Annotated in this window: 40 protein-coding genes; 21 read left to right on the forward strand and 19 right to left on the reverse strand. The window is 69.6% G+C overall.

Features of this window, described 5'->3' with window-relative positions; genetic code table 11:
• The 7 genes from ACWGH4_RS01885 to ACWGH4_RS01915 form a co-directional block, all read left to right on the forward strand.
• Positions 1-643 (forward strand): SCO family protein (locus ACWGH4_RS01885; protein ID WP_453454450.1); only part of this gene is annotated, 643 nt, incomplete at its 5' end.
• A complete protein-coding gene (locus ACWGH4_RS01890) occupies positions 598-1089 on the forward strand; it encodes a copper chaperone PCu(A)C (RefSeq protein WP_453454451.1) in 492 nt (163 codons plus the stop codon). The genes ACWGH4_RS01885 and ACWGH4_RS01890, both read left to right, overlap by 46 nt.
• A 22-nt stretch (positions 1090-1111) precedes the next feature.
• On the forward strand, positions 1112-3022 hold the full coding sequence (locus tag ACWGH4_RS01895) for a copper resistance protein CopC (RefSeq protein WP_453454501.1): 1911 nt from the start codon (positions 1112-1114) through the stop codon (positions 3020-3022).
• A 6-nt stretch (positions 3023-3028) separates the two neighbouring features.
• On the forward strand, positions 3029-4294 hold the full coding sequence (gene efeB, locus ACWGH4_RS01900; protein ID WP_453454453.1) for an iron uptake transporter deferrochelatase/peroxidase subunit: 1266 nt from the start codon (positions 3029-3031) through the stop codon (positions 4292-4294).
• Positions 4295-4326: 32 nt separating this feature from the next.
• A complete protein-coding gene (gene pheA, locus ACWGH4_RS01905) occupies positions 4327-5262 on the forward strand; it encodes a prephenate dehydratase (RefSeq protein WP_441263275.1) in 936 nt (311 codons plus the stop codon).
• Positions 5263-5829: 567 nt separating this feature from the next.
• Positions 5830-7107 (forward strand): serine--tRNA ligase, encoded by a 1278-nt coding sequence (gene serS / locus ACWGH4_RS01910; protein ID WP_453454455.1) that lies wholly within the window; start codon positions 5830-5832, stop codon positions 7105-7107.
• A complete protein-coding gene (locus ACWGH4_RS01915; RefSeq protein ID WP_453454457.1) occupies positions 7104-7916 on the forward strand; it encodes an HAD family hydrolase in 813 nt (270 codons plus the stop codon). The genes serS and ACWGH4_RS01915 overlap by 4 nt, the downstream gene beginning before the upstream one ends.
• Positions 7917-8171: 255 nt before the next feature.
• Here the strand turns inward: ACWGH4_RS01915 and ACWGH4_RS01920 are convergent, their stop codons facing one another.
• The 5 genes from ACWGH4_RS01920 to ACWGH4_RS01940 all read right to left on the reverse strand — a co-directional run bounded on the left by ACWGH4_RS01920 (position 8172) and on the right by ACWGH4_RS01940 (position 12698).
• Positions 8172-8864, reverse strand: coding sequence for a hypothetical protein (locus ACWGH4_RS01920; RefSeq protein ID WP_441263278.1), 693 nt, complete (start codon positions 8862-8864; stop codon positions 8172-8174).
• Between the two features lie 268 nt (positions 8865-9132).
• Positions 9133-9852 (reverse strand): ABC transporter permease, encoded by a 720-nt coding sequence (locus tag ACWGH4_RS01925; RefSeq protein WP_159689993.1) that lies wholly within the window; start codon positions 9850-9852, stop codon positions 9133-9135.
• Between the two features lie 17 nt (positions 9853-9869).
• Positions 9870-10781 carry an ABC transporter ATP-binding protein gene (locus ACWGH4_RS01930; RefSeq protein WP_453454460.1) on the reverse strand — a complete coding sequence of 304 codons (912 nt, stop codon included), beginning with the start codon at positions 10779-10781 and terminating at the stop codon, positions 9870-9872.
• A 49-nt stretch (positions 10782-10830) separates the two neighbouring features.
• The gene (locus ACWGH4_RS01935) at positions 10831-11739 is read right to left on the reverse strand and encodes an ABC transporter permease (protein ID WP_453454462.1); all 909 of its coding nucleotides are present in this window, start codon (positions 11737-11739) and stop codon (positions 10831-10833) included.
• Positions 11739-12698 (reverse strand): ABC transporter ATP-binding protein, encoded by a 960-nt coding sequence (locus ACWGH4_RS01940; protein WP_453454503.1) that lies wholly within the window; start codon positions 12696-12698, stop codon positions 11739-11741. Before ACWGH4_RS01940 ends, ACWGH4_RS01935 begins: the two co-directional genes overlap by 1 nt.
• Positions 12699-13056: 358 nt before the next feature.
• Here ACWGH4_RS01940 and ACWGH4_RS01945 point away from each other — a divergent pair, with 358 nt between their 5' ends.
• The 3 genes from ACWGH4_RS01945 to ACWGH4_RS01955 all read left to right on the forward strand — a co-directional run bounded on the left by ACWGH4_RS01945 (position 13057) and on the right by ACWGH4_RS01955 (position 16532).
• Positions 13057-14841 carry an SDR family oxidoreductase gene (locus ACWGH4_RS01945; RefSeq protein ID WP_453454463.1) on the forward strand — a complete coding sequence of 595 codons (1785 nt, stop codon included), beginning with the start codon at positions 13057-13059 and terminating at the stop codon, positions 14839-14841.
• A gap of 3 nt (positions 14842-14844) precedes the next feature.
• Positions 14845-15813 carry a MerR family transcriptional regulator gene (locus ACWGH4_RS01950; RefSeq protein ID WP_453454464.1) on the forward strand — a complete coding sequence of 323 codons (969 nt, stop codon included), beginning with the start codon at positions 14845-14847 and terminating at the stop codon, positions 15811-15813.
• Positions 15814-15941: 128 nt separating this feature from the next.
• Complete coding sequence (locus ACWGH4_RS01955; RefSeq protein ID WP_453454466.1) at positions 15942-16532, forward strand: RNA 2'-phosphotransferase; 591 nt, start codon at positions 15942-15944, stop codon at positions 16530-16532.
• 23 nt (positions 16533-16555) lie between these two features.
• Here the strand turns inward: ACWGH4_RS01955 and ACWGH4_RS01960 are convergent, their stop codons facing one another.
• Positions 16556-17455: an LLM class flavin-dependent oxidoreductase gene (locus tag ACWGH4_RS01960; RefSeq protein WP_453454468.1), complete on the reverse strand. Its 900-nt coding sequence runs from the start codon at positions 17453-17455 to the stop codon at positions 16556-16558.
• 95 nt (positions 17456-17550) lie between these two features.
• On the opposite strand from ACWGH4_RS01960, the gene ACWGH4_RS01965 reads away from it, so the two are divergent.
• Complete coding sequence (locus ACWGH4_RS01965) at positions 17551-18414, forward strand: Cof-type HAD-IIB family hydrolase (protein WP_453454470.1); 864 nt, start codon at positions 17551-17553, stop codon at positions 18412-18414.
• A 65-nt stretch (positions 18415-18479) separates the two neighbouring features.
• Here ACWGH4_RS01965 and ACWGH4_RS01970 read toward each other — a convergent pair whose 3' ends face one another.
• From ACWGH4_RS01970 to hisC, 6 genes are all read right to left on the reverse strand, one after another.
• Positions 18480-19526 carry a peptidoglycan DD-metalloendopeptidase family protein gene (locus ACWGH4_RS01970; RefSeq protein WP_453454472.1) on the reverse strand — a complete coding sequence of 349 codons (1047 nt, stop codon included), beginning with the start codon at positions 19524-19526 and terminating at the stop codon, positions 18480-18482.
• A 579-nt stretch (positions 19527-20105) separates the two neighbouring features.
• The gene (locus ACWGH4_RS01975; RefSeq protein WP_453454473.1) at positions 20106-21857 is read right to left on the reverse strand and encodes a GAF domain-containing protein; all 1752 of its coding nucleotides are present in this window, start codon (positions 21855-21857) and stop codon (positions 20106-20108) included.
• A 9-nt stretch (positions 21858-21866) separates the two neighbouring features.
• Positions 21867-25490, reverse strand: coding sequence for a thiol reductant ABC exporter subunit CydD (gene cydD, locus ACWGH4_RS01980; protein ID WP_453454475.1), 3624 nt, complete (start codon positions 25488-25490; stop codon positions 21867-21869).
• A 6-nt stretch (positions 25491-25496) separates the two neighbouring features.
• On the reverse strand, positions 25497-26498 hold the full coding sequence (gene cydB, locus ACWGH4_RS01985; RefSeq protein ID WP_453454477.1) for a cytochrome d ubiquinol oxidase subunit II: 1002 nt from the start codon (positions 26496-26498) through the stop codon (positions 25497-25499).
• A 23-nt stretch (positions 26499-26521) separates the two neighbouring features.
• Entirely contained in the window at positions 26522-28030 is a 1509-nt protein-coding gene (locus ACWGH4_RS01990; RefSeq protein WP_453454479.1) for a cytochrome ubiquinol oxidase subunit I, read from the reverse strand.
• 251 nt (positions 28031-28281) lie between these two features.
• Positions 28282-29361 (reverse strand): histidinol-phosphate transaminase, encoded by a 1080-nt coding sequence (hisC, locus tag ACWGH4_RS01995; RefSeq protein WP_453454480.1) that lies wholly within the window; start codon positions 29359-29361, stop codon positions 28282-28284.
• 402 nt (positions 29362-29763) lie between these two features.
• Between hisC and ACWGH4_RS02000 the strand changes: the two genes are divergently transcribed.
• From ACWGH4_RS02000 to ACWGH4_RS02010, 3 genes are all read left to right on the forward strand, one after another.
• Positions 29764-30876 (forward strand): LacI family DNA-binding transcriptional regulator, encoded by a 1113-nt coding sequence (locus ACWGH4_RS02000; RefSeq protein WP_364587152.1) that lies wholly within the window; start codon positions 29764-29766, stop codon positions 30874-30876.
• Between the two features lie 181 nt (positions 30877-31057).
• A complete protein-coding gene (locus ACWGH4_RS02005) occupies positions 31058-32155 on the forward strand; it encodes a metallophosphoesterase (protein ID WP_453454504.1) in 1098 nt (365 codons plus the stop codon).
• 145 nt (positions 32156-32300) lie between these two features.
• Positions 32301-33128, forward strand: coding sequence for a hypothetical protein (locus ACWGH4_RS02010; protein ID WP_453454482.1), 828 nt, complete (start codon positions 32301-32303; stop codon positions 33126-33128).
• 274 nt (positions 33129-33402) lie between these two features.
• On the opposite strand, the gene ACWGH4_RS02015 is transcribed toward ACWGH4_RS02010, so the two are convergent.
• On the reverse strand, positions 33403-33576 hold the full coding sequence (locus tag ACWGH4_RS02015; protein WP_453454484.1) for a hypothetical protein: 174 nt from the start codon (positions 33574-33576) through the stop codon (positions 33403-33405).
• Between the two features lie 10 nt (positions 33577-33586).
• A complete protein-coding gene (locus ACWGH4_RS02020; protein ID WP_453454486.1) occupies positions 33587-34105 on the reverse strand; it encodes a DUF5994 family protein in 519 nt (172 codons plus the stop codon).
• Between the two features lie 297 nt (positions 34106-34402).
• Here ACWGH4_RS02020 and ACWGH4_RS02025 point away from each other — a divergent pair, with 297 nt between their 5' ends.
• The 4 genes from ACWGH4_RS02025 (at position 34403) to ACWGH4_RS02040 (ending at position 37177) form a co-directional block, all read left to right on the forward strand.
• Positions 34403-34978 (forward strand): DUF5994 family protein, encoded by a 576-nt coding sequence (locus ACWGH4_RS02025; RefSeq protein WP_453454487.1) that lies wholly within the window; start codon positions 34403-34405, stop codon positions 34976-34978.
• 4 nt (positions 34979-34982) lie between these two features.
• A complete protein-coding gene (locus tag ACWGH4_RS02030; protein ID WP_453454488.1) occupies positions 34983-35306 on the forward strand; it encodes a hypothetical protein in 324 nt (107 codons plus the stop codon).
• Between the two features lie 11 nt (positions 35307-35317).
• Positions 35318-35581 (forward strand): hypothetical protein, encoded by a 264-nt coding sequence (locus ACWGH4_RS02035; protein ID WP_453454489.1) that lies wholly within the window; start codon positions 35318-35320, stop codon positions 35579-35581.
• A 354-nt stretch (positions 35582-35935) separates the two neighbouring features.
• Positions 35936-37177, forward strand: a complete 1242-nt coding sequence (locus ACWGH4_RS02040) for a PP2C family protein-serine/threonine phosphatase (protein ID WP_453454491.1) — start codon at positions 35936-35938, stop codon at positions 37175-37177.
• Positions 37178-37520: 343 nt separating this feature from the next.
• On the opposite strand, the gene thiC is transcribed toward ACWGH4_RS02040, so the two are convergent.
• Entirely contained in the window at positions 37521-39311 is a 1791-nt protein-coding gene (gene thiC, locus ACWGH4_RS02045) for a phosphomethylpyrimidine synthase ThiC (protein WP_453454493.1), read from the reverse strand.
• Positions 39312-39507: 196 nt separating this feature from the next.
• Between thiC and ACWGH4_RS02050 the strand changes: the two genes are divergently transcribed.
• Entirely contained in the window at positions 39508-40842 is a 1335-nt protein-coding gene (locus ACWGH4_RS02050) for a YibE/F family protein (RefSeq protein ID WP_453454495.1), read from the forward strand.
• Between the two features lie 29 nt (positions 40843-40871).
• Here the strand turns inward: ACWGH4_RS02050 and ACWGH4_RS02055 are convergent, their stop codons facing one another.
• From ACWGH4_RS02055 to ACWGH4_RS02070, 4 genes are all read right to left on the reverse strand, one after another.
• Complete coding sequence (locus ACWGH4_RS02055; RefSeq protein WP_441263300.1) at positions 40872-41306, reverse strand: SsgA family sporulation/cell division regulator; 435 nt, start codon at positions 41304-41306, stop codon at positions 40872-40874.
• Between the two features lie 135 nt (positions 41307-41441).
• Entirely contained in the window at positions 41442-42209 is a 768-nt protein-coding gene (locus ACWGH4_RS02060) for an IclR family transcriptional regulator (RefSeq protein ID WP_453454497.1), read from the reverse strand.
• Between the two features lie 250 nt (positions 42210-42459).
• Positions 42460-42672: a DUF5326 family protein gene (locus tag ACWGH4_RS02065; RefSeq protein WP_453454506.1), complete on the reverse strand. Its 213-nt coding sequence runs from the start codon at positions 42670-42672 to the stop codon at positions 42460-42462.
• Between the two features lie 128 nt (positions 42673-42800).
• Positions 42801-43118, reverse strand: a complete 318-nt coding sequence (locus ACWGH4_RS02070; protein WP_005315079.1) for a cupin domain-containing protein — start codon at positions 43116-43118, stop codon at positions 42801-42803.
• Positions 43119-43169: 51 nt separating this feature from the next.
• On the opposite strand from ACWGH4_RS02070, the gene ACWGH4_RS02075 reads away from it, so the two are divergent.
• Entirely contained in the window at positions 43170-43547 is a 378-nt protein-coding gene (locus tag ACWGH4_RS02075; protein ID WP_453454499.1) for a phage holin family protein, read from the forward strand.
• 7 nt (positions 43548-43554) lie between these two features.
• A partial coding sequence (locus ACWGH4_RS02080) for an arsenate reductase/protein-tyrosine-phosphatase family protein (protein WP_453454500.1) occupies positions 43555-43787 on the forward strand: 233 nt, incomplete at its 3' end.

The following is a 43787-nucleotide window of genomic DNA, read 5'->3' on the forward strand; positions in this document are numbered from 1 at the left end:
CGCGGCGCTCGCCGTCACGGTCGCGTTCGCCGTGGCGGCGGGCGTCGCCGTCACCCAGAACGACTCCGGTGACGACAGCCCCGTCAGTCAGGTCTCCGCGGAAGCGAAGACGAAGGCCGCGACGGTGCTCACGCAGCCGTACACCAAGCCCGATCTCGTGCTGACCGACACCAGCGGCAAGAAGTTCGACCTGCGCGAGCGGACCAAGGGTCGGCCGACGCTGATCTACTTCGGCTACACGCACTGCCCCGACGTCTGCCCCCTGACGATGAGCAACCTCTCCATCGCCAAGAAGCAGCTGCCCGAGGCCGACCAGGAAAAGCTCCAGGTCGTCTTCGTCACCACCGACCCGGAGCGGGACACCGCGGCCGAGCTCGCCAAATGGCTGCCCAGCGCGGGTGACCCGTCCTTCATCGGACTGACCGGCGACTTCCCGACCATCCAGGCGGGAGCGCGTCAGATCGGCATCGGCATCGACGCCCCGAAGAAGGAGAAGAACGGCACCGTCGTGTCCATGCACGGCGCCCAGGTCGTCGCCTTCTCCCCGAAGACGGACCAGGGCTACGTGCTGTACGGCGAGGACACCACGGCGGACGAATGGGCGGCGGACCTGCCGAAGCTGATCAAGGGCGAGAAGCCGTGACCCGACGCGTCCGTACCGCCGTCGCCGCCGTCGGGCTGGGCGTGGGCCTGGCCCTCGCGGGCTGCTCGTCCGACAGCGGGCCCGAGTTGAAGGTCAGTGGCGGCTTCGTGCCGCAGCCCGTCGGCGACATGGCCGCCGGATTCCTGACCGTCGAGAACGACGGCGGCAGCGCGGACACGCTCACCTCGGTCACCAGCACCATCTCCGACGACGTCACGATCCACGAGACGAAGAACCAGAAGATGCGGGAGGTGAAGTCCTTCGACATCCCGGCCGGCGGCGAGCTCGACCTCGAACGTGGTGGCAACCACATCATGTTCATGGCCCTCAAGCAGCAGCCGAAGCAGGGCGAGAAGGTCTCCGTCGAGCTGCACTTCGAGAAGTCGGACCCGATCAAGGTCGAGCTCCCCGTGAAGGAGACCACCCACAACCCGCAGAAGCACTGAGCATCGAGGGACTGATCAGATGATGACAGCCACCGCCCCGCGCTTCGGACGGTTCCCGGTCCGGGTGCTGCTCGCCGTGACCGTGCTGGTGGGCACGGTTCTCGGCGCGCTGCTGGCCGGCGCGAGCCCAGCGGCGGCCCACGCCGCGCTGACCGGGAGCAACCCGAAGGACGGGGCGGTGGTGGCCACCGCGCCGAAGGAGGTCACCCTGACCTTCTCCGAACAGATCGCCATGGGCGACGACTCGATCCGGGTCCTGGAGCCGAGCGGCAAGCGCGCCGACACCGCCAAGGTCCGCGATCTCGGCACCGGGGGCACCGTCGCCTACGGTGTCGATCTCCACGCCGGCCTGCCCGACGGCACGTACACCGTCGCCTGGAAGGCCGTCTCCGCCGACAGCCATCCGGTCTCCGGGGCCTTCACCTTCTCCATCGGCGCTCCTTCCAGCACCACGGTCGCGTTGCCCGACGAGCAGGCCGGAGGCGGGATCGTCGGCTTCCTGTACGGCGTCGCACGCTACGTCGCGTACGCCGGTTTCGTCCTGCTCGCCGGCGGTGCGGCCTTCGTGCTGCTGTGCTGGCAGCGCGGTGCGGCGGTACGGCCGGTGCAGCGCCTGGTCGTGCACGGCTGGGTGGCCATGACGGCGTCCACCCTCGCCATGCTGCTGCTGCGAGGGCCTTACACCGCCTCCGGCAGCCTTGGCGACGTCCTCGATCTCGGGGCGCTGCCCGCGGTTCTCGAGACCAAGACCGGGGCGGCTCTCGTCTCACGGCTGCTGCTCCTCGGGGCGGCCGCACTGTTCGTGGCCGTCCTCTTCGGCGCGTTCGCGAAGCGCGAGGACGGGGCCGAGAAGAAGGACCTGAGCTTCGGGCTCGCCATCGGCGGCACGGTCGTCGCGGCCGGCATCGCCGCGACCTGGGCGCTGTCCGAGCACGCGTCGACCGGGATCCAGTCGGCCGTCGCGATGCCCGTCGACGTGCTGCACCTGCTGGCCGTCGCCGTCTGGCTCGGCGGCCTCGCCACGCTGCTGACCGCTCTCTACCGGTCGGCGGCGGTGGAACGCCGCGCGGTCCGGCGGTTCTCCACCGTCGCCTTCACCAGCGTCGTGGTGCTGGCCGCGACCGGGCTGTACCAGTCGTGGCGGCAGGTCGGCTCGTGGTCGGCGCTGACCGGGACGACGTACGGGCAACTGCTGCTGCTCAAGGTGGGACTCGTCGCCGTCATGGTCGGCGTCGCGTGGATCTCCCGGCGCTGGACGGCGCAGCTCGCCGACGTCGCGGAGGCCGAGCAGGTGTCCGGGATCGCGGAGGCCGAAGAGACAGCGGAGAAGGACGAGGACGCGGGCGCGTCCGCCGATCCCGCGCGTGAGGCCCAGCTCGCCCGGCAGAGGGCCGCCGTGGCGACGGCCGAGCGCAAGCGGAACCGGGACGCCGACCACGAGCGTTCCGGACTGCGCCGTTCCGTGCTGGCGGAAACAGGCGTCGCGGTGGTCTTGCTCGCTGTGACGACCGTGCTCACCTCCACCGAGCCGGGCCGTACGGAGGAGACCGCCAAGGCCGGCGCCGCACAGGCCGCGCCCGCCGCGCCGGCGGGGCCGACAGAGGTCAGGATGCCGTTCGACACGGGCGGCCCCAGCGGCAAGGGAACGGTGCGCCTCAGCCTGGACCCGGCGCTCTCCGGCGCCAACGACATGCACGTGTGGATCGAGTCGCCGGACGGCAAGGCCCTGGACGCCCCGGAGGTGAAGATCTCCTTCACCCTGAAGTCCAAGGAGATCGGCCCGCTGCCCATCACCCCGGACCGCATCACCGCGGGACACTGGACCGCGAGCGCCGTCCAGATCCCGATGCCGGGCGACTGGCAGGTCAAGGTGACCGTGCGGACCTCGGACATCGACCAGACGACCATCGACAAGAACATCAAGATCGGCTGAACCACCGTGACACCCCTGACTCCCGCGAGCGGCGCCTCCTCCGGCCACGACGGCATCTCCAGACGACGACTGCTCGGCACGGCGGGCGCCGTCGGTGCGACCGGTCTCGTGCTGGGCGCGGCGGGCGGCGCCGCGGCGTACGCCGTGGCCGAGGAGAGCCCCACGGCGCTCGCCACGGTCGGGTCCACGGGCATCGCCTTCCACGACCGCCCGCACCAGGCGGGCATCACCGAACCACAGCAGGCGCACGGTCATCTGGTCGCCTTCGACCTTGCGCCCGGTGCCGGGCGCAAGGAGGCCGCGGCGCTGATGCGGCGCTGGTCGGCCCTGGCCGCCGAACTGATGGCCGGCCGGCCCGCCGGCGACGGTGACACGGGCGTCGCGCTGGACGCGGGACCGTCCTCGCTGACCGTCACCTTCGGGTTCGGCCGCTCCTTCTTCGACCGAACGTCCCTGGTGGGGCAGCGGCCGCCGGGTCTCGACCCGCTGCCGGCGTTCTCCTCGGACCAGTTGGACGCGGGACGTTCCAACGGCGATCTCTGGGTGCAGATCGGGGCCAACGACGCTCTCGTCGCCTTCCACGCGTTGCGCGCGATCCAGAAGGCGTCGGGTGCGGCGGCCCGGGTGCGCTGGCAGATGAACGGCTTCAACCGTTCGCCCGGCGCGACCGCGCAGCCGATGACCGCCCGCAATCTGATGGGACAGGTCGACGGCACCGGAAACCCCAAGCCGTCGGAACCCGACTTCGAGCAGCGGCTCTTCGTACCGTCCGGCAGCGACCATCCGTGGCTGGACGGCGGGTCGTACGCCGTGGTGCGCCGCATCCGGATGCTGCTCGACGACTGGGAGAAGCTCTCGCTCCGCCAGCAGGAGCGGGTCATCGGACGGCGGAAGTCGGACGGCGCCCCGCTGACCGGCGGCACGGAGACCACGGAACTCGCCCTCGACGAGACAGGGCCCGACGGAAAGCTGGTCGTGCCGGAGAACGCGCACGCCCGTATCTCCGCGCCGGAGCAGAACGGCGGCGCCGCGATGCTGCGCCGGCCCTTCTCCTTCCACGACGGGATCGGCCCGGACGGGACCCCCGACGCCGGGCTGCTCTTCATCTGCTGGCAGGCCGACCCGCTGCGCGGCTTCGTGCCGGTGCAGCGCAAGCTGGACCGGGGCGATGCCCTCTCGGCGTTCATCCGGCACGAGGCGAGCGGACTGTTCGCCGTGCCGGCGGCGCCGAAGAGGGGCGAGTACGTGGGGCAGCGGTTGCTGGAGACGTGAGGCGCGGTTCCGCGGCCCATTAGGGTGACGGTATGTCGGCCACGCGCTTCACATATCTCGGTCCCGAGGGCACCTTCACCGAAGCCGCCCTGCGTACTCTCCCGGAAGCCGCGACCAGGGAACTCGTCCCGATGGTCTCCGTCCCCGCCGCGCTCGACGCCGTACGGGCCGGGGAGGCGGCGGCCGCTCTCGTACCGATCGAGAACTCCGTGGAGGGCGGCGTCACCGCCACGCTCGACGAGCTGGCCTCGGGCGAGCCGCTGATGATCTACCGCGAGGTGCTGCTGCCCATCGCCTTCGCGCTGCTGGTGCGGCCGGGGACGAAGCTCTCCGAGGTGAAGACGGTGACCGGCCACCCGGTCGCGCAGCCGCAGGTGCGGAACTGGCTGCGCAACAACCTCCCCGACGCGCTGTGGGAGTCGGCCGCCTCGAACGCCGACGGCGCCCGACTGGTGCAGGAAGGCCGCTACGACGCCGCCTTCGCCGGCGAGTTCGCGGCGGCCACGTACGGGCTCGAGCCCTTGGTCAGCGAGATCCACGACGCGGAGAACGCGGAGACGCGCTTCGTCCTCGTGGGGCGGCCGGCGAGGCCCTCGGCGCCGACGGGTGCCGACAAGACGTCCGTCGTCATCTGGCTGGGCGACGACCACCCCGGTGCGCTGCTGGAACTGCTCCAGGAGTTCGCCGTGCGCGGGGTCAACCTGATGCTGATCCAGTCGCGGCCGACGGGCGCCGGCATCGGCAACTACTGCTTCGCGGTCGACGCGGAAGGCCATATCGCGGACCGGCGGGTGGGCGAGGCCTTGATGGGGCTGAAGCGGATCTGTCCCAAGGTGCGCTTCCTCGGTTCCTATCCGAGAGCCGGTGTGACGGCGGACGACGTGCGACCGCTGCGTGCCGGTACATCGGACGTGGAGTTCACGGCCGCGTCGGACTGGCTGGCGCGCTGCCAGGACGGCCGCGCCTGAAGCGTCCTGCCCGTGAAGCGGCTGGTCCTACCTGCAGATTTTCGTTGTCCACAGAACTTGTCCACAGGCACGCTTCTCGACCTGGGGACAAGTCGACAACAGAACGTCACAGGGTCGACAAATCGGCCGACCCGCCCACTTCCGTCCACAGAGCACCAGGTCGGCCCCTGTCACCCAAATTCCATTGATCAACTCTTTGGGGCGAGGAATTCCCACCCGAATGAGTGCGTGAGGCCGGTTTGAGATGGGAATTCCCGGCCCCGTGGACGACCGCCGGAATGATCACTTTCGTAATCCACAGATCATGCACACAGGCTGTGGATAACTTTACGGGCCGGTGCATCCCTGTGGACAAACCCCTCCAGGAGCGGCCGCCGGGAGCGCGGGGGCAAAGCGGGAAGCACCCCCACGCACCCTTTCGGCGAAAGAGCCTCGATTGTTTGACGCTGCCGGATTTGTTTTCGCCGCACCTTTATTGATTCTGGCAACTGCTCACAATCCGGGCAAAGCGACACGCACCTAGATATCGGGTGGGGTGGGGCGAGTCGACACCGGTAGCCTGGTGGGGTGATTGACCTTCGCCTGCTCCGTGAGGACCCTGACCGTGTCCGCGCCTCCCAGCGCGCCCGTGGAGAGGACGTCGGCCTCGTCGATGCCCTGCTCTCCGCCGACGAGCGGCGAAGGTCCTCGGGCCTCCGCTTCGACGAGCTGCGCTCCGAGCAGAAGTCGCTCGGCAAGCTGATCTCCAAGGCCACCCCGGACGAGCGTGCCGAACTGCTCAAGAAGGCCGAGCAGCTCAAGAGCGACGTCAAGGCCGCAGAGGCCGAGCAGAACGACGCCGAGGAAGAGACCCGCCGCCTGCTGCTCCAGCTCGGCAACCTCGTCCACGAGGACGTCCCGGTCGGCGGCGAGGAGGACTTCGTCGTCCTCGAGACGCACGGCACCATCCGCGACTTCGGCGCGGAGGGCTTCACCCCCAAGGACCACCTGGAGCTCGGCGAGGCGCTCGGCGCCATCGACGTCGAGCGCGGTGCCAAGGTGTCCGGCTCGCGCTTCTACTACCTCACCGGTGTCGGCGCGCTTCTCGAGCTCGCCCTCGTCAACGCGGCGATCGCGCAGGCCACGGAGGCCGGCTTCATCCCGATGCTCACGCCCGCGCTGGTCCGCCCGCGCGCCATGGAGGGCACCGGGTTCCTCGGCCAGGCCTCGGAGAACGTGTACCACCTGGAGAAGGACGACTACTACCTGGTCGGCACGTCCGAAGTACCGCTCGCCGCGTACCACATGGACGAGATCCTCGACGCCGACAAGCTGCCGCTGCGGTACGCGGGCTTCTCGCCCTGCTTCCGCCGGGAGGCCGGCACCTACGGCAAGGACACCCGCGGCATCTTCCGCGTCCACCAGTTCGACAAGGTCGAGATGTTCTCGTACGTCGCGCCGGAGGACGCCGAGGCCGAGCACAAGCGCCTGCTGGACTGGGAGAAGCAGTGGCTGACCGCCCTGGAGCTGCCGTTCCAGGTGATCGACGTGGCGACCGGTGACCTGGGCGCGTCCGCGTCGCGCAAGTTCGACTGCGAGGCGTGGATCCCGACTCAGGGCAAGTACCGCGAGCTGACCTCCGCCTCGAACTGCGACGGCTTCCAGGCGCGCCGCCTCTCCGTGCGTATGCGCGAAGGCAAGAAGGTGCAGCCGCTGGCGACGCTGAACGGAACGCTGTGCGCCGTGCCGCGCACCATCGTGGCGATCCTCGAGAACCACCAGCTGGCCGACGGTTCCGTGCACGTTCCCGAGGTGCTGCGCCCGTATCTCGGTGGACGCGAACTGCTGGAGCCGATCTCCAAGTGAGCCCCGCCCCCTTCCCGTACAAGCTCGTCGCCACCGATCTCGACGGAACGCTGCTGCGTAGCGACGACACGGTCTCGCAGCGCACGCGCGACGCGCTCGCCGCGGTCACAGAGGCGGGCGCCGCGCACATCATCGTCACCGGTCGGGCGGTGCCGTGGACCCGGCACATCCTCGACGACCTCGGGTACGACGGTCTGGCGGTCTGCGGGCAGGGGGCGCAGGTCTACCACGCCGGCGAACACCGGCTGCTGACCTCCGTGACGCTCGACCGGCAGCTGGCCGGGCTCGCCCTGTCCAAGATCGAGGCCGAGGTGGGGCCGCTGCTGCTCGCCGCGAGCCGCGACGGACTCGAGGGCGACGTGCTGGTCGGCTCCGGTTACCGGGTGCTGGAGGGCCCCCTGCCCTACGTGCCCATGCACGACCCCGCCGACCTGTGGGCAGCACCGCTGAACAAGGTCTACATACAGCACCCGACGCTCGGCGACGACGAACTGGCGAAGGCAGCCAGGGCGACGGTCGGGAATCTGGTGGACGTGGTCATGGCCGGCGCGGGTGTCGTGGAGATCCTGCCGCTGGGGCTGAGCAAGGCCACCGGCCTGTCGCTGGCCGCCCGGCGGCTGGGACTGCGGGCGGCGGACACCATCGCCTTCGGTGACATGCCGAACGACATCCCGATGTTCGGCTGGGCGGCGCACGGTGTGGCGATGGCGAACGCGCACGACGAACTGAAGGCCGTGGCCCACGAGATCACCGCGTCGAACGACAACGACGGCATCGCGGTGGTGCTGGAGCATCTGCTCGCCGGCTGAGTGTCCGGGAGGGGGCGGCCCGCGCGGATGCGCGCTCGAAGCGGCCGCCCCCTGGGCGGCCGCCCGGCGGCCGTGCGGAGTGTGATGACTACTCCGCCGCCTGCCGGGTGCCGCCTCGACGGGAGCACGACGGACTCGGGCTCGAACCCTCGGTCATCGCCGCGCTCCTCTCCCGGTCGGTGGCGCCGGTCGCACAGATGTGCTGTCCCGGCCCCACAACTGTGCCGGGCCGGCCGGTCCGGCGCCACCGATTAATCAGCGGTGCCGGCGACGACGAAGATCCCGCAGCTGACGGGCGAAGTCGTCCATCCTGGCGTCCATCCGGGCCATGTCGTCGGACAGCTCGCACAGCCGGTTGCTCATCGCGGCGACGACCCGATTGGTGGCGTCGAGGCGGTGGTCGAGCCGGTCGAGCCGCTCGGACATCCGGTGGAGCACCGGACCCAGTTCCTGCAGGGCCGTGCCGACTCCGGCCAGGCACTGCTCGACCGCGGTGACCCGCCGGTCGAGCGAGGCGTAGCCCTCACGCAGGGACTCCTCGGCGTCGAGGAGGTGGGTGCGGACGCGGCGCGCGATGTCACTGTCACGCAGCAGCATCGCGACGTTGAGCACCGTCCGGCGGGTGAAGAGGGTGAGGCTGGAGCGGCGCTGTGGATAACTTTTCGCTCCGCCCTCGGATGAGAGTGACATCTTGTCACTCTGATATTCCCGCAGGTCAGAGCCGCGCAGCACCTGCATTCCGTTCTCTGTGAGCTCCTCGCGATGCCGTGACGTCACCTGCCTGATGACCTCTGTGGATACTTCGAAGTAGCGCGCGACGCCCTCTGTGGATACATGAATGCTGTCGGGCAGCAGGCCGAGAGCCTTCACCTTGTCCAGCGCCTCGATCCGCCCCGCGTGCTCGACGCGCATCGCGCGCGACTCGAGCAGAGCAACTTCCGTCGGCATGGGTATGCCTTCCGTTCGTGAAACCGTCAGGGACGGCCCTCTCCCCGGGCCCAGGAGCGGAGGTCGGCTCACGGTGCATCCCACTCAATGACCGGCCCGGGCGAGAACGTCGCCTCGGCACCGGCAATCCCCGACTTCACGAACCCTCGACGTCACGAACTCCAGTTGCCTCCACGCACGGTGGACAACGAGCCGATAACCGTACAGTTACGCGATATGCCTCGGCCCCCGCCGGAAGGGCAGGGGCCGGGGCCGGGATCGATCGCGGTCACTCCTCGCCGGCGAGCTTGAGCACCCGCAGCTTCTGGCCCGCGTACCAGGTCGCGGCCACCGTGACGCCCGCCAGCAGCGCCACCGCCGCGGGCAGGCCCACGTCGGAGCCGATCAGTCCTTCGCCGCCGATCTTCTCGGCGAGCGCCAGCGACCACTGCTGGACGCTCAGCGTCCGGGCGCCGGGCACCAGGCTGCCGAAGAGGGTCTCCCACACCAGGGCGTAGACGAGTCCGATGACCACCGCGTGCCGGCTCACCGTTCCCAGCAGCAGGAAGAGCGCGCTGTACGCGATCGACGCCACCAGGGCCGCCACGGTGTAGGCGATGGCCACCTGCTGGCCGTTGCCGTTCAGGATGAAGCCTGCGATGAACGTGGGCACCGCGGAGAAGGCCATCGTCACGGCGATCGCGACGATGAGTTTGGTGAAGATGATCGTCGGCCGCTTCACCGGCTTGGCGAGCAGGTAGACGATCGAGCCGTCGTCGATCTCGGGGCCGATCGACCCCGTACCGGCGATGACACCGATCAGCGGCACCATCGTGGCGATGGCGAACCCGCCGAGGACGTCTGCGGCGACCTGGTCGTCCGCCCCGTTGAAGCCTCGTACGGCGGCCGCGATGAGCAGCAGCAGTCCGGGGAGCACGAACAGGATCGCGGCTCGGCGCCTGCCGAGGACGGCCCGATAGGTGAGCCGGGCGACTGTGGGGTTGTACATGTCCGTCACAGCTCCTTTCAGGCCGCTACGAGGTAGGAGAAGACCGACTCGAGGGACTCGTCGGAGGGCGAGACCGTCAGCAGCCGGATGGAGTGCTCGCGGGCGACCTTCGGAAGGAGCTCGGTGAACCGGCCGAAGTCGACCGCCTGGATGCGCAGCGCGCCCTCTGCCAGGTCGACCTCGATCCCGGCGGTCGACGGGTCGGCGATCAGGGCGGCCGCGAGCGCCCGGTCGTCGCTGGAGCGCACCAGGTAGCGGTGCGGCCGGTCCGTCATCAGCCGGCGGATACGGCGGAAGTCACCGCTGGCCGCGTGGCGTCCGGCGACGATCACCTCGATGTGCGAGGCGAGTTGCTCCACCTCCTCCAGGATGTGCGAGGAGAACAGAACGGTGCGGCCCTCGGCGCCCATCCGCCGCAGCAGATCCATCAGCTGCATCCGCTGGCGCGGGTCCATGCCGTTGAACGGTTCATCGAGCAGCAGTACCGACGGGTCGTGCACCAGGGCGGAAGCCATCTTCACCCGCTGACGCATGCCCTTGCTGTACGTGGAGACCTTGCGGTCCTGCGCGTACTCCATCTCGACCGTGGCGAGCGCCCTTTGGGCCTCCTTCGCGCCCAGGCCGTGCAGTTCGGCGTTGGCGACCACGAACTCACGGCCGGTGAGGAAGTCGTACATCGCCTCCCGCTCCGGGACGACCCCGATCTGCCGGTACACGGACTCGTTCCGCCAGATCTGCGTCCCGTCGAGGGTGACGGTGCCGTTCGAGGGGGCGAGGAAGCCGCCCATCATGTTGATGAGGGTGGACTTTCCCGCGCCGTTGGGGCCGAGGAGGCCGGTGACACCGGGGCCGATGGTCATCGTCACGTCGTTGACGGCGACGACGTTGCCGAACCACCGCGATGTGTTGTCGATGCGAAGAGTGCTCATGGGCGCAGCGCATTCCTAGGAAGGGTGGTGGCGGGCGACGGTTCCGAGCTCACAGCCCGACCTTTCGGTAGCGGCGCATGAGGACGCCGTACGAACCGGCGATGAGCGCGAGGACGACGAGCAGGTAGACGACTCCGACGCCGGCGCCGGGTCCCTCGCCGCCGGGGAAGGCGGAGGTCGCGCCGAGGAAGGCGGTCTGCAGCCCGTCGATGAGCGTGACCGGTGAGAACAGGCCCAGCCACTGGATCACACCGGCGGAGCCCGTCTCCCAGGCGATGGCCTGAACGGTGGAGACCGCGCCGTAGGTGATCGTGAGCGTCGCGATCACGGCGGCGACGCCGAAGCCGCGGCGGGGGGTGAACGCGGCGAGCACGAGCCCGATCCCGCCGAAGAGGACGGAGAGCACAGCCACGGAGACCAGTCCCTGCGCGAAGCCCTTCGTCTGGTCGGCGAAGTCGAACTCCGCCAGCAGCGCTCCCGCATAGAGGATCACCAGCGGTGCGGCGGTGAGCACGAAGACGGCGGAGGCCATGGCGGCGTACTTGGCGAGGACGTAGTCGACGCGCTCGATCGGCCGTGAGAAGTACAGCGGTACGGACTTGAAACGCAGATCGCGGGAGACGGACTGCGGTGCCTGCGAGGCCAGGAACAGCGCGATCAGCGCCTGCATGATGATCGCGTACCGCGTGTACTTCAGCGGCAGGTCGGACATGTTGGGGGTGGCGACGGCCACCGCCACGATGATCGCCGCGACCATGCACATGATGCCGAGCAGGATCATCGGCAGCACCTTGGACTTGGCCGAGCGGCCGAGACCGAAGGCGCCGCGCAGCGACTGCGAGTAGAGGGAGCGGCGCGCGTAGGCGCGGCCGAGGCGGGGGCCGTCGTAGTTGCGGTATCCGATGTTGTGGATCCGCGTCGTGCCGGGGACCTGGCCGCCGTGGGTCTGGGTGCTCATCAGGCCTGCACCTCCATGGCCTTGGCGGCCTCAGGGCGGAAGACCTCCGCGATGTGGTGGCGTCGCTGTTCCATGCGCACGAGGCCGAGGCCGAGCTCGGCGACGGCGTCGCGCACGGTGTCGTACGTCTCCTCGCCGGCCGCCTCGAGCAGGAGGATGTGGCCGGCGCCGGGCAGCCCGTCCTCCGTGCGGTCGTGCAGCTTGAGCCCGGCTGTGGTGAGGGCCGCACGGAGCGCTGCCGTGCCGTCGGGGTGTGCGTCGGTGTCGGTGACCTCGACCGCGAGGGTGGTCGTCGTCTGCGTGAACTCCTTGGTGGAGCTGGAGCGCAGCAGGGTGCCGCCGTCGACGACGACGACATGGTCGCAGGTGCGCTCGAGCTCTCCGAGGAGATGGGAGGTGACCAGGACCGAGATGCCGAAGTCGGTGTGGACGCGCCGGATCAGGCCCAGCATCTCGTCGCGGCCGACAGGGTCGAGACCGTTGGTCGGCTCGTCGAGCAGGACCAGCTTCGGGTCGTGGACGAGGGCCTGCGCGAGCTTCACCCGCTGCTTCATGCCGGTCGAGTAACCGCCGATGGGGCGGTACCGCTCCTCGTACAGGCCGACGTGGCGCAGTGTGTCCGCGGTGCGTTCTCGTGCGGCGGTCGGGGGGAGGCCGGACATGCGCGCCATGTGGACGACGAACTCCGTGGCGGAGACGTCCGGCGGCAGGCAGTCGTGCTCGGGCATGTAGCCCACCTGCTCGCGGATACGGGCGCCGTCGGTGGCGACGTCCAGGCCGAGCACGGCGGCACGGCCCTCCGTGGCGGGGGACAGACCCAGCAGGATCTTGATCAACGTGGACTTGCCGGCTCCGTTGGCGCCCACCAGGCCGGTCACACCGGGGCCGATGTCCAAGGAGAGCCGGTCAAGCGCGGTCACCCTGGGGAACCGCTTGCTCAGGCTTTCGGTCGCGATCACAGTCACGTTTCGAAGGTAGTGGCGTACGGCACGTCTGACGTCAGCCTCGCGGCTCTATCCGTCTCCGACTCAAGAGGTACAGGCCCGTAAGGGCTGTCCGACCTTGGTGGACGCGCTTCTCGGGGCCGGGAGCCGGTGCTCGGGGTTTTCCACAGGAGCCGCACGCCCCTTGACGCAGCCGCGAGGCATTGTCACATTCATCAGTGGCAGGTTACGGCGCGTGCCACCGGGAGGACGGACGGTGGCAGGGGGATCCGTGGGTCCGTCGACCGCGAGGCGTCACGGCTCCGACCCCTGGCGGGGCGCCTTTCCGGCCGGACGATGCCCGGGTGCGGAGACTGTGCCGACGAGAGGAACGTTGAGCGTGCGAGGACTGCCGACGGCGCGTGAGCGCCGGATCAGTACGGGAGGGATCGAGCTGTGCGTCGCCGAGCTCGGCGACACGTCACGGCCGACCGTGGTGCTCGTCCACGGCTATCCCGACAGCAAGGAGGTCTGGTCGGAGGTCGCGACCCGCCTCGCCGAACGCTTCCATGTGGTGCTGTACGACGTCCGTGGACACGGCCGCTCCACCGCCCCGGTCCCGTTGCGCGGCGGATTCACCCTGGAGAAGCTGACGGACGACTTCCTGGCGGTCGCCGACACCGTGAGCCCGGACCGGCCCGTGCACCTGGTGGGACACGACTGGGGATCCGTCCAGGCGTGGGAGTTCGTCACGGTCGGGCGCACCGAGGGCCGTATCGCTTCCTTCACCTCCATGTCGGGCCCGTCCCTGGACCATTTCGGCCACTGGATCAAACGGCGGACGGTCCGTCCGACCCCCAGGAGGGTCGGACAGCTGCTCGGCCAGGGTGCCAAGTCCTGGTACGTGTACCTGCTGCACACTCCGGTACTGCCCGAGCTCGCCTGGCGCGGCCCGCTGGGCAAGTACTGGCCGGGGATTCTGCAGCGGGTCGAGAAGGTGCCCGCGGGCGACTACCCGACGGCGTCACTGCCGCAGGACGCCGCACGCGGCGCCTGGCTCTACCGCGACAACGTCCGCGCGCGGCTGCGCCGTCCACGCGCCGACGCCCACGCCCACGCCCCGGTCCAGCTGATCACTCCGACCGGCGACGCGTTCCTCTCCGAGCGGCTGTACGACGATCTCGACGAATGGGTACCGCGGTTGACCCGCCGTTCGCTCGTGGCCAAGCACTGGGTGCCCCGGACGCGACCCGATCAACTCGCCGCCTGGATCGCCGACTTCGCCGAGGCCCACGAGGAGGGTGCCGGTGGGCCCGGCAGGCAGCAGAGGCAGGCGCCGGTAGCGGGCCCGTACGCGGAACACTTCGCCGGCCGGCTGGTCCTGGTGACCGGGGCCGCCAGCGGCATCGGCCGGGCCACGGCCCTCGCCTTCGCGGCGGCCGGGGCACGCGTCGTGGCCGCGGACCGGGACGCCGCAGGAGCAGCCGGAACGGCGGAGACGTGCCTGCTCAGGGGCGCCCCGGACGCCTGGGCCGAGGTGGTGGACGTCAGCGACGAACAGGCCATGGAGGAGTTGGCCGAGAAGGTGGCCGCCGAGTACGGCATCGTCGATGTGCTGGTCAACAACGCCGGGATCGGGCTCTCCGGCCCCTTCCTTGACACGAGCTCCGACGACTGGAAGAGGGTCCTGGACGTCAACTTGTGGGGAGTGATCCACGGTTGCCGGATCTTCGGCGGTCAGATGGCCGAGCGCGGCCAGGGTGGCCACATAGTCAACACCGCCTCCGCCGCCGCCTATCTGCCGTCCAGGGCGCTGCCCGCGTACAGCACCTCGAAGGCGGCGGTGCTGATGCTCAGTGAGTGCCTGCGCGCCGAACTGGCCGGCCGGGACATCGGAGTCACCGCGGTCTGTCCCGGGATCGTCAACACCAACATCACCGCCACGGCCCGCTTCGCGGGGGTGGACGAGAGGGAGGAGAAGCGGCGGCAGCAGAAGACTGCTCGGCTGTACGGGCTGCGCAACTACCCTCCGGAGAAGGTCGCGGAGGCCATCCTGCGCGCGGTGGTGCGGAACCAGGCCGTCGTGCCGGTCACCCCGGAGGCCCGTGGCGCTCGTCTGCTGTCACGCGTCTCGCCGGGGCTGCTGCGCGCGTTCGCCAGAATCAGGCCGCGGCTTTGATACTTGCCGTCGGCCGTAGTTGAGGGAGCGGGTTTGCCGGAACAGTCAGCAGCCGAATACCGGATCGAGGACCTGGCGCACCGGAGCGGGGCCACGGTCCGGACCATCCGCGCCTACCAGGACCGCGGGCTGCTGCCCAGGCCGGAGCGCCGGGGCCGTTCCAACGTGTACGGCCCCGCGCACCTCGACCGCCTGCACCAGATCTCGGACCTCCTCGACCGGGGCTACACGCTGTCCTCCATCAAGGAGCTTCTCGACGCCTGGGACACCGGTCGCGGTCTCGGTGGAGTGCTCGGTCTGGTGGCCGAGGTGCAGGGTCCGTGGACCGACGAGGAAGTCGCGCGGATCTCCCGCGCGGAGCTGGAGCGACGGTTCGGCGGGGTTCCTGACGAGAACGCTCTCGCGGAAGCGGTGGCGCTCGGCGTACTGGAACCGGTTCCCGGCAACGAGGATGAATTCCTCGTGCCCAGTCCCCAAGAACTGGCTGTCGCTGCCGAGTTGCACGCGGCGGGCGTTCCGCTGACCGCAATATCCGGGCATCTCAAGGAGGTTCGGCAACAGGTCGAGCACATCGCCTCCAGGTTCCTGGAGTTCACGACGGAACACGTCTTCGCGCGGTTCCTGGAGCACGGTCCGCCGACCGACGCCGATGCGACGGAGGCAGCGGCGCTGGTGCGGCGGCTGCGCCCTCTCGCCCAGCAGACGATCGACGCCGAACTCGCGCGCGCCATGCGGACTTTCGCCACTCGCCACCTCCGGCAGCACCTCATGTCCGACGCGCCGCCGAAGGTGGAGGAGCACACGACAGTCGCCCTCCCGGCCGACACGATGCAGGCCGTTCGGCGGTTGGTTGGCGCGGCCGACGCCGCGGCCTTCGTGCACGCGGCCACCGAACGGGAGCTGCACAACAGAACATTGGACACATTGGTGTCAAATCGCCCAAGTGAGGGGCAGATTGGTCAAATGGACTGAAGCGTCACGCCCGTTGTCCACAGAATCGCCAATTACCTTGTGGATAAGTGGAGTTGGTTGTGGATCAAACCTCGGTGCCGAAATTTTCTCAGTGGCGTCAGCGACATCCCAACGGGCACGCTGGCGACATGAACCCCACATCTGAGACAAGCGGGTCAGAGCCGCCCGACGAGAGACGCACCGTCAAGGTGTCGAAGTACCTCTCGAAGCATCTGCGTCACCAACCGGACCGGATCGGCATCACCCTTGACGCCAACGGCTGGGTGGAGATCGACGAGCTGATGCGGGCCGCGTCCGAGCACGGCTTCCCTTTCACCCGTGCCGAGCTCGAACATGTCGTCGCCGTCAACGACAAACGCCGCTTCACCATCGACGGCCCGATGATCCGCGCCAATCAGGGCCACACCGTCGCCGTCGATCTCGACCTGCCCGCCGCGGAGCCGCCTGAGTACCTGTACCACGGGACCGTCTCCCGCAACCTGGACGCGATCCGCGCGGACGGCCTGCTGCCCATGGCCCGCCACGACGTGCACCTCTCGCCCGACCGGGAAACGGCGACCCGGGTGGGCGCCCGGCGCGGCCGCCCCGTCGTCCTCTCCGTCCACGCGGGAGAGATGCACCGGGCCGGCCATGTCTTCCGGGTGAGCGCCAACGGCGTCTGGCTCACCGCTTCCGTACCGCCCCGGTACATCCGCTTCCCCGACGCCCGGCGCCCCTGAGGGCAGCGGCGGCCACGCCCGCGTCAGCCGCCCAGCTGGGCCGGCGCCTCCGTCGCGATCCGCTCGAAGACCGCCTGGTCGGCGGCGAAGTCCGAGTCGGGGATCGGGGCGTGGACGACGATCTCGGTGAACCCGAGCTCGATGTGCTTGCCCGCGAAGTCCACGAACGCGTCCAGCGACTCGAGCGGACGCCCGCGGTCGGGGGTGAAGCCGGTGAGCAGGATCTTGTCCAGCTCCGCCACGTTCCGGCCGGTGTCGGCACATGCCTTGGCGAGCTTGTCGATCTGGCCGCCGATGGCTTCCAGGGACTGCTCGGGGGTGCCCGTCTCGAACAGCTTCGGGTCTCCCGTGGTCACCCATGCCTGCCCGTACCGTGCCGCGAGCTTCAGCCCGCGCGGACCGGTCGCGGCGATCGCGAACGGCAGCCGGGGCCGCTGCACGCACCCGGGGATGTTCCTGGCCTCCACCGCCGAATAGAAGGCGCCCTCGTGCGTCACGGAGCCCTCGGTCAGCAGCCGGTCGAGCAGCGGCACGAACTCGGCGAAGCGGTCCGCCCGCTCCCGCGGCGTCCACGCCTCCTGCCCCAGGGCGGTGGCGTCGAAGCCCGTTCCGCCCGCACCGATCCCCAGGGTGATCCGCCCGTCCGAGATGTCGTCCAGCGAGATCAGATCCTTCGCCAGGGTCACCGGATGCCGGAAGTTCGGCGAGGTGACCAGCGTTCCGAGGCGCAGCCGCTCGGTCGCCGCGGCAGCGGCGGTCAGCGTCGGAACGGCTCCGTACCAGGGACCGTCACGGAAGGTCCGCCACGAAAGGTGATCGTAGGTGTACGCGGTGTGGAAGCCGAGCTGCTCGGCGCGCAGCCACTCGTCACGGCCACCGCTCCGCCAGGGGCGGACGGGGAGTATCACAGTGCTCAGACGCATGCCCCCGAGCCTACGCGGCCGGACCGGTTTGCCGATGTCCACTCAAATGTGCGCCCTCTCGCACGCCCGTGCACCCGGTACGGGAGAATGGATCGGTGACCTCAGCTACCGATCCCCGCCGCCTGCCCGCCACCACACCCCGGCTGATCGCCACCGACCTCGACGGCACGCTGCTGCGTGACGACAAGTCGGTCTCCGACCGTACGATCGCCGCACTCGCGGCCGCCGAGGAGGCAGGGATCGAGGTCTTCTTCGTCACCGGCAGGCCCGCCCGCTGGATGGACGTCGTCAGCGCCCACGTCCACGGCCACGGTCTCGCCATCTGCGCGAACGGCGCCGCGGTGGTCGACCTGCATGCCGGCGGCAAGATGCTGGAGGTCCGCGACCTGCCCCGGGCCGCGGCCCTGGAAGTGGTGCGGACGCTGCGCACGACCGCCCCCGGCACGTCCTTCGCGGTCGAGCTGACCACGGGCATCCACTACGAGCCCGACTATCCGCCCTTCCATCTCGACCCCGGGGCGACCATCGCCCCCGCGGAGAAGCTGCTCCACGAGGAGGAGCCGGGCGAGGGCGCCCCCGTGCTCAAGCTGCTCGCCCACCATCCGGAGCTCCTCCCGGACGGCTTCCTCACCCTGGCCCGTACGGCAGCGGGTGGCGTCGCGTCGTTCACCCGCTCCAGCCCGACCGCGCTCCTGGAGGTCAGCGGACCGGGCGTGAGCAAGGCCAGCACCCTGGCGCTGTGCTGCGCACAGCGGGGCATCTCCTCCGACGAGGTGGTGGCGTTCGGTGACATGCCGAACGATGTGGAGATGCTGACCTGGGCCGGGACCTCCTACGCCATGGGCAACGCGCATCCCGACGTGATCGCGGCCGCCTCCGGGCGCACGGTCGCCAACAACGACGACGGTGTCGCGGTGGTCATCGAGGAGATCCTTGCCCGGCGCTCGGAGCAGCTCTGACACGGTCCCTGCCGTGCCGCCCCCGGGGTGTGCCGAGCGGACGCGGACGTCGTGCGCGACTCCCGTCAGAGGATCACACCGCGCTCGCGCAGCCAGACGGCCGGATCCACACCGGACCCCAGATACGGCGTGAGCCGCACCTCGAAGTGCAGGTGCGGCCCCGTCGAATTTCCCGTCGTACCCGCCTGACCGATCCACTGGCCGGTGTCCACCCGCTGGCCCTGGTCGACAGTGACCCCCGCCAGGTGCGCGTACTGCGAGTAGTAGCCGTCGGAATGCTGCACCAGCACCTCGATGCCGAAGGCCCCGCCGCACGACACCGAGGCCACCCGTCCGGCACCGACCGAGCGCACCGGAGCGCCGATGTCGACGGCGAAGTCCTGGCCCGTGTGCCGGCTTGCCCACCGTTCGCCGGCGCCGCCGAAACCGGCGGACAGCGCGTAGTTCTCCACGGGTGCCACCCAGTCGGGGCCCCGCGGTGCCCTGCCCGGCTGCTCGATGCGCACGGCCCCTGCACACCTGCCCGCCGCCACGCTGCGGTCCGCCTCTGCCTGGAGCTGCCACTGCGCGGACTCCAGCTTCGTCTCGATGCCGCGCTTGACGGCTGCCAGCCGCGCGTTGCGCGCGTCGAGGTTCTGCCACGCGGCACGGGCGCTCGTCTCCGCGGCGACGAGATCGCGCTCCGCCGTCCGCTCACGGTCCAAGAGCCGGCTGACGGCCTTCTCGGCCCGGGCGGCGATCCGGTAGCCGCGCAGCAGCGCATCCGGGTCGTCGGCGAGCAGGAGACGGCCGGCGTGGGCGAGGGAACCGCCGGTGCGGTACTGCTCCCGGGCGACGGCGCCGATGGCGTCGTGGATGACGCCGAGCCGTTCCCGTTGTCGGGTGACCCTGTCCTCGAGCCGATCAGCCGTGGCGCGCTGCCGCTCTGCGGCGCGCCTGCCCTGTTCGTACTGCTCCGTCGCCTTGGCCGCCTCCGTGAACAGCCGTGCCACTTCGGCGCCTACCGGTGGCGCCGGGCCGTCGGGCGCCACGGCTGCGGATGCCGGCGTGCCGAGGAGCGTGCACAGCATCACCGGGACGATCAGAAACCGGTCGCGGTGTCTCGAGCTCATTGACGGATCGTCACCCGGAAAGGGCGGGATGCCGGGGACCGGAGCGGTGTCGTACGGCCGGCTGGCCCAGTCACAGCCGCAACACGGGCGACAATCGGGGCGCGGCCCCTCCCGTGGGGGCAGGCCGGACGGGGACGGCCCGACCTCCTACGGCGAAGCCTCCGAACAGGCGTCCCGTGTCGCTCCACGCCCGGCGCATGACCGGTCCGTCCTCGCCGGCCCGGCCCAGGTGGGTCCGGGCCCGGTCGAACCCAGGTCGGTCCAAGGCCGGGACCAGGCCCGGGCCAGGACCGCCCTCGTCGGGTCGGCCCCACAGGTTCAGGCCCGTTTCGGACCCAAGTCGGTCCAAGGCCGGACCAGGCCGGGGCCAGGACCGTCGCGTCGGCCCCACAGGTTCAGGCCCGTGTCCGGCTCCGGTCGGCACAAGGCGGGACCAGGCCTGGTCGGAGCGCGTCAGGCCCAGGCCCCGGCGGGTCCACGACCGCGCAGGAACACGAACTTCCAAGTCCGGGCCGGACCCGGGTGGACCCAAGGCCGGGAACCCGGGCCCGGCCGTCCCGGGCCAGGACCAGGCCCCGGTCAGGCGCCGGTCGGTGGTGGCCGGAGCTGTCCGGCCGGCGCGGGACGCAGCGGCGCCTCCCACGTGACGGTGGTTCCGGCCCCGTCATGGCCGATGCCGGGGCCGTAGCGGCTCGATCCGCCGAGGGATTCCGCCCGCCGCGCGAGGTTGCGCAGTCCGCTGCGCCTGCCGCCGGGCGGCATTCCGACGCCGTCGTCGGCCACCGTGAGGCGTACGCCATCGGTGCCGTCGGGGAACCACACGGTCACGTCGACGACGACCTCGATACGGGAGGCACGCGCATGGCGGAAGGCGTTGGAGAGCGCCTCCCGCAGCGCGGCCACCAGGTTCTTCCCGGTCAGTTCGCCGACCGCCCGGTCGACGGGTCCGACGAAGCTGTGGCCAGGCTGGAAACCCAGCGGCACGGCCGCCATGTTGATCTCCCGCATCACGCGGGTGCGCAGGCCCGACGGTGCTTCCGCCGCCCCCTGCTGGAGGGCGAAGACAGCGGTCCGGATCTCCTGGATGGTCACGTCGAGTTCGTCGACGGCCCTGCCGATTCCGTCGTGCACCGCGGGATCGGCGGACCCGCGTTGTGCGCTCTCGAGCATCATGCCGGTGGCGAAGAGCCGCTGGACGACGAGGTCGTGCAGATCGCGGGCGATCCGGTCCCGGTCCTCGAGCACCGCCAGCCGCTCCCGGTCCCGCTGGGCCTCCGCCATCATCAGGGCCAGCGCGGCCTGCGAGGCGAACCGGGTGGCGAGCGTGCGCTCGGCCTCGGTGAACGGGGGCGCTCCGGCCTCCCGCGGTGTGGCGAGTGCGCCGAGCACGCGTCCGCCGCTCTGCAGCGGCAGCATCATGCTCGGTCCGTACCGGTGGGCCACCCTGGTGAGCATCCGTGGGTCGGTGGCCGCGTCCGTGGCGAACACGGCCTGGCCCGCGAGGAGCTTGGCCACGACGGGGCTGTCCGCGGGGATCACCACGCCGAGCGAGGCGGCGGGCCGGTCCGCGGAGACGGCGACGACCTCGAGACCGCCGTCCTGGGTGGTCAGCAGCACAATGCCCGCGGCCGAGTCGGCGAGGTGGCGCGCCTGTTCGGCGACGACGGAGAGCGCGTCGTCCGCGTCGCTTCCCGAGAGCAGCGCGGTGGTGACGGCCACCGACCCGTCGATCCACCGCTCGCGCCGGCGGGCCGCCTCGTACAGCCGGGCGTTGCCGATCGCGATCCCCGCCTCGGCGGCGAGCAGTCTGACCATGTGGAGGTCATCGATGTCGAACGAGCCTCCGTCGGCCTTCTCCGTCAGGTACAGATTGCCGAAGATCTCGTCCTCGACGCGGATGGGTACCCCGATGAAGGACCGCATCGGCGGATGGCCGGGGGGAAATCCGGTGGCCCTGGGGTCGGCCGTCAGGTCGGTGAGCCGTACCGGTGCGGGCTCGCGGACCAGCGCGCCCAGCAGCCCTCGCCGGCCGTCGGGCCGGTGCCCGATCCGCCGCGCCACCTCCTCGTCCACGCCGCACGTCACGAAGTCGGTGAGGTCCTGCCCCTGCGCGTCGAAGACGCCGATCGCCGCGTAGCGGGCGTCCGCCAGTCCGGCGGCGGTCCGGCAGATCCGGTCGAGCGTCCCGTGCAGTTCCAATCCGGTGCCGACCGACCGCATGGCCTCCAGGAGCTGCGGCACCCGGGCGGTGACCTCCGCGGACAGCACCGGACGGACAGGGGCCTCCCGGGCCGCGGCATCGGATGGGCCCTGCGGTTCGGAGGCGGTCATGTCCCGAGACTAATTAGTCCTATTTGACAGGGAAAGTCGGGTGCCGATCCGGTCGGTGGCCTGCTCGCGTTCGAGCATCGTCCGCAGCGGTCCTTCGATCGCGGCAAGGTCCTCGTACGTCCCTCGCTGGACCGCACGTCCGGACTCCAGCACCACGATCTCGTCGACTGCCTCCAGGCCGCGCAGCCGATGGGTGATGAGTACGGCCGCCGGCGCCGTCGCGGTGACGGCCGGCCCCGTCCCGTCCTCGGCCGGGGCGGTTGTCGCCCCTTGGATGCCTCCCGGACGCGTCGCGTGCCTTTCCGTCGCCGCCAGCAGGTCGGCGGTGAGCGCGTCGGCCGTCGCCAGGTCGAGATGCTCGGCGGGCTCGTCCAGTACGAGTACGGGGAAGGCGGCGAGGAGCGCCCGCGCCAGGGCCAGCCTCTGACGCTGACCTCCGGAGAGCCGGGCGCCGTGCTCCCCGACGAGGGTGTCGAGTCCGTCGGGGAGGGCATCGACCCACTCCAGCAGGCGGGCGTCGTCGAGCGCTCTCCTCAGCTCCTCCTCCGTCGCGTCGGGGCGGGCGAGCCTGAGGTTCTCGCGTACGGAACTGTCGAAGAGGTGGGCGTCCTGGGCGCACAGCCCAACGAACCGCCGCACGGCGTCGCCTTCCATCTCAGCGGCGGGCACACCGCCGAGGGTGTACGTCCCCGATCCGGCGTCCAGGAACCGGAGCAGCACCTGCGCGAGCGTCGTCTTCCCCGAACCGGAGACACCGACGACGGCGACGCGCTTCCCGGGGGTCAGCGTCAGGTCGAACCCACTCAGCGCGTCCCGCCGCCGGCCCGCGTACCGGGCGCCGATCCCGCGGAGCTCCAGCGGAAAGGCCGTGGCGGGCGGGGCCGCCGGCTCGGCGGGCTCCCGTACGGGAACGGGCGTGTCGATGACCTCGTACACCCGTTCCGCGCTGCGTGCGACCCGCCGCCGGTACTGCACCGCGAGAGGCAGGACGGAGACCGCTTCGAAGGCGGCGAGCGGTGTGAGCACGACGACCGCCAGGCTGGTCCCGTCGAGACGCCCCGCCGCCACCGCCTGTACACCGACGAGTGCGGCACCCACCACGGTCAGGGAGCAGACGAGGGCGGAGAGCCCACCTCCGAGCGCGGTGGCGGCGGACTGGCGTGCCGCGATGCGGGTCAGTGCCCGGTCGGCGTCGCGCGCCGCCGAGAGACGCCGAGGCAACGCGCCGGCGACGGTCAGTTCGGCCGTTCCCCGCAGCAGATCGACGACCCTGGTCGCCAGGAGGCCGCGGGCCGGGGCGAGTTGCTGTTCGGCACGCCGGGCGATCGTTCCGCTGATCAGCGGGACGCCCACTCCGGCCACGAGCAGCCCGACGGCGAGGACCAGGCCGGCCTCGGGCAGCAGCCAGGCGGTGAAACCGACCGATCCCACGCCGACCACTACGGCCGTTCCGGCAGGCAGCAGCCACCGCAGCCAGTAGTCCTGCAGCGCGTCCACGTCGGCGACGAGCCGGGACAACAGGTCACCGCGCCTTGTCCGGCCGAGTCCGGCGGGCGCGATCCGTTCGAGCCTGCGGTACACCGCGACGCGCATCTCGGCCAGCATCCGAAGTACGGCGTCGTGGGACACGAGCCGCTCCGCGTAGCGGAAGACGGCCCGACCGATGCCGAAGGCCCGGGTGGCCGTCACGGCCACCATCAGGTGAAGCACCGGAGGCTGTTCGGACGCACGGGAGATGAGCCATCCCGACACGGCCATGAGCCCGACCGCCGAGCCGAGAGCGAGACTGCCCAGCAGCAGGGCCAGTACGAGCCGTCCGCGCAGGTGACGCGCGGCCTCCCGTACGCGTACCAGCGGCTGACGTGCCTGCGTGCCCGGAGCCCGGGCCGGGGCCGGACCTTCCGACGACGTCGGATCGGCCGCACTCACTCCCGCCGCCCCCTTGCCCGCCGGCACCGCCGGTGCACCGGGTTCTGCCTCCCGCGGGGCTGCCGGCCGGGAGAGTGTGACGACCCGGTCCGCCACCGCCAGGAGCGCCGGGCGGTGTACGACGAGCATCACGGTCCGCCCCTCGGCCAGCCGCCCCACCGCCTCGACGATGCCTTCCTCTGTGGCCCCGTCCAGCGCGGCCGTCGGCTCGTCGAGCAGCAGCAGCGGCCTGTCCGCGAGGAAGGCCCTTGCCAGCGCCAGCCGTTGCCGCTGGCCGGCGGAGAGACCGGCGCCGTCCTCGCCGATCAGCGTGTCCGGCCCTTGGGGAAGGGCGGCGACGAATTCGTACGCCCCCGCCTCCCGCAACGCCCCCATGACGGCCGCGTCGTCCGCGTCCGGCCTCGCGAGCCGCACGTTCTCCGCGATCGTTCCGGCGAAGAGGTATGGCAGCTGGGGAACCCACGCGATCTGCCGCCTCCACCCTTCCATGTCCAGATCAGCCAGATCCGTGCCACCGACGCGTACGCGCCCTTCTGCCGGGTCCACGAAGCCCAGCAGCACATCGAGCAGGGTGGATTTTCCGACGCCGCTCTCCCCGACAATGGCGACCGTCTCACCCGGCTCCACCACGAGCGACGTACGGCACAACGATGCTTCGCCACGGCCCTGGTGGCGAACCGTCACCCCGTCGACCTCCAGCCGGAGTGCGGCCGGAACGGGAGCTCCGCCGCCCCGCCGCGGTACGGTCTCGAGCACGTCGAAGATCTCCTCCGCCGCGGAGAGTCCCTCTGCGGCGGCGTGGAACTGGGCACCCACCTGCCGGATCGGCAGATACGCCTCCGGCGCGAGGATGAGGATCACCAGTCCCGTGTACAGATCCAGATCGCCGTGGACCAGCCGCATGCCGATCCCGACGGCCACCAGGGCCACCGACAGCGTCGACAGCAGCTCCAGCGCGAAGGACGACAGGAAGGCGATCCGCAGTGTCCGCATGGTCGCCCGGCGGTACTGGGTGGTGATGGCCCGGATGGACTCGGCCTGCGCCTTTGCCCGTCCGAACACCTTCAGTGTCGGCAGCCCCGCGACCACGTCCAGGAAGTGGCCGGAGAGCCGGGACAGCAGCCGCCACTGGCGGTCCATGCTCGACTGGGTCGCCCAGCCGATCAGCACCATGAAGGCCGGGATCAGCGGCAGCGTCACCACGATGATCGCGGCCGAGACCCAGTCCTCCGTCACGATCCGGGCGAGCACGGCGACAGGCACCACGACCGCGAGCCCCAGTTGGGGCAGGTAGCGCGAGAAGTAGTCGTCCAGCGCATCGACGCCTCGCGTGGCCAGCGCGACGAGCGATCCCGTGTTCTGCCCGCTCAGCCGACCGGGCCCCAGCTCGGCGGCCCGCTCCAAGAGCCGGCGCCGGAGCTCGGACTTCACGGCGGCGCTCGCGCGGTGGGCGGCCAGCTCGGTCAGCCAGGAAACGGCCGCACGTCCGACCGCCACCGCCGCCAGCAGCACCAGCGGTGTGCCCAGCTCCGAGGCGGACAGCCCTCGCTGGAACGCTCCCACCACCACCTCGGCGACGAGCATCGCCTGGGCGATGACCAGGACCGCTCCGGCGATCCCGAGCACCACTACTGCGGCCAGGAAGCGGCGGGTCGCGTGCGCGTACCGAAGCAGCCGCGGGTCGATCGGTTTCACGTGAAACATCCCCCGCTAGTGCGCATCGGCGATGTGCTGGGTGCCGATCCGCTTGCGGAACACCCAGTAGGTCCACCCCTGGTAGAGCATCACCAGCGGGGCAGCAATAGCCGCGCACCACGTCATGATCTTGAGGGTGTACGGGCTGGACGAGGCATTGGTGACGGTCAGGCTCCACGCCTCGTCGAGGGAGGAAGGCATCACGTCAGGGAAGAGCGCCAGGAACAGCATCGCCACCGAGGTGGCGATGGTCACGCCCGAGAGGGCGAACGACCAGCCCTCCCGGCCCGCCTTCACCGCGAGGACCGCCACGGCCAGCGCCAGCACCGCCACGATCAGCGCAACCAGGCTCTTGCCGTCCCCGCGCGACGCCTGGGTCCACAGCAGGAAGCCGAGCGCCGGGACCATGGTGAGCACCCCCAGCTTCACGGCCAGTGCCCTGGCGCGGGTCCTGATGTCCCCCACCGTCTTCAGCGCCGCGAAGACCGCGCCGTGGAAGGTGAACAGCGTGAGCGTCACCAACCCGCCGAGCAGCGCGTACGGGTTGAGGAGGTCGAGGAGACCGCCGACGTACTCCTTGTTCTCGTCGATCTTCACGCCACGCGTGATGTTCCCGAAGGCGACGCCCCACAGGAAGGCCGGCAGCAACGAGGTCCAGAAGATCGCGTGCTCCCAGTTGGTCTGCCAGCGCTCCTCCGCCCGCTTGTGCCGGTACTCGAACGCGACGCCTCGCACGATCAGGCAGACGAGGATCAGCAGCAGTGGCAGATAGAAGCCCGAGAAGAGGGTGGCGTACCACTCGGGGAACGCGGCGAACGTGGCACCGCCCGCTGTGAGCAGCCAGACCTCGTTGCCGTCCCAGACCGGGCCGATGGTGTTGATCAGCACACGGCGCTCGGTGCGGTCCCTCGCCAGCAGCTTGGTGAGGACACCGATCCCGAAGTCGAAGCCCTCCAGGAAGAAGTAGCCGATCCACAGGACGGCGATGAGTATGAACCAGACGTTGTGGAGTTCCATGCCTCAGCAGCTCCTCAGCGGACTCAGTACGAGAAGGCCATCGGCCGGTCGGCGTCACGGTCGTCGCCGCCGATCTTGGTGGGTGGGGTCAGGTCGGCCTCGGTGAGCTCGGGCGGCCCGGCCTTGACGTACTTCACGAGCAGCCTGACCTCGATCACCGCGAGCACGGCGTAGAGCAGGGTGAAGACGGTCATCGAGATGAGAACCTCGCCCTGGGAGACACCGGGGGAGACCGCGTCGCGCGTACGCAGCACGCCGTAGACGACCCACGGCTGCCTGCCCATCTCGGTGAAGATCCAGCCCCAGGAGTTGGCGATCAGGGGGAAGGCCATCGTCCACAGCGCGATGAGCCAGTACCACCGGCCCAGACGAGGGCTGAGCGCCTTGTTCCTGAAGAGCATCAGATTGGGGACCTCGTCCTCGCCCGTGCGCAACGCGGCGGGCAGCAGGAACTTTCTGCGGGTCAGCCAGAGCCCGATCAGCCCGATGGTGAGCGAGGCCATGCCGAAGCCGATCATCCAGCGGAAGCCCCAGTAGGCCACCGGGATGTTGGGCCGGTAGTCGCCGGGCCCGTACGTCTCCTGGAGCTGCTCGTTGACGTCGTTGATGCCGGGGACGTGGGAGTCGAAGTCGCTGTGCGCGAGGAAGGACAGCAGGCCCGGGATCTCGACCGCCACCTTGTTGTGGCCCTCGTCGACGTCGCCGTAGGCGAAGACCGAGAACGGCGCGGGCGCCTCGCCGTCCCAGAGGGCTTCGGCGGCCGCCATCTTCATGGGCTGCTGCTCGTACATCACCTTGCCCAGCAGGTCACCGCTGACAGCGGTCATCAGACCGGCGACCGCGACCGTGACCAGGCCCACCCGCAGGGACGACCTCATGACGGGGATGTGCTTCCGGCGCGCCAGGTGGAAGGCCGATATGCCCGCCATGAAGGCGCCTCCGACGAGGAAGGCCGCCGTCATGGTGTGGAAGAACTGGGTGAGTGCGGTGTTCTGGGTCAGGACCAGCCAGAAGTCGGTGAGCTCGGCCCGTCCGCGCTCCTCGTTGATCCGGTAGCCGACCGGGTGCTGCATCCAGGAGTTGGCCGCCAGGATGAAGTAGGCGGAGAGGACCGTGCCGATCGAGACCATCCAGATGCAGGCCAGGTGGATCTTCTGCGGCAGCTTGTCCCAGCCGAAGATCCACAAACCGATGAACGTGGACTCGAAGAAGAAGGCGATCAGCGCCTCGAAGGCGAGCGGGGCACCGAAGACGTCACCGACGAAGCGCGAGTAGTCGGACCAGTTCATCCCGAACTGGAACTCCTGGACGATGCCCGTGACGACGCCCATGGCGATGTTGATCAGGAAGAGCTTTCCCCAGAACTTGGTGGCCCTGAGGTACTTCTCCTTACCCGTGCGCACCCATGCGGTCTGCAGGCCGGCGGTCAGTGCCGCGAGCGAGATCGTGAGGGGGACGAACAGGAAGTGGTAGACGGTGGTGATGCCGAACTGCCATCGCGCCAAGGTCTCTGGCGCCAGAGCGAGGTCCACGTCGTCTCTCCTTACGTCGCCGTGGTCACAGCGGGAGCCGTCCCCTCCCTTCGGCTGATTCCGGGAGCAACCGGGACGCGCTTGTGAACGCGTTCACATTCACAAGCATTATTGCGCACAGCCATTCGGACACTTTGACCGGGGGTGCCCCTTGCGCAGAGAACCCCCGCGAGCAGAACGCTCGCGGGGGCCCGAAGATCTTGCCTGGTCAGACCGCCTGCCGCCCTCCAGGGGCGTCGGGCGGCCAGGCGTCAGGCGTCCTTGCGGAACATCTCCGCCGTGTGCAGAAACACATCGTTCGCCTCGCACTCACCGATGGTCACGCGCACACCCTCGCCCGCGAACGGCCGGACGACCACGCCGGCCTTCTCGCACGCGGCGGCGAACTCGAGCGTGCGGTCGCCGAGGCGCATCCAGACGAAGTTCGCCTGCGTCTCGGGCACCGTCCAGCCCTGCTCGACCAGGGCATGGTGCACCCGGGCCCGCTCCGTGACCAGGCTGCCGACCCGCCCCAGCAGCTCGTCCTCGGCGCGGAGCGAGGCCACCGCCGCGTCCTGCGCGAGCTGGCTGACACCGAAGGGGACCGCCGTCTTGCGCAGCGCCGCGGCCACCGGCTCATGGGCGACCGCGAAGCCGACCCGCAGCCCCGCCAGCCCGTACGCCTTGGAGAAGGTGCGCAGCACCGCGACGTTCGGCCGCTCACGGTAGATCTCGAGTCCGTCGGGGACGTCGGCGTCGCGGATGAACTCCCGGTACGCCTCGTCGAGCACCACCAGTACGTCCGAGGGCACGCGGTCCAGGAACCGCTCCAGCTCGGCCCGCCGCACGACGGTGCCGGTCGGGTTGTTCGGGTTGCAGACGAAGATGAGGCGGGTCCGGTCGGTGATCGCCTCCGCCATGGCGTCGAGGTCGTGCACCTCCCCCTCGGTCAGCGGGACCTGCACGGACGTCGCTCCGCTGATCTGCGTGATGATCGGGTACGCCTCGAAGGAGCGCCAGGCGTAGATCACTTCGTCGCCGGGTCCGGAGGTGGACTGCAGCAGCGACTGCGCCACACCGACGGAGCCGGTGCCCGTCGCCAGGTGGGTCACCGGCACGCCGAACCGGTCCGCGAGCTCGTTCATCAGCCCGGTGCAGGCCATGTCGGGGTAGCGGTTGAAGTTCTGCGCCGCGGCGATCGCGCTCTCCATCACGCCGGGCAGCGGCGGATACGGGTTCTCGTTGGAGGACAGCTTGTAGGCGACCGGGCCGCCGGCCGCCGCGGGCCTGCCCGGCTTGTATGTGGGGATGCCGTCCAGCTCGGCGCGCAGCTTGGGGCTCGTCTCGCTCACCGCAGGTCCTCCTCGACCGTCCGTGCACATCGGTACTCAACCAATACTGCTCACCTTATGAGGATTCACCTCCGCTGCGAACGGCCGGAGGCACGGAACCTCGCGAACCCCTCGGGGCGGGCTTTCCGAGGACCGATCCGGGGGGAGCGCTCGCGACCGTGACACGCGCCGGTGGCTCGCGCCGTGGCGCGCATCCCCCGTAGTGATGAGTTGAGACCTCTTCGAGACATGGAGCCTTCGCCAGGCCCCGGCGGCCTGGCACCCGACACTCCATTGTGCTGACCTCCAACTCCCGCACTTTCCAAGGGAGTCGGCGCTAAGTGATCATGCAGAAACGTGCCTGTCAACGTGCGCATATGCGACCGGCCGTCCCACCTGCGCGAGCCCTACTATCGGCACGCCATGACAGCAGCAGGGAAGCATCAGGTGAGCCGGACGGACACATCCCGCCGGAGCGGTAGGCAAGGCCGGGCAGGCATCAGGGACGTGGCCGCCGCGGCCGGGGTCTCCATCACAACCGTCTCCGACGCCCTCAACGGCAAGGGCCGGCTCCCGGACGCCACCCGCCGACACGTCCGCGAGGTCGCAGACCGGCTGGGCTACCGCCCTTCCGCCGCGGCCCGCACCCTCCGTACCGGAAAGTCGGGCTTAATCGGCCTGACCGTGACGACGTACGGGGATGAACCTTTCACCTTCACGGAGTTCGCGTACTTCGCCGAGATGGCCAGAGCCGCGACCTCGGCCGCGCTCGCCCGCGGCTACGCACTCGTCATTCTGCCCGCCACCTCACGACACGACGTCTGGTCGAACGTCGCCCTCGACGGCACGGTCGTCATCGACCCCTCCGACCACGACCCGGTCGTCACCGAGCTGGTACGCCAAGGACTGCCCGTCGTCTCCGACGGCCGCCCCGCAGGCACCCTCCCGGTCACCGCCTGGGTGGACAACGACCACGAAGCCGCCGTACTCGATCTGCTCGACCATCTCGCCGCCGCCGGGGCCCGCCGCATCGGCCTGCTCACCGGCACGACCACCGACACGTACACCCGGCTGTCCACGACCGCCTACCTCAACTGGTGCGAACGCGTCGGCCAGGACCCCGTCTACGAGTCCTACCCCGCGCACGATCCGTGCGCCGGCGCCGTCGCCGCCGACCGGCTGCTCGCCCGGCCGGACCGGCCCGACGCCGTGTACGGGCTCTTCGACCCCAACGGCACCGATCTGCTGGCGGCCGCCCGCAGGTACGGCCTGCGCGTCCCCGACGATCTGCTCCTCGTGTGCTGCAGCGAGTCCACCGTGTACGCCACCACGGAGCCCCCGATCACCACGCTCTCGCTCAAGCCGCGCAGAATCGGCACGGCGGTCGTCCAGTTGCTGATCGACGCGATCGAGGGAATCGACGAGGACCGGCCGGTCGAGCAGGTGATACCGACCGAACTGATCGTCAGGACCTCGTCGCAGCGCCGTCCTCCGCGGACAACCGTGAGCCCACCACGGTCTCCCTCGAAGAACTGAACCGTCCCCACAAAGGACTGGACCTTCCCAATTGGGACGAAACAACCTGCGAACCAGGGATGCGCAAGGATTTCACCACCCCTGGTGCGTCACACACCGCCTGGCTCATTCCTATGATGGGCGAACGACACCGCGGACCACCCCGACCAGGCTGGGCCGAGAGGTGAACGGCGGCGCGACGGTGGTGGAGGGGTCGATGACTCAGGGGGCCGGTCAAGGACCCGTGGTCCGGACGGCGACGTTGCGCGATTTCCGCGTACCGCCGTACGCGCAGGTTCCCGTGCAGTCACACACAGCGGACCCGATCCATTCGGGCCATCCTGGCAACGCCTTCCCCGAGGGCGAACCGCCCGAGGGCTACACCCCCACCGCGCGCGACCTTCCCGTCATCGGCCGCGGCGGCCCGGGCGACACCGTGCAGATCCATGTCGACCCGGACGAGGCGCCCGCTCCCGACGGTCGGGGCCCGCTGTACGTCGTCGGCGATGTCCACGGCTACCTCGACGAGCTCGTCGCCGCCCTGGCGGCGAAGGGCCTCATCGACACCGAAGGTCACTGGGCCGCGGGCAACGCCCGGCTGTGGTTCCTCGGCGACTTCACCGACCGCGGTCCCGACGGGATCGGCGTCATCGACCTGGTCATGCGCCTTTCCGCGGAGGCCGCCGCTGCCGGCGGCTACTGCAAGGCCCTGATGGGCAACCACGAACTGCTGCTGATCGGCGCCAAACGCTTCGGGGACACGCCCGTCAACTCCGGTGCCGGCACCGCCACCTTCCAGGCCGCGTGGCTCCTCAACGGCGGCCAGAAGACGGACATGGACCGGCTGCAGGAGGTCCATCTGCAGTGGATGGCCAGGCTCGACGCGATCGTCGAGGAGGACAGCCACCTCCTGCTGCACTCCGACACGACCGCGTACCTCGATTACGGATCCACCATCGCGGACGTCAACGACACCGTGCACGCGGTCCTCACCCGGGGCGACGCGGACGAATGCTGGGACCTGTTCCGCAAGTTCACCAAGCGCTTCGCCTTCCGCGACGAGGGCGGACCGCAGGCGGTGCGCGAGCTGCTCTCCGCCTATGGCGGCCGGCGCATCGTCCATGGTCACAGCCCCATCCCGTACCTGCTGGGCGAGGTGGGCACCGAGGACGGCGAGGACGGCGACCGCCCGGTGGTCGAGGGTCCGCACGTCTACGCGGACGGGCTCGCCATCGCCATGGACGGCGGCGTGACCATGGCCGGAAAGCTTCTTGTCCAGCAGCTCCCCCTGACGGACTGAGCCGACTGCGGCGGGCGATTTACGGAAACCCCCTGTCACCCTGTGCCGTAACCGCTCTACCATCGGCGTATCCGTAGCAGACTCTCCTCCGTTTCCGCTCGACCGCCCGTCGTACGGGCCGTCCGGCCCTACGGAGCATCGGGGGATGCACATGAAAAGCGCTCCGCACCTGCTGAACGAGGACCGCGCCGAGTACCAGCGGGTCCTCGACGAAGCACTGCGCAACGCCCATGAACGCCCTGACCTCGCCGCCGTGGGACTACGCCTCAACGCCGAGCAGTTGCGCACCATGGCGCTCAACGCGACGGCACTGATAGCGGCCTCCGCCGCTGCCGAGTACGAGCACTACGTGAAAGTGCGCCGGGAGATGCGCACGTCGGCGGCCGCCTCGGCAAGCGGCTCCGTGCTGTCCCCCGCCGTCGGGCAGAGCGCCGACGGCGGCGGCGCCGGCTTCGCCGCCGTCATCGCGGTGCTCGCCCCCGTCCTCGCCGGGACCGCCGCGGCGATCTTCCTGCTCGTCGGCTACATCCTGAAGATGCTCAGCCCTACGCCGTCGTTCGCCGACGCCCTGCTGACGGCCGGGTGGTTCTTCGGCGCCCTCACGGCCGCCGCCATCCTGGTCGCCGCGGTGGGGCTGCTTCTGACGGCCTTGCGCAACGGTGCCGCCCAAGTGGCGGAAGAGGTGCCCGCCGGAGAGTTGCCGGACGAGGTGTCCAGAGCGAAGGACGCCTGGCGCCACGCCCTCCTGGAGCGCGGCATCCTGCCGTTCCTGCGGGCAGCCCTTGCCGACCCGAGCGCCGATCCGGCGTCCACCGCACCACCGCGGCCGGTCAGCCGGATCCCCAAGATCGGGTTCAGCGGACCGGAGTTCTCCAGCCCGGCGGAGGGGTCGACCGCCGGGCAGCGGCCGACCTTCACCAGCCCGGACTTCACGAGCCCCGACTTCGGCGGCCCGGAACACCGACCGGAGTGATGGACGAGGCTGAAGAAGACCCGCAGGCCAAGCAGCCCGATCACCGTGGCCACGGCACCGGGAACGGGGCGCGCCAGCGGACCCTCCCGCGAGCAGCAGACCGACTTCGCCAGCATCCCGGCCCACGCCTCAGCGTCACTGGTCAGCGGGTCGTCGCCGCCGACCCCTTCCTGGGCCTGAGCAGCCCTCGCGGTACTGCATACGGGACTTGGGCACCGCAGCCGGTCCGGATACGGCAGGTCCGCCGCCCTGTCGTGGAGCCTTCAGCCGCCGGTTACCGGACGCGGCGCTTTCCTGCGCTCCGGCGGCCCAGGCGGATGCGGAGGAAGACGAGGTCGGCGACGAGCAGCATCACGCCGATGATCAGCAGGTAGAACAGTCCCTCGGTCATCACTCCGATGATGCCCAGCACGATCGCCACGATGATCAGTAGGAGAAAGAGAGCCATCCGTATCGCCTCATGTCGCGGTGTTCTGGCCCGTCTGCGGGTGCTCCATGACGATCGGGTGTGTCCCGCCGGTGCCGGTGTCGATGAGGATCTGCTCGGCCGTGGCGTTGTCGGCGCCGACAGCTCGGGCCATCGCGGCGCGTGCCGCGTCGGGCGTCGTGTCCGGGGGGATCACCAACAGGGAGAAGTGATCTCGATCGCCTCGGGTAATGAGGACGGTGTCGTCGCCGACCGGGAAGGAGTCGATGTGGACGACCCGGTCTCCGATGATCAAACGTGTCGGTAGTTCCTCCCAGGCGCCGGCGTCCAGACCGACGCGGGTGACAGGTCCGAGATGCTCGGTCAACGCGGTGATCAGCAAGGGAAGCTCAGCACCGACGTCGCGGGAACGCGGCCACCATGCGCCGTCGAGGATTCCCTCGCGGGCATGTGTCGTCTCCAGCCGCAGGAGGGCGGTTCCAGGTTTGACGACTTTGTGGATCGCGTCTGGCAGAAGCTTCGGTTCACGCGGGGTTTCGGCGTCGGACATGGTGGGCTCACCCGTCTGCGGGATTCGGTTAGCGTTCGCTGATCGCCTGGGGCAACGTCGGCGCGCCTTCCGGTTTCAACGTACTCCGTGAGCCCACGCCCAGGCCTGCCGTGCGCTGCGGATGCGTACCCGGGTTCCCATGGAAGTCGCTGGTCACGTGCGGGTTCACCGGACCTTGGCCGGAGTACAGTGGAGAAACCGGGAGTACTTCGCACACCGGCTTCCATGTCGGTGTCGTTCTCGGCGGGCAACTAACACCGGGACGTCGAAGACAAGCCCCGGGGACAGGTCCGCGCCATGACCGCGACGATCGACCGTATGACCATCAGTGAGCGCGTGACCTCACCACCGGCCCGCCTGTCTCTGACCCCGACGGGGCCGGTTCCAGGTCTGCTGGATGGTGCCTGGTGGCCTCGCTCTCGCGATCTTTCCCGTGAACTCCCCGCTCTCATCGCCGTGCTGGACGCACGCTGGGGCCGGATCACGCGTGTCACGGTGAACCCGACCCACTGGCCCAAGATCCCGCGCAAGGTGCCCGTGGCCGGGCACACGGTGCACGTGGGCTGGTTCGCCGACGAGCAGGACCCGCACAAGCTGATCCTCCTCTCCTACACCGCCGGCCGCTGGGACCTACTGGTCATCCCGCCGGAGACCGACGCGGCTGCCGCCGCCCGGCTGATTGCCACCGCGACCACCCCCGGCGGGCTCGCCAGCGCCAGCGCTCTGATGACGAACGAGAACACCTCCCGTGAGGCGAGGGAGTCGCTCGACCGGGAAGAGGAGTGGGAAACCGAAGGCGGGCACGCCTCAGGAGCGGCCGAGAACCCGAATCCGAACCCGCCCGGATCCATAAGCTCCGCCCGAGGGAGGTGAGGACATGGAAATCGCCATCACCGTGTCCGCGATCATCGCCATGATCATCATCGGGGTGCTGCTCATCCATCGGCTCAACGGCCGGCACGACGAACGGATCGCAGCATTCCACTACGGCGATGCCCTGCCAGGAATCGGCCGACGGAGCCGGAATACCCCACACCGGAAGGACATGCCGGGTCGCCCGCCGTCCCCGCCAACGCGCTCGTCACCACTCAAGGCGAACACCGAGACGGGGCCGCCGATGACGCCTGACCTGTCTCCTGACGGAGGCCGTGCCGGTGAGGGTGGCGCCAAGCGTCCGCCCACCGGCACGGCGTCCCGATGAAAGAGGCCACCTTGAAGCCAACGGAACAACCCCCCTCGGACGGGCGGGCCGAGGTGCGGATCGTCGCGGCATCCCCCGAGGCCGCCCGTCAGGTCGCAGAGGCACTCCGTCAACGCTTCGCCGCCACCGAACAGCGCAGCTACCCCGCGGGGAGCGACGGCGGAACCCGCCTCCACCTCACGGTGGACACGACGCACACGGCAAAGCGGGAACAGCCCTGGCTGGAAACCAGTCGACCCTCCGCGCAGGACCGCACACAGACGGACGAAGTCTGAGGAAAGGCAGGACTGGCCGCAGCCTGCGAGTATCTCGCGGGCGACGGGCTCATCACGGTCTCGACTGTAAAGAATGCATTGCCTGAAGAGTCCCTTATGCCGGAGAAGCGGCATAGGCATAGCATTGTGCATGGGTCGGCGCACTTCTCACGTGCGACCGGCCTGGATGAGCGGCCCCGGTGTGCAAACGCCGGGGCCGTTGCGCACGGTCGACGCGACGGAAGTAATCGAGCGGATCCTGGCAGCAAGGCATCGAATCCCAGCACACGGCTGCCCCGGGCGACCCACTCGTTGGAGACAGCCGGCGCGGCAGGCGAACGTGAAAGCAGGGCTGGTGACGTGAAGGGCGCTTCTATGGCGGATGGCGATCGGCAGCCCGGCAAGGGCAGGGTGGACCGGTCGGAGGGGTTCGGTGAGCGGCTGTTGGGGGTGCTGCTGGACCGGGCGCACGAGATGCCGCCGCAGCTGATCGCCCCGCTGATCGCGGAAGAGGTGGCCCGGGTCGGTGGCCGGGACATCTCGATCCTCCTGCAGGACTATGCACAGCTCCTGCTCATGCCGCTGCCGGGCAGGGGGCTGAGCGTCGGTGAGCCTGAGCCGATCGGAGGCTCCCATGCCGGCACGGCCTTCCTGAACGCGGCCCCTGTCGAGGTACCGCAGGCCGATGGCGTTCGGATGTATCTGCCGTTGCTGGACGGCAGCGACCAGGTGGGAGTGTTGGTCCTCACCCTGGAGACCGTCGATGACGACGACCGGCGTCTGCTGCGCAGGCTCGCCGGGCTGATCGCCGACATGCTGGTCACCAAGCACAGCTACACCGACCAGTTCTTCCTCACCCGGCGCCGTGAACCCATGAGCGTGGCCGCGGAGATCCAGTGGTCTCTGCTCCCGCCGCTGGTGATGTCCGTCCCCCAGGTCGCGGTGGCCGGAATCCTGGAGCCCGCCTACAACGTCGCCGGCGACAGCTTCGACTACGCACTCAACGACGACATCCTGCACGTGGCCGTGCTCGATGCGATGGGCCACGGCCTCAACGCCGCCACGATGGCCACCGTCGCCATCGGCGCCTACCGGCACTCCAGACGGGCCGGTATCGGCCTGTCCGAGATCTATGCGTTCATGGACCGGGCCATCGCCGAGCAGTTCGGCCCCGAACACTTCGTCACCGCGCAGATGATGCGTCTGAACATCGCAACGGGCCACCTGCAGTGGGTCAACGCGGGTCACCCCGCACCACTGCTGATCCGCAACCACCAGGTCCTGCGTCGGCTGGATGGCCCCACCACCTTCCCGGTCGGCTTCGGAGGTGAGAAGCCCCAGGTCAGCGAGGAGGTGCTCCTGCGCGGCGACCGGGTGCTGTGCTTCACCGACGGCCTGATCGAGGAGCACGAAGCCGGGGAAGAGGAGTTCGGCGAGGAACAGCTCATCCACTGGGTCAACCGCATCGAGCAGACCGGGGAGGGAGTGCGGGCGGTGGTGCGCTCGCTCTCCCACGCCCTGAAGGAGGAACGGGGCGGGAGCACCAGTGACGACGCGACCCTGTTCCTCATCGAGTGGCGAGGGGGCGCCGCCGACCACCTCGCCATCCTGGAGTGAGCCGACAGCCGCCCCATCGTTGAAGGAGCCGATGCGCACAGGCCCGCAGTCCGAACGGGCCCTCAGATCACCGGAACCTGCGAGGCACCGAGGCCAAACTCGCTGAACGATCGGGGCGAGCCAACACGTTCGTCGTGCCTGGTTTGATCGGCGGTTCATGGACGGTGATCTGAAGCTCGGCGACTTCCCCGGCCCCGCGAACGCGTCGGCCTGCGCCGGTCACAATGGCCCATCAGAGATCGCCGCCCGATTCGAGCCACCGGAGTGCGTCCTGCCGCGGCGCGGTTCGTGAGAGACGACAGCGTCCCCCGGAGCGTATGCCGAGGGACGCTGAGACGTCAGATCAGGTCGCAATAGGCAGGTAGACGCGGTGGCCGGCCTCCGCGAACTCCTTCGACTTGGCGAGCATGCCCGCTTCAACGTCATCGTCACTGGTCATGGCGAGATCCGGGGCGAACCGCTCCGTGATGCTTCTGCTGATCTTCATCGAGCAGAACTTGGGACCGCACATCGAGCAGAAGTGCGCGGTCTTCGCCGGTTCGGCCGGCAGCGTCTCGTCGTGGAACTCCCTTGCCGTGTCCGGATCGAGGGCCAGATTGAACTGGTCCTCCCACCGGAACTCGAAGCGCGCGTCGGACAGCGCGTCGTCCCACTCCTGGGCGCCCGGGTGCCCCTTGGCGAGGTCCGCCGCATGCGCGGCGATCTTGTAGGTGATGACGCCGGTCTTCACGTCGTCACGGTTCGGCAGGCCCAGGTGCTCCTTGGGTGTCACGTAGCAGAGCATGGCCGTGCCCCACCAGGCGATCATGGCCGCTCCGATGCCGGAGGTGATGTGGTCGTAGGCGGGGGCCACATCGGTGGTGAGCGGACCGAGTGTGTAGAACGGCGCCTCCTCGCAGATCTCCTGCTGGAGGTCGATGTTCTCCTTGATCTTGTGCATCGGGACGTGACCGGGGCCTTCGATCATCGTCTGAACATTGAAACGCTTGGCGATCGAGTTGAGCTCCCCGAGCGTCTTCAGCTCGGCGAACTGCGCCTCGTCGTTGGCGTCCGCGATCGAGCCGGGCCGCAGGCCGTCACCGAGGGAGTACGTCACGTCGTACGCGGCGAGGATCTCGCAGAGCTCCTCGAAGTGCTCGTACAGGAAGGACTCCTTGTGGTGCGCGAGGCACCACGCCGCCATGATCGAGCCGCCGCGCGAGACGATGCCGGTCTTGCGGCGCGCCGTCAGCGGCACGTAGCGCAGCAGTACCCCCGCGTGGACCGTCATGTAGTCCACGCCCTGCTCGGCCTGTTCGATGACGGTGTCCTTGTAGACGTCCCAGGTCAGCTCCTCGGCCTTGCCGTCGACCTTCTCCAGTGCCTGGTACAGCGGCACGGTGCCGATCGGCACGGGGGAGTTGCGCAGCACCCACTCACGGGTGGTGTGGATGTTGCGTCCCGTGGACAGGTCCATGACCGTGTCGGCGCCCCAGCGGGTCGCCCAGGTCATCTTCTCCACCTCCTCCTCGATGGAGGAGGTGACCGCGGAGTTGCCGATGTTGGCGTTGACCTTCACCAGGAACCGCTTGCCGATGATCATCGGCTCGATCTCCGGGTGGTTCACGTTCGCCGGCAGAACGGCCCGGCCGGCCGCGATCTCCTCCCGCACCACCTCGGGGGAGACGTTCTCGCGGATGGCGACGTACTCCATCTCCGGCGTGATCTCGCCCCGGCGGGCGTACGCGAGCTGGGTGACGGCCTGGCCGTCACGTCCGCGGCGGGGCTGGCGCGGGCGGCCGGGGAACACCGCGTCGAGGTTGCGCAGCCCGCCGCGCGGCGACGTGTGCTTGATTCCGTCGTCCTCGGGCCTGACCGGCCGCCCCGCGTACTCCTCGGTGTCGCCGCGGCCGATGATCCAGTTCTCCCGCAGCGGCGGCAGGCCGCGGCGTACGTCGGTCTCGACGTTCGGGTCGGTGTACGGACCGGACGTGTCGTACAGCGTCACGTCCTTGCCGTTGGTGAGGTGCACCTTGCGGACCGGCACACGGAGGTCGGGGCGCGAACCCTCGACGTATCCCTTGTGCCAGCCGATGGACTTCCCGGCCTCGTCGTTCTGGTCCGAGGCAGGCGTGCGTGCGTCCGATACGGTCATGAGACCTACTCCCTACGCCGGCATTACCCGGTAACAGGTTCGGCGGTCGGCGCAGCTGTCCCGTACGGATGTACGAAGGTCAGCGCCCTCTCAGCCCGGTGCTCCGAGCTCCCGCGTGTGCAAAGGTGCCACCACGCTAGCGTCATATCTGGCGTGCTGAACAGAGGGCCCCTCCTGCTCTTGCGATGATCGGTCCGTGACCTCATCGCCGCAGCCCCCAGAACCGCACGGCCAGGCCCACAGTCATGCGCACAGTCATGGGCCCGCCGCGCCAGTCTCCAAGCACCTTCGCAAGGTCATCGCCGCTGTTCTGATCCCCTTCGCGACGGCAGTCCTCGTCGGGCTCGCCGTACTGTGGCCGGGGGGCGCACCCGGCCATGAGCGCACCGGTGTCGGCTTCGACCGCCAGACGGAGCAGGGCGAGGTGGTCTCACTCGAGAGGGTCGACTGCAAGGACGTCAACGCCGCCCAGGTCCCGCCGACCGGCGACACCTCCACGCCGGAGGGCCGCGAGGCGGTCAACTCGCAGCAGGGCCAGTGCGCCAGGGCGACCGTCGAAGTGACCACGGGCAAGGACAAGGGCCGCACCTTCATCGAGATCGTCCAGCCGGACGCGCCACGTCAGTTGAAGGAGGGTCAGGGTGTGGTCGTCGCGTACGCCCCGGACGCGCCCCGCGATCTCCAGTACTCGGTGACGGACATCGACCGGGGATTCCCGATGGCGCTGCTGGCCGGGATCTTCGCTCTCGTCGTGGTGCTCGTGGGCCGGTTGCGCGGCGTGATGGCCCTGATCTCGCTCGCCGCCTCGTTCGCCGTGTTGACGCTCTTCATCCTGCCCGCGATTCTGCAGGGGTCCAATCCCCTGGTCGTGGCCGTGGTCGGGGCGAGCGCCATCATGCTGATCGCGCTCTACCTGTGCCACGGGGTGACCGCGCGGACCTCCGTCGCGGTGCTCGGCACACTGATCTCCTTGCTGCTGATCGGGCTGCTCGGCTCGCTGTTCATCGGCTGGGCCAGCCTCAGTGGGAACACCGACGACAACACCGGTCTGATCCACGGCCTGTATCCCGAGATCGACATGAGCGGCCTGCTGCTGGCCGGCGTCATCATCGGCTCGCTCGGCGTTCTGGACGACGTGACGGTGACGCAGACCTCGGCCGTCTGGGAGCTGCATCAGGCGGACCCCGACATGGGGCCCCGGGCGCTCTACCGCTCGGCCATCCGTATCGGCCGCGACCACATCGCGTCCGTCGTCAACACGCTGGTGCTCGCCTATGCGGGCGCCGCTCTGCCGCTGTTGCTGCTCTTCTCCATCGCGCAGTCCAGCGTGGGCACCGTAGCCACCAGCGAGTTGGTGGCCGAGGAGATCGTACGGACGCTGGTGGGGTCGATCGGCCTGGTCGCGTCGGTGCCGGTGACCACCGTCCTCGCCGCCCTGGTGGTCTCCGCGGACCGCTCCGGTCCGGCGGGGCCGGGCAAGGAGAACGGGGCGCCGGTGCGGACGGGCAGGGGGCGGCGGCGCAAGGCGTGAGCGGACGGCGAGTGGCGGGGGCAGCCGTGTCAGCCGGCGTTCTCTTCCGCGAGGATGCGGCCGAGCGCTTCCTCCAGGCTGAGCTCGAGGTCACCCAGCGTGAGCTCCTGCCCCATCGGCAACAGCTTGTCCGTGCGGTCGAGGAAGGCGACCAGCGGCGCCGCTCCCGCCCTGAACAGTGCGGAATCCGCGCCGACGCGAAGCCTGATCATGACGTCCGACAGGCTTTCCGGTCCCACGGGCGCGATGTGCACATCACCGTCCCCGCTCGGCCCGTTGATCCCGTCGAGCAGCAGCTCCCGCCCGAATGCCCAGGTCACAGGCGCGTCACCGGGCAGGTGGAAGGTCATCCGCACCGCGTACGGATCTCCTGTCTCGTAATCCAGTCCCACCGGAATCCGGAAGGAGAGTTCCTCGGAGACGAGGAACCTCATCAGAACCTCGGCCTGGACCGACTCGCACATCACATACCCCGCAGCAGATGAAGCAATGAATGAACCCGCACTGACAAAGCAGAAGGAAACGGCCAGGAACGATCCCCCTAGACCCTCTTGACGCCATCGTGGTCGAAGGCCTAGCAGATCACAAGGAGTGATATTTCAGATACTGATAGAGAAGGCAAGTGACCCCAACAGCCCACCGATTCGGCTGCGCAACTGCTCAACTGCCGGAAGCAGCCTGGCCTCCTGGTCCAACGGGAGTGAAATGGCCATCGTTGCGGCATGGCGACCAACAGTGATCGGAATGGCGGCACAGACCGTGCCGAGTGCATATTCCTGCCGTTCCACGACGGGCTCCATGGACCCTCGCGCGGCGAGTCGCTCGAGCATCGTGCGCCCGTCACGCACCGTGTACGGCGTCACGGGCTGCACGGGATGGCGGCTCAGGTGGTCGCGGCGAGACGATTCGTCGAGCTGCCACAGCAGGCACTGGCCCAGCGCATGCGCGTGTCCGGTCTCCCGGAAGTCGGCCCACTCGGGCACGGCGGGGGCGTACGGCGTGTCGGAGACCGCGACGATGTCGATCTCGCCCTCGCGGTAGACGGCGAAATAGACGGGGACACCGATCGCGTCCCGCCAGTGCGCGAGGGAGTCCTCGAGGGTGGTGTGTCGATCCTCCGGCGTACCGCCGACCAGACGTTCGACGGCGTCCCCGAGCGTGTACACACCGCTCCGCCGCCGCAGGTAGCCGTCGTGGGTCAGGGTCCGCAGCAGGTGGTAGGCGGTCGGCAGAGGGATCCCGGCCTCGCGTGCGAGCTGCTTCGCGGGAGCCCCGTCCGGATGTGCGCCTGCCGCTTCCAGCAGTCTCAAGGCACGCTGCACGGAGCTGATCAGGGTAGGTGTAGCGGCTTTCGTCGTCCCGGCCACAGGTCACCCCCAGGCATGGTGGCGGGCAGCACGCCCACCCGCGAGGGGGCCGCCCCCGCGCGGCCGCCGCAGCCCCGAGCCCTCGACAGGCATCGGCCCCGGGACACCTACAGGTGCTGTTGGGAACGCCGGTGTTCCCAGGGGGCGGCAGAGGGCAGCCACATTAAACGGGAGGGCCTGACCGTGTACGCCGATTGCCCGGCCGTTCCCCCGGCCGGGCTAACGGCGGCGCCCCTGGTGGGCCGTGCGGCTACCAGTCACCGCGTGAGCCGACTGACGACATGAACTTCCTTACGACGAAGACGAGTCCGCCGACGAGGGCAACGAAGACCAGCAGCTTGAAGAGCAGCCCGATCACGAACCCGACGACGTTCGCGATGAGTCCACCGAACACGAGCAGCGCGATCACAGGGATCGCCACCCACTTCACCCACCACGGCATCCCCGTGAGCATCTCCCGCACAGCCATCGTCCCTACCTCGTTTCTCCGGTTTGCCTGCCTTCGATGCTAGGCGGGCGGGAGCGTGGAACGGGGCCCGCGAGCCCTTGAACTCCCCTGACCGAACCCCTAGGGACCGGCAGGGTCGGCCGTCAGCTCTCAGGCGGAGAGAAGACCACCATGACCCGCAGGTCCTCGCTGATGTGGTGGAACTTGTGCGGGACCCCCGCCGGCACGTAGACGACGCTTCCGCGCCCCACCTGCGTGGTCTCCATGCCCACGGTGATCGCCGCGCGGCCGCTGACCACGAAGTAGACCTCGTCCTGTTTGTGGGGCAGCTGGGGGTCGATCTCACCGGCGTCGAGCGCGTACAGGCCGACCGACATGTTCCGTTCCCGCAGGAATTGCAGGTATGCCCCGTCGTTCGCGGCGCGCTCCGCCTCGAGTTCGTCCAGCCGGAATGCCTTCATGCCTGTCCCGCCCCTGCACTCGGTCCGATCACGTCTGCCACGATCAGACACATGATGAATTTCCTAGTCAAGACGATCGCGAACGCCGGTGCCCTCTGGGTGGCCGTGTGGTTGCTGCAGGACATAACACTGACCGGTGACAGCACCGGCAAGAAGGCCTGGACCCTGGTCCTGGTCGCCCTTCTCTTCGGCCTGGTGAACTTCGTCGTCAAGCCCGTGGTGAAGCTGCTGACCCTGCCGTTGTTCATCCTCACCCTCGGTCTGATCACCCTGGTGATCAACGCCCTGATGCTGCTCCTCACCTCGTGGCTCGCCGACAAGCTGGACCTCGGGTTCCACGTCGACGGCTTCTGGACGGCGGTGCTCGGCGGCCTGATCATCTCCGTCGTCTCCTGGGCGCTGAACCTCGCCCTGCCCGACAAGGACTGACCGGCGCATGAACTCCCCTTATCGCGTCTGCTTCGTCTGCACGGGCAACATCTGCCGGTCGCCGATGGCCGAGGCGGTCTTCCGCGCCTTCGTCGAGCACGCCGGGCTCGGCCCCGTCGTGCGTGTCGACAGCGCCGGCACCGGTGGGTGGCACGAGGGGGACGGCGCCGACCCGCGTACCGTCTCGGTCCTGGAGGCGAACGGCTACCCCTCGAACCACTCCGCCCGGCAGTTCCGGGC

This window comes from Streptomyces sp. NPDC054847, assembly GCF_053610925.1.

Coding starts and splice junctions, on each gene's coding strand:
- thiC (WP_453454493.1), bottom strand. CDS start 39,311: ATGACCGTATCGGACGCACGCACGCCTGCCTCGGACCAGAACGACGAG.
- ACWGH4_RS01970 (WP_453454472.1), bottom strand. CDS start 19,526: ATGAGCTCGAGACACCGCGACCGGTTTCTGATCGTCCCGGTGATGCTG.
- ACWGH4_RS01930 (WP_453454460.1), bottom strand. CDS start 10,781: ATGAGCACTCTTCGCATCGACAACACATCGCGGTGGTTCGGCAACGTC.
- ACWGH4_RS01920 (WP_441263278.1), bottom strand. CDS start 8,864: ATGCCGACGGAAGTTGCTCTGCTCGAGTCGCGCGCGATGCGCGTCGAG.
- ACWGH4_RS01935 (WP_453454462.1), bottom strand. CDS start 11,739: ATGAGCACCCAGACCCACGGCGGCCAGGTCCCCGGCACGACGCGGATC.
- ACWGH4_RS02015 (WP_453454484.1), bottom strand. CDS start 33,576: ATGGCTCTCTTTCTCCTACTGATCATCGTGGCGATCGTGCTGGGCATC.
- cydD (WP_453454475.1), bottom strand. CDS start 25,490: ATGTTTCACGTGAAACCGATCGACCCGCGGCTGCTTCGGTACGCGCAC.
- ACWGH4_RS01890 (WP_453454451.1), top strand. CDS start 598: ATGGGCGGCGGACCTGCCGAAGCTGATCAAGGGCGAGAAGCCGTGACC.
- ACWGH4_RS02040 (WP_453454491.1), top strand. CDS start 35,936: ATGGCGGATGGCGATCGGCAGCCCGGCAAGGGCAGGGTGGACCGGTCG.
- ACWGH4_RS02030 (WP_453454488.1), top strand. CDS start 34,983: ATGGAAATCGCCATCACCGTGTCCGCGATCATCGCCATGATCATCATC.
- ACWGH4_RS01895 (WP_453454501.1), top strand. CDS start 1,112: ATGACAGCCACCGCCCCGCGCTTCGGACGGTTCCCGGTCCGGGTGCTG.
- ACWGH4_RS01975 (WP_453454473.1), bottom strand. CDS start 21,857: ATGACCGCCTCCGAACCGCAGGGCCCATCCGATGCCGCGGCCCGGGAG.
- ACWGH4_RS02010 (WP_453454482.1), top strand. CDS start 32,301: ATGCACATGAAAAGCGCTCCGCACCTGCTGAACGAGGACCGCGCCGAG.
- ACWGH4_RS02020 (WP_453454486.1), bottom strand. CDS start 34,105: ATGTCCGACGCCGAAACCCCGCGTGAACCGAAGCTTCTGCCAGACGCG.
- pheA (WP_441263275.1), top strand. CDS start 4,327: ATGTCGGCCACGCGCTTCACATATCTCGGTCCCGAGGGCACCTTCACC.
- ACWGH4_RS01955 (WP_453454466.1), top strand. CDS start 15,942: ATGAACCCCACATCTGAGACAAGCGGGTCAGAGCCGCCCGACGAGAGA.
- ACWGH4_RS02070 (WP_005315079.1), bottom strand. CDS start 43,118: ATGAAGGCATTCCGGCTGGACGAACTCGAGGCGGAGCGCGCCGCGAAC.
- ACWGH4_RS01960 (WP_453454468.1), bottom strand. CDS start 17,455: ATGCGTCTGAGCACTGTGATACTCCCCGTCCGCCCCTGGCGGAGCGGT.
- ACWGH4_RS02055 (WP_441263300.1), bottom strand. CDS start 41,306: ATGTGCGAGTCGGTCCAGGCCGAGGTTCTGATGAGGTTCCTCGTCTCC.
- ACWGH4_RS02025 (WP_453454487.1), top strand. CDS start 34,403: ATGACCGCGACGATCGACCGTATGACCATCAGTGAGCGCGTGACCTCA.
- ACWGH4_RS01925 (WP_159689993.1), bottom strand. CDS start 9,852: ATGTACAACCCCACAGTCGCCCGGCTCACCTATCGGGCCGTCCTCGGC.
- ACWGH4_RS02000 (WP_364587152.1), top strand. CDS start 29,764: ATGACAGCAGCAGGGAAGCATCAGGTGAGCCGGACGGACACATCCCGC.
- ACWGH4_RS02075 (WP_453454499.1), top strand. CDS start 43,170: ATGATGAATTTCCTAGTCAAGACGATCGCGAACGCCGGTGCCCTCTGG.
- cydB (WP_453454477.1), bottom strand. CDS start 26,498: ATGGAACTCCACAACGTCTGGTTCATACTCATCGCCGTCCTGTGGATC.